61 protein-coding genes, 3 tRNA genes and 1 riboswitch (2 of these 65 only partly in view) are annotated in these 55,480 nt (G+C 64.2%); of the genes, 28 read left to right on the forward strand and 36 right to left on the reverse strand.

Annotated features, from left to right (window positions below):
* The 5 genes from FM113_RS12395 to FM113_RS12415 form a co-directional block, all read right to left on the reverse strand.
* Positions 1-221, reverse strand: the 5' portion of a protein-coding gene (locus FM113_RS12395) for a hypothetical protein (protein ID WP_087015130.1). It extends 214 nt beyond the left edge of the window; the window shows 221 of its 435 coding nt (coding positions 1-221); the start codon lies at positions 219-221; the stop codon falls past the left edge of the window.
* 5 nt (positions 222-226) lie between these two features.
* Entirely contained in the window at positions 227-919 is a 693-nt protein-coding gene (locus FM113_RS12400; RefSeq protein ID WP_087015131.1) for a hypothetical protein, read from the reverse strand.
* On the reverse strand, positions 919-1,350 hold the full coding sequence (locus FM113_RS12405; protein WP_087015132.1) for a DUF6389 family protein: 432 nt from the start codon (positions 1,348-1,350) through the stop codon (positions 919-921). Before FM113_RS12405 ends, FM113_RS12400 begins: the two co-directional genes overlap by 1 nt.
* Positions 1,351-1,386: 36 nt before the next feature.
* Positions 1,387-1,887, reverse strand: a complete 501-nt coding sequence (locus tag FM113_RS12410) for a hypothetical protein (RefSeq protein WP_087015133.1) — start codon at positions 1,885-1,887, stop codon at positions 1,387-1,389.
* Positions 1,888-2,320: 433 nt separating this feature from the next.
* Positions 2,321-2,803, reverse strand: coding sequence for a hypothetical protein (locus FM113_RS12415; RefSeq protein WP_087015134.1), 483 nt, complete (start codon positions 2,801-2,803; stop codon positions 2,321-2,323).
* Between the two features lie 78 nt (positions 2,804-2,881).
* On the opposite strand from FM113_RS12415, the gene FM113_RS12420 reads away from it, so the two are divergent.
* The 7 genes from FM113_RS12420 (at position 2,882) to FM113_RS12445 (ending at position 7,881) form a co-directional block, all read left to right on the forward strand.
* The gene (locus FM113_RS12420; protein ID WP_087015135.1) at positions 2,882-3,127 is read left to right on the forward strand and encodes a hypothetical protein; all 246 of its coding nucleotides are present in this window, start codon (positions 2,882-2,884) and stop codon (positions 3,125-3,127) included.
* Positions 3,124-4,113 carry an SRPBCC domain-containing protein gene (locus FM113_RS12425; RefSeq protein ID WP_087015136.1) on the forward strand — a complete coding sequence of 330 codons (990 nt, stop codon included), beginning with the start codon at positions 3,124-3,126 and terminating at the stop codon, positions 4,111-4,113. Before FM113_RS12420 ends, FM113_RS12425 begins: the two co-directional genes overlap by 4 nt.
* 151 nt (positions 4,114-4,264) lie before the next feature.
* Positions 4,265-5,002 (forward strand): AAA family ATPase, encoded by a 738-nt coding sequence (locus FM113_RS12430; RefSeq protein ID WP_087015137.1) that lies wholly within the window; start codon positions 4,265-4,267, stop codon positions 5,000-5,002.
* A gap of 136 nt (positions 5,003-5,138) precedes the next feature.
* Positions 5,139-6,050, forward strand: a complete 912-nt coding sequence (locus FM113_RS12435) for a hypothetical protein (protein ID WP_087015138.1) — start codon at positions 5,139-5,141, stop codon at positions 6,048-6,050.
* Positions 6,047-6,523, forward strand: a complete 477-nt coding sequence (locus tag FM113_RS18285) for a hypothetical protein (RefSeq protein WP_217896008.1) — start codon at positions 6,047-6,049, stop codon at positions 6,521-6,523. Before FM113_RS12435 ends, FM113_RS18285 begins: the two co-directional genes overlap by 4 nt.
* Positions 6,524-6,736: 213 nt before the next feature.
* A complete protein-coding gene (locus tag FM113_RS18290; RefSeq protein WP_217896009.1) occupies positions 6,737-7,162 on the forward strand; it encodes a hypothetical protein in 426 nt (141 codons plus the stop codon).
* Positions 7,159-7,881, forward strand: a complete 723-nt coding sequence (locus tag FM113_RS12445; protein WP_087015139.1) for an LppA family lipoprotein — start codon at positions 7,159-7,161, stop codon at positions 7,879-7,881. Before FM113_RS18290 ends, FM113_RS12445 begins: the two co-directional genes overlap by 4 nt.
* Before the next feature lie 286 nt (positions 7,882-8,167).
* Here the strand turns inward: FM113_RS12445 and FM113_RS18200 are convergent, their stop codons facing one another.
* The gene (locus FM113_RS18200; RefSeq protein WP_176387211.1) at positions 8,168-8,338 is read right to left on the reverse strand and encodes a hypothetical protein; all 171 of its coding nucleotides are present in this window, start codon (positions 8,336-8,338) and stop codon (positions 8,168-8,170) included.
* Positions 8,339-8,713: 375 nt separating this feature from the next.
* On the opposite strand from FM113_RS18200, the gene mobF reads away from it, so the two are divergent.
* Positions 8,714-12,166 carry a MobF family relaxase gene (mobF, locus tag FM113_RS12455; RefSeq protein WP_087015141.1) on the forward strand — a complete coding sequence of 1,151 codons (3,453 nt, stop codon included), beginning with the start codon at positions 8,714-8,716 and terminating at the stop codon, positions 12,164-12,166.
* A 47-nt stretch (positions 12,167-12,213) separates the two neighbouring features.
* On the opposite strand, the gene FM113_RS12460 is transcribed toward mobF, so the two are convergent.
* The 3 genes from FM113_RS12460 to FM113_RS12470 form a co-directional block, all read right to left on the reverse strand.
* Complete coding sequence (locus FM113_RS12460; protein ID WP_087015142.1) at positions 12,214-13,002, reverse strand: Fic family protein; 789 nt, start codon at positions 13,000-13,002, stop codon at positions 12,214-12,216.
* A 9-nt stretch (positions 13,003-13,011) separates the two neighbouring features.
* Positions 13,012-13,215 (reverse strand): hypothetical protein, encoded by a 204-nt coding sequence (locus tag FM113_RS12465; protein WP_087015143.1) that lies wholly within the window; start codon positions 13,213-13,215, stop codon positions 13,012-13,014.
* A gap of 111 nt (positions 13,216-13,326) precedes the next feature.
* Positions 13,327-13,554: a helix-turn-helix domain-containing protein gene (locus tag FM113_RS12470; protein ID WP_217896010.1), complete on the reverse strand. Its 228-nt coding sequence runs from the start codon at positions 13,552-13,554 to the stop codon at positions 13,327-13,329.
* A 96-nt stretch (positions 13,555-13,650) separates the two neighbouring features.
* Here FM113_RS12470 and FM113_RS18205 point away from each other — a divergent pair, with 96 nt between their 5' ends.
* A complete protein-coding gene (locus FM113_RS18205; RefSeq protein WP_176387212.1) occupies positions 13,651-14,304 on the forward strand; it encodes a helix-turn-helix domain-containing protein in 654 nt (217 codons plus the stop codon).
* Entirely contained in the window at positions 14,301-15,560 is a 1,260-nt protein-coding gene (locus tag FM113_RS12480; RefSeq protein WP_176387213.1) for a tyrosine-type recombinase/integrase, read from the forward strand. Before FM113_RS18205 ends, FM113_RS12480 begins: the two co-directional genes overlap by 4 nt.
* 79 nt (positions 15,561-15,639) lie before the next feature.
* On the opposite strand, the gene FM113_RS12485 is transcribed toward FM113_RS12480, so the two are convergent.
* Positions 15,640-15,722, reverse strand: a tRNA-Leu gene (locus tag FM113_RS12485).
* A gap of 138 nt (positions 15,723-15,860) precedes the next feature.
* Between FM113_RS12485 and FM113_RS12490 the strand changes: the two genes are divergently transcribed.
* The 7 genes from FM113_RS12490 to pknB are packed head-to-tail and all read left to right on the forward strand — an operon-like array spanning position 15,861 to position 25,052.
* Positions 15,861-16,751 carry a DUF3662 and FHA domain-containing protein gene (locus FM113_RS12490; RefSeq protein ID WP_087015146.1) on the forward strand — a complete coding sequence of 297 codons (891 nt, stop codon included), beginning with the start codon at positions 15,861-15,863 and terminating at the stop codon, positions 16,749-16,751.
* The gene (locus tag FM113_RS12495) at positions 16,748-17,347 is read left to right on the forward strand and encodes an FHA domain-containing protein (RefSeq protein ID WP_087015147.1); all 600 of its coding nucleotides are present in this window, start codon (positions 16,748-16,750) and stop codon (positions 17,345-17,347) included. Before FM113_RS12490 ends, FM113_RS12495 begins: the two co-directional genes overlap by 4 nt.
* Positions 17,348-17,349: 2 nt before the next feature.
* Positions 17,350-18,618 (forward strand): PP2C family serine/threonine-protein phosphatase, encoded by a 1,269-nt coding sequence (locus tag FM113_RS12500; RefSeq protein WP_176387214.1) that lies wholly within the window; start codon positions 17,350-17,352, stop codon positions 18,616-18,618.
* Positions 18,611-20,020, forward strand: a complete 1,410-nt coding sequence (locus FM113_RS12505) for an FtsW/RodA/SpoVE family cell cycle protein (protein WP_254909000.1) — start codon at positions 18,611-18,613, stop codon at positions 20,018-20,020. The genes FM113_RS12500 and FM113_RS12505 overlap by 8 nt, the downstream gene beginning before the upstream one ends.
* Positions 20,017-21,504, forward strand: coding sequence for a penicillin-binding protein 2 (locus FM113_RS12510; protein WP_087015149.1), 1,488 nt, complete (start codon positions 20,017-20,019; stop codon positions 21,502-21,504). Before FM113_RS12505 ends, FM113_RS12510 begins: the two co-directional genes overlap by 4 nt.
* Positions 21,501-23,276: a serine/threonine-protein kinase gene (locus tag FM113_RS12515; RefSeq protein WP_087015150.1), complete on the forward strand. Its 1,776-nt coding sequence runs from the start codon at positions 21,501-21,503 to the stop codon at positions 23,274-23,276. Before FM113_RS12510 ends, FM113_RS12515 begins: the two co-directional genes overlap by 4 nt.
* A gap of 60 nt (positions 23,277-23,336) precedes the next feature.
* Positions 23,337-25,052, forward strand: coding sequence for a Stk1 family PASTA domain-containing Ser/Thr kinase (gene pknB, locus FM113_RS12520; RefSeq protein ID WP_087015151.1), 1,716 nt, complete (start codon positions 23,337-23,339; stop codon positions 25,050-25,052).
* Positions 25,053-25,123: 71 nt separating this feature from the next.
* Here pknB and FM113_RS12525 read toward each other — a convergent pair whose 3' ends face one another.
* The 3 genes from FM113_RS12525 to FM113_RS12530 are packed head-to-tail and all read right to left on the reverse strand — an operon-like array spanning position 25,124 to position 26,669.
* Positions 25,124-25,756, reverse strand: coding sequence for an aminodeoxychorismate/anthranilate synthase component II (locus FM113_RS12525; RefSeq protein WP_087015152.1), 633 nt, complete (start codon positions 25,754-25,756; stop codon positions 25,124-25,126).
* Positions 25,753-25,911 carry a hypothetical protein gene (locus tag FM113_RS18210; protein ID WP_176387215.1) on the reverse strand — a complete coding sequence of 53 codons (159 nt, stop codon included), beginning with the start codon at positions 25,909-25,911 and terminating at the stop codon, positions 25,753-25,755. The genes FM113_RS12525 and FM113_RS18210 overlap by 4 nt, the downstream gene beginning before the upstream one ends.
* Complete coding sequence (locus FM113_RS12530; protein WP_087015153.1) at positions 25,911-26,669, reverse strand: class E sortase; 759 nt, start codon at positions 26,667-26,669, stop codon at positions 25,911-25,913. Before FM113_RS12530 ends, FM113_RS18210 begins: the two co-directional genes overlap by 1 nt.
* Before the next feature lie 57 nt (positions 26,670-26,726).
* On the opposite strand from FM113_RS12530, the gene FM113_RS12535 reads away from it, so the two are divergent.
* Positions 26,727-27,002, forward strand: coding sequence for a cell division protein CrgA (locus FM113_RS12535; protein ID WP_087015154.1), 276 nt, complete (start codon positions 26,727-26,729; stop codon positions 27,000-27,002).
* 168 nt (positions 27,003-27,170) lie between these two features.
* Here the strand turns inward: FM113_RS12535 and FM113_RS12540 are convergent, their stop codons facing one another.
* Together FM113_RS12540 and FM113_RS12545 are read right to left on the reverse strand one after the other, a co-directional pair.
* Complete coding sequence (locus FM113_RS12540) at positions 27,171-28,112, reverse strand: rhomboid family intramembrane serine protease (protein ID WP_087015155.1); 942 nt, start codon at positions 28,110-28,112, stop codon at positions 27,171-27,173.
* A 5-nt stretch (positions 28,113-28,117) separates the two neighbouring features.
* Positions 28,118-28,627 (reverse strand): peptidylprolyl isomerase, encoded by a 510-nt coding sequence (locus FM113_RS12545; RefSeq protein WP_087015156.1) that lies wholly within the window; start codon positions 28,625-28,627, stop codon positions 28,118-28,120.
* Between the two features lie 185 nt (positions 28,628-28,812).
* On the opposite strand from FM113_RS12545, the gene FM113_RS12550 reads away from it, so the two are divergent.
* On the forward strand, positions 28,813-29,319 hold the full coding sequence (locus FM113_RS12550) for a DUF5324 family protein (protein ID WP_087015157.1): 507 nt from the start codon (positions 28,813-28,815) through the stop codon (positions 29,317-29,319).
* A gap of 68 nt (positions 29,320-29,387) precedes the next feature.
* Here FM113_RS12550 and FM113_RS12555 read toward each other — a convergent pair whose 3' ends face one another.
* The 7 genes from FM113_RS12555 to FM113_RS12585 all read right to left on the reverse strand — a co-directional run bounded on the left by FM113_RS12555 (position 29,388) and on the right by FM113_RS12585 (position 34,379).
* The gene (locus tag FM113_RS12555) at positions 29,388-29,972 is read right to left on the reverse strand and encodes an NUDIX hydrolase (RefSeq protein WP_087015158.1); all 585 of its coding nucleotides are present in this window, start codon (positions 29,970-29,972) and stop codon (positions 29,388-29,390) included.
* Positions 29,973-29,982: 10 nt separating this feature from the next.
* Positions 29,983-31,041: an alpha/beta hydrolase gene (locus FM113_RS12560; protein ID WP_087015159.1), complete on the reverse strand. Its 1,059-nt coding sequence runs from the start codon at positions 31,039-31,041 to the stop codon at positions 29,983-29,985.
* Positions 31,042-31,072: 31 nt separating this feature from the next.
* Entirely contained in the window at positions 31,073-31,402 is a 330-nt protein-coding gene (locus FM113_RS12565; protein WP_087015160.1) for a hypothetical protein, read from the reverse strand.
* The gene (locus tag FM113_RS12570; RefSeq protein ID WP_087015161.1) at positions 31,383-31,937 is read right to left on the reverse strand and encodes a hypothetical protein; all 555 of its coding nucleotides are present in this window, start codon (positions 31,935-31,937) and stop codon (positions 31,383-31,385) included. The genes FM113_RS12565 and FM113_RS12570 overlap by 20 nt, the downstream gene beginning before the upstream one ends.
* A gap of 4 nt (positions 31,938-31,941) precedes the next feature.
* Positions 31,942-32,634 carry a response regulator transcription factor gene (locus FM113_RS12575; RefSeq protein WP_087015162.1) on the reverse strand — a complete coding sequence of 231 codons (693 nt, stop codon included), beginning with the start codon at positions 32,632-32,634 and terminating at the stop codon, positions 31,942-31,944.
* Positions 32,622-33,896, reverse strand: a complete 1,275-nt coding sequence (locus FM113_RS12580; protein ID WP_087015163.1) for a sensor histidine kinase — start codon at positions 33,894-33,896, stop codon at positions 32,622-32,624. The genes FM113_RS12575 and FM113_RS12580 overlap by 13 nt, the downstream gene beginning before the upstream one ends.
* A 69-nt stretch (positions 33,897-33,965) precedes the next feature.
* On the reverse strand, positions 33,966-34,379 hold the full coding sequence (locus tag FM113_RS12585) for a helix-turn-helix transcriptional regulator (RefSeq protein ID WP_087015164.1): 414 nt from the start codon (positions 34,377-34,379) through the stop codon (positions 33,966-33,968).
* Between the two features lie 142 nt (positions 34,380-34,521).
* Between FM113_RS12585 and FM113_RS12590 the strand changes: the two genes are divergently transcribed.
* Complete coding sequence (locus FM113_RS12590; protein ID WP_217896011.1) at positions 34,522-36,270, forward strand: ABC transporter permease subunit; 1,749 nt, start codon at positions 34,522-34,524, stop codon at positions 36,268-36,270.
* A 20-nt stretch (positions 36,271-36,290) separates the two neighbouring features.
* The gene (locus tag FM113_RS12595; RefSeq protein ID WP_087015165.1) at positions 36,291-37,655 is read left to right on the forward strand and encodes a nitrate/sulfonate/bicarbonate ABC transporter ATP-binding protein; all 1,365 of its coding nucleotides are present in this window, start codon (positions 36,291-36,293) and stop codon (positions 37,653-37,655) included.
* Positions 37,656-37,685: 30 nt separating this feature from the next.
* On the opposite strand, the gene FM113_RS12600 is transcribed toward FM113_RS12595, so the two are convergent.
* The 14 genes from FM113_RS12600 to dnaA form a co-directional block, all read right to left on the reverse strand.
* On the reverse strand, positions 37,686-38,576 hold the full coding sequence (locus FM113_RS12600; RefSeq protein ID WP_176387216.1) for a CorA family divalent cation transporter: 891 nt from the start codon (positions 38,574-38,576) through the stop codon (positions 37,686-37,688).
* Positions 38,573-39,526 carry a CorA family divalent cation transporter gene (locus FM113_RS12605; RefSeq protein ID WP_087015167.1) on the reverse strand — a complete coding sequence of 318 codons (954 nt, stop codon included), beginning with the start codon at positions 39,524-39,526 and terminating at the stop codon, positions 38,573-38,575. Before FM113_RS12605 ends, FM113_RS12600 begins: the two co-directional genes overlap by 4 nt.
* A 68-nt stretch (positions 39,527-39,594) precedes the next feature.
* A complete protein-coding gene (locus tag FM113_RS12610) occupies positions 39,595-39,834 on the reverse strand; it encodes a hypothetical protein (protein ID WP_087015168.1) in 240 nt (79 codons plus the stop codon).
* Between the two features lie 75 nt (positions 39,835-39,909).
* On the reverse strand, positions 39,910-40,860 hold the full coding sequence (locus FM113_RS12615) for a CorA family divalent cation transporter (protein ID WP_176387217.1): 951 nt from the start codon (positions 40,858-40,860) through the stop codon (positions 39,910-39,912).
* A gap of 38 nt (positions 40,861-40,898) precedes the next feature.
* The gene (locus FM113_RS12620) at positions 40,899-41,228 is read right to left on the reverse strand and encodes a hypothetical protein (protein ID WP_087015170.1); all 330 of its coding nucleotides are present in this window, start codon (positions 41,226-41,228) and stop codon (positions 40,899-40,901) included.
* Positions 41,229-41,276: 48 nt separating this feature from the next.
* A riboswitch (M-box (ykoK) riboswitch) is annotated at positions 41,277-41,442 on the reverse strand.
* A gap of 122 nt (positions 41,443-41,564) precedes the next feature.
* A tRNA-Ala gene (locus FM113_RS12625) sits at positions 41,565-41,637 on the reverse strand.
* 202 nt (positions 41,638-41,839) lie between these two features.
* Positions 41,840-41,916 (reverse strand) — tRNA-Ile (locus tag FM113_RS12630).
* Positions 41,917-42,095: 179 nt separating this feature from the next.
* Positions 42,096-42,503: a DUF3566 domain-containing protein gene (locus FM113_RS12635; RefSeq protein ID WP_087015171.1), complete on the reverse strand. Its 408-nt coding sequence runs from the start codon at positions 42,501-42,503 to the stop codon at positions 42,096-42,098.
* Positions 42,496-45,015 (reverse strand): DNA gyrase subunit A, encoded by a 2,520-nt coding sequence (gyrA, locus tag FM113_RS12640; RefSeq protein WP_087015204.1) that lies wholly within the window; start codon positions 45,013-45,015, stop codon positions 42,496-42,498. Before gyrA ends, FM113_RS12635 begins: the two co-directional genes overlap by 8 nt.
* Before the next feature lie 49 nt (positions 45,016-45,064).
* Positions 45,065-47,059 (reverse strand): DNA topoisomerase (ATP-hydrolyzing) subunit B, encoded by a 1,995-nt coding sequence (gene gyrB / locus FM113_RS12645; protein WP_087015172.1) that lies wholly within the window; start codon positions 47,057-47,059, stop codon positions 45,065-45,067.
* 171 nt (positions 47,060-47,230) lie between these two features.
* Positions 47,231-47,722: a DciA family protein gene (locus tag FM113_RS12650; protein WP_087015173.1), complete on the reverse strand. Its 492-nt coding sequence runs from the start codon at positions 47,720-47,722 to the stop codon at positions 47,231-47,233.
* The gene (gene recF / locus FM113_RS12655; protein WP_087015174.1) at positions 47,719-48,927 is read right to left on the reverse strand and encodes a DNA replication/repair protein RecF; all 1,209 of its coding nucleotides are present in this window, start codon (positions 48,925-48,927) and stop codon (positions 47,719-47,721) included. Before recF ends, FM113_RS12650 begins: the two co-directional genes overlap by 4 nt.
* Positions 48,928-48,936: 9 nt before the next feature.
* Positions 48,937-50,079: a DNA polymerase III subunit beta gene (gene dnaN, locus FM113_RS12660; RefSeq protein WP_087015175.1), complete on the reverse strand. Its 1,143-nt coding sequence runs from the start codon at positions 50,077-50,079 to the stop codon at positions 48,937-48,939.
* Between the two features lie 384 nt (positions 50,080-50,463).
* On the reverse strand, positions 50,464-51,861 hold the full coding sequence (gene dnaA, locus FM113_RS12665) for a chromosomal replication initiator protein DnaA (protein WP_254908999.1): 1,398 nt from the start codon (positions 51,859-51,861) through the stop codon (positions 50,464-50,466).
* Positions 51,862-52,264: 403 nt separating this feature from the next.
* Between dnaA and rpmH the strand changes: the two genes are divergently transcribed.
* The 7 genes in view from rpmH to FM113_RS12700 are tightly spaced (at most 46 nt apart) and all read left to right on the forward strand, a layout consistent with a single transcriptional unit that may run on beyond the window.
* Positions 52,265-52,402, forward strand: coding sequence for a 50S ribosomal protein L34 (gene rpmH, locus FM113_RS12670; protein WP_010155609.1), 138 nt, complete (start codon positions 52,265-52,267; stop codon positions 52,400-52,402).
* A 21-nt stretch (positions 52,403-52,423) separates the two neighbouring features.
* Positions 52,424-52,786, forward strand: coding sequence for a ribonuclease P protein component (gene rnpA / locus FM113_RS12675; protein ID WP_087015177.1), 363 nt, complete (start codon positions 52,424-52,426; stop codon positions 52,784-52,786).
* Positions 52,783-53,091 carry a membrane protein insertion efficiency factor YidD gene (gene yidD, locus FM113_RS12680; protein ID WP_087015178.1) on the forward strand — a complete coding sequence of 103 codons (309 nt, stop codon included), beginning with the start codon at positions 52,783-52,785 and terminating at the stop codon, positions 53,089-53,091. The genes rnpA and yidD overlap by 4 nt, the downstream gene beginning before the upstream one ends.
* 4 nt (positions 53,092-53,095) lie before the next feature.
* Entirely contained in the window at positions 53,096-54,043 is a 948-nt protein-coding gene (gene yidC / locus FM113_RS12685) for a membrane protein insertase YidC (protein WP_087015179.1), read from the forward strand.
* 8 nt (positions 54,044-54,051) lie between these two features.
* Entirely contained in the window at positions 54,052-54,552 is a 501-nt protein-coding gene (locus FM113_RS12690; RefSeq protein ID WP_087015206.1) for a R3H domain-containing nucleic acid-binding protein, read from the forward strand.
* Between the two features lie 46 nt (positions 54,553-54,598).
* Complete coding sequence (gene rsmG / locus FM113_RS12695) at positions 54,599-55,252, forward strand: 16S rRNA (guanine(527)-N(7))-methyltransferase RsmG (RefSeq protein WP_087015205.1); 654 nt, start codon at positions 54,599-54,601, stop codon at positions 55,250-55,252.
* Positions 55,245-55,480: the 5' end (the start) of a ParA family protein gene (locus FM113_RS12700; protein ID WP_087015180.1), read on the forward strand. The gene runs 670 nt beyond the window's last position; 236 of the gene's 906 nt are visible here — the first part of the coding sequence; it begins with the start codon at positions 55,245-55,247; its stop codon lies off the right edge, out of view. Before rsmG ends, FM113_RS12700 begins: the two co-directional genes overlap by 8 nt.

Consider the following 55,480-nt stretch of genomic DNA (forward strand, 5'->3'; position numbering starts at 1 on the left):
GCAGCCTCGTGCTCCGGGTCGCTGACAAGGCGGGTCCACGGGCGGCCACCCGGCACCGCGTCCTCCGGAACATCGAGGAGCAGCGCCAGCAGCGTCCGAGCCTGCACACTCGCGTCGACCCCGTCAACGGTCGGTGCGTGTATGCCCGCCGGGCCCGCGTCCACAGTTTCCGCAGCCGCCGCATCGTCGACAGCCGCAAAGTACGTATTGATGACTCCCATGCGCCCTATTCTGACACCGGCGCTGACACAGGCATCTGAATCTTCAGCGAGCGATACCCGGCTTCGTTTTTCGTTGGCACCCAGCGCCGCCAGTGCGTTGCGGAGGGCCGTACCGGGCATGCCTGACGCACGGCCGCGACCGCGGGGCCGAGGCGCTCGTCTCCCGGGAAGGAGAGCCAGAGGGACAGGGTGGAACCGCTCGTCGCGAACGTCCCACGGATCCCTGAGGCACCGAGCATCCGGCCGTAACCATCCACGGCGAACGCACCCGTCTCGTCTGCGCTGACCCCCGAATATGGTGCGCCTGTCGCAGGATCTCGCAGGCAGACTGGCACCGTCAGCGTGAGCCGGGCGAGCGCCTGCCCGTGCCGCGTCACCTCGACCGGGTCTGCCGTGTCGAGGGCCCTCATGATCGCCGCTACATCCTGCTCGTGAACGCTCCACTCACGGTGCGTCCTCCCGCTACGGCGCGGCCCTCCGAGCCGTTCGGCCGCGAACGCCCGCCAGCGCTCCGTGGCAGCCTCGGGGCCACCGGACCACAGCTCGAACGCCCACCGCGACGGCCCGTCGGGCAGCGTGCACGCCGCCAAGAAGCTCTGTACCTGAGCAAGCGCGGTGCCGGGCTTCCGCGTGCGCAGGCGGTGGGCACCGCCGGATGATGCGGGGAGCCCGTCATACGTGACGAGTTCCGGGCGCATCAGTCGAATCGCCCGTCTGGGGTCCCCACGATCCAGAAATTCTCAGGGGAAGCCGCGGGCCGCAGCGTCGCAATCCACTCGTGCACCGCCGAGACCACAGCAGTTTCTAGGTCCTCGCGGCTCCAACCGCCGGGCCGGGCGGGCACGTCCGGATCCCACCCGTCTTCGGTCCACTCGACGCCGAAGAGGTGCCGTTCGCGTTCGAAGCGTCGATCCAGCGCAAACGCCTCCTGGCCCTCGAAGCGTGCCCACACGTCAAATGGACCCTCGGCGTCCTGATCGACGAACACGTCGACAAGGATCGCTTCGGCACCGCCAGCTTGCGCGCGAGCGGCGTCCAGCAGCTGTTCCAAGTGCCCAGCCACCCCGGTAGCGGTGCCGGATCGGGATAAAATCCCCTGCAGCGCGGCGGCATACTCCTCTAACGTCATGGGATCAGCGTAGTTCGGAGGTGCTCAGATCGGGCGCTATCCAAACACCCAGATATCCTCCCCAGCGGCAACCGCGGAGAGCAGCGCCGCGAGTTCCGGGGCGATCACCGTGGTTTCCTCGAACTCCGGTTCTTCACCGTGCACGATCACCCCGTCGTCCCGCATCGCGAGATACGCGTAGTGCCCCCGCACCGACAACACGAGCGGCCAGTGCCGCCGCCAGAACCGCGTGATTTCGGCGCGCTGCGCGTCGTTGGCCGCGGCATCGAGACTCATCTGCTCGAAGGCGTTCCAGGCAAACGCCTCGGTAACCGGATCGCGGTAGTCCCCCGCGGACAGAAACCACACCGCGTCGTCCGCGCTACTCAGCCGAGCAAACGAGGTCGCCCAGTCGACAAGCTCGGGCGGTGCGTCGCGCAGCGCGTCAGGTAGCTTCGTGTCTGCGTCCGTCGAAGCTTCGAGTACCCAACCTCGATCCCGCAGCGCCCGGGCAACGACGTGGGGCTGAGGCGTGCGCAGCTGAGGAGACGGAGCCATCCCAGTACTCTATGCACTCACGAGGCTCCCGTGCAGCACCTCGCTCCCGGTGCCCCCATCGCCCGGAACTCCACCGAGAACGCAATCTATTGCGTTTGGGCCGGCGAAAAGGTGCAAAAGTGGCATTTCGGGCACAGGCCACAGGCCACAGGGCTCCAGACAAAACGCAGCAGGCCCCCGGTTTCCCGGGGGCCTGCTGCGGTATCTCGTGCGCGAGGGGGGACTTGAACTGACCTCGATCCCCTCGCGCCGTGAATCTCGACCGAGCGTTCTGCCGCATAAAATCAACGATCTACAGCATGTGACCTGTGGATAACTCCACCGTAATACGCCGAGCTACAGGTTGCTTAGCACTTTTGTTAGCACTTTTGTCGGAGGATGCTGGTCGCGACTGATTAGCATTGAACCGAATGCGTCCTGGGTGTGGTGCCCTCTACTCGGAGGTGAGTCGTGTGCGCCAGCGGGTTGCGTTCGCGTATCGGTGGATGACTTGCTCCGGGTGCGCCAGGAGGCTTCGCTGCTCCGGCTTGGCAATGAACCCGTTGAGCAGGATTCCAGCGTTGGTGACCGCCCGTTTCCAGTACCCTCCGACTGCGTGATTGACGGGGAGCTCCAAATGCTTGTCGTCCGCGAGAGACACCGTGATCGAGCTTTCCTCGGAGTGAACGTCCTCGACTTGTCCAGACAAGAGCGTAACGAGTGCGTATCCCGTAGTCGCAAGTGCGCCAGGCCACGGAAACCATGAACTCGGGAGGTTCACTTCGATGCCGATGATGTCGCTCCAGGGGATCGTTTCAGAGATCACCGTCGCGCCTCGGTGATGTGTGACGCCTTCAGGGGTGATGCGTAGATGAAGAGCGTCGTTGGAGGCCACGGCAATGCCGCCAGTGATGGCCGTGAGTGGTCCGTAGTGCACGTTCCTCCTTTGAGTGCGTCCGACGCGCTGCCGCAACTCTAGTTGACAGAATCTCGGTGTGCAACGTAGGTTGACATTATGGAGTCCTCACAGATCGCACAAGTTGCTGCGGACACCACTGACCCGAAGGCAGGGCTCCGCGCGGTCGCGTCCTTGCGGGTGCTTGCCGACACGCTGGAGTTGCGGCAGGTCGAAGCGGCGTTGCGGGCGGGCATGAAGTGGCAAGAGATCGCGGATGCGCTCGGCGTGACCCGTCAGGCCGCGCACAAGAAACACGCCAAGAGAGTCGACCCCACGATCCCGAACCTCAGGAGAAACGCATGAGCAAGTTCACTCGCGCTGCCCAGACCAGCCAATCCCTGTCACTGGCTGCTATGGAGGAAGCGTCCCGGATGGGACGCCGCGAGGCCGACATTGATCACATGTTCCTTGCTCTCGTTATCAGTGACCAGAGTGCGGGGCGGGTGCTGCGTGAAATCGGCATCGACTTGGATGCCGCGCGTCTCGCCGTGGAGGAGCAGCACGAGGCGCAGCTGGCGTCGCTCGGCATCGACGCATCGTTCCCCGCTCCGGGGCGAATCGTGTTCCAGGAGACCGACGGATACCAGTGGAGCAAACGAGCCTCCGACCTCATCGCACGCTCTGGTGGGAAAGAACGCGAAGGTGACGCCGCAGCGGTGCTCCGGGAACTGGTGATCGAACCCAGTGGTCTGATCCTCGACATCCTGCAACGACTCGGCACGACACCCGCAGAAGTGATGGGTCGACTCGACCACGCCGACGCGACTCTGCCCGAAGCGACGCCGCGGAGACCGCAGGAGAAAGGTCGCGTATCGGGCACGACGGAGGCATTCGTTCCCGCATCGGTCGATCAGGTCTGGGAGTTCCTGACCGACCCGTCTCGGGTTCCCGACTGGGAAGTCAGCGTCGGCTCCATCGATGCGACCGATGAGTCAGCACGCCCGGGGATGCTCTGGCAGGGGCGCGCACCACAGGCCCGGCCAGACGGCAAGCCCCTGAAGATCAAACCCCAGTTTCACCGACGCACCATCGAACTCGTGAAGGCAGAACAACCTGCCCATGTTGTGTGGCAGTTCACCTATCCGGATGCAACCCACCGTGGGCCGACACTGACGACGTTCGACCTCGCGAGCACGGCCGGGGGAACCCAGGTGACGATCACGACATCCTGGGCGCGATCGACCGGCTGGAGGCGTATCGTCGGGCTCCCGATGCGCCCGCTGCTGAAGTTCGTGATCTGGATCGGACTGTTCCAGACCGGCAGCGCCATCAGCCGAGCATTCCGATAACCCGATGATGGCTTTTCCGAAAGTACGCACATTCACAATACCGGGCCATCTCGGAGGAAATCCGAACCGTCCGAGACATCATGTCCAGCGCTATCGCCGCGTTTGATGTGCTCCGCTCATGCAGATAGTGGACGGGTAATCTGGCCACGGTATGAGTGATCTGTTTTCAAGTCTTCCCGTGCGTCGTGTTGAAGAGCATCGTCTTGCCCCGATTACACGTGACTCCTGGCCTGCCACTATCCCCGCTGTGGGCCAGATTCTCGATCAGGGGCTTGATTTTTCGCCTCTGACGGTGTTTGTGGGCGAGAACGGTGCTGGCAAATCAACGATCGTCGAAGCGATTGCCGAGGCCTACGGGCTGGGAGTCGAAGGCGGAACCAGAAACTCGCTCCACCGAACCCAGCACACCGAATCAGGACTTGCCGACCACCTGCAACTCGTGCGCGGCGCAGGAAGCACCCGCCAGGGAGTATTCCTGCGAGCAGAGACGATGCACGGCCACTTTTCCTATCTCGATGACGTGGGCATCTCTGGGAGGCACAACTTCCAAAGCCACGGCGAGTCCTTCATCGAGTTTTTCACCACTCGATCCCGGATCGGTGGCCTGTGGGTGTTCGATGAGGCCGAGTCTGCTCTGTCGTTCAACGGATGCCTCGTGTTGCTGGCGCACATTCGTGAACTCCTGGCAAGCGGTGCGCAGGTGATCATGTCCACTCATTCGCCGATCCTCGCCTCCCTTCCCGAAGCGAAGCTCCTTGAAGTAGGCGAATGGGGGCTCCGAGCCAGCGAATACGACGAACTCGACATGGTGCAGAGCTGGCGATCATTTCTTGATGCACCTGGCCGTTATCTGCGCCACCTGACTACTGACAGCAGGCTGGACAACTGACTTGATTTGTCGCTGACGGGGAAAGCACATCTCGTTCGCTTCTGCTCGATCCCTAGTGTGTGAAGGGCCACCTAAAGCGAGTGCGCTCGGCGGCGGCATTCGGGTTGCAGTGAGGAGGTATCGGTAGCCTGAGAGTATGGGTGTTCGTGGATTTGCGCGTCGGTCGAATGATCCGAGCAGTGTCGTGCACGGAGTCGTCTCGACGGGGCTGGTTGCAGCGCTGGCGCTGGTTGAGCCGCGGAAACTCACCACCGGTCGCCGCCTTGGCTACCGGGTCGGGGTTGCCGCGGTGGCGGCGTGGACGATGTGGGTAAGCCTTCGCACCAGCAAGAACACCGGCCCCGATCTGCTCGGTCCTGTCGGACGTGTGGCGGTGACTACGGGAGCGGCGGGTGCGGTCTTTGGGTTTGCCGAAGCTGGTGAAGCCATTGATGCGCGTCTTCACGATGGGCTTGTGCGCGTTGGCGCGAGAAGGCCCAGACTTTGGCTCGCCGCAGGTGAAGCGGCGCTCTCCGCGTTGGCGTGGTGGATGGGTCGTGTGAGCGATCGCGCTGGCGTCGATGATCTGGACGACTTCGAGGAACCGGAGCGCGCACTGATCGATATGCCTGCTGGTCTTCGAGAGATGGCGTCGCATGTGCTGTCTGCGACGGATGGGCACGGTGCACCGGAGTTGCGGGAACAGCTTGCCGGGGCGCGTGTGGTCAGTTTTGGCGACGGGGCGCTCGATATATCGTTTGCGCAGTTCGACACGCCGAAGGGTCTGCCGCGGGCTGTGCCTGGGGATGCGACGTTCCCGGCTATCGGGGGCTTCCGCGCACTCGGAAACCGCACCTTCGATATCCGCATCTTCGTTGAGGACGGCCGGTTGGAGAGCATCCGCATAGACGAGGGCGCGGACTGGTCAGACGAAGCACGAGACAGCTGGAACAACACCGGACGCGATCTGAGCGAGCTTATGGGGTGGCCTGCCCCAGGAGATATCGAGTTGCTCATCGAAACCGCCACAGGCTACAAACCGGTGACGAACCGACGGGATCCTCGATGAACGAAGATAGGACACGCATCATGGAGATGCTTCTGGCCGGTCCTCGTGGGCGACGGTTGCTGCTCGAGTTCGCGCTCGCATCTGAGCGTCAACGCGACCCCGAGTATCGGGAGGAATCACTGACTGCGGGAGTGTTCCTCGCCTCGTACCATCTCGACCCGGGCAAGGGCACCTCGGTGCAACTGTTTGGTGACGTTGGTGCGGAGACTCAGGAAATCAGTCCCGCCGAGATCGCATCCCGTATGGGGGCCGTCCCGCTGGTTGAGGTGACGCCGGAGCTACTGCGCGACTGCGTCGCTGAATCAGTGAGTGGTGCGAGGTACTGGCAAGAACCCGACGGCACAGACATCCTTGCGGGAATGCCCGAACTGGCTGCGTCACTGCGTCGTGTCGCAGCACACCTTGCCGCGTCGCCGCACACCGCTTGGTGGAGTGCTCCGGTGGAGGAACGTTTGCAATGGCAGGTCGAATAGGATGGAGCACCACCCCGCACCGTGCTCGAAGACCCGCTCTCGAGGCTCCGACACGTGCAGGATGAGGTTCTGGCAGAAGAACTCACCGCTCGCCGTGAACGTCCTACCGACCCGGCGGCGAGTTGGAGCGGGAGCTGGTGGTCGAGACCACCGTGGGAACTGCCCTCATCAACCCGCGCACTGCCTGACGGTGCTCCTGCTGGGCTGTGGTTCGTGGAAGATACTCTCGGGTGGGAACACGCGACCACGAGACGGGTCGGGATACCTGCGGGGTTGCGCATCTTCGAGATCGACACCGCAGAAGCCTGGGCATCGTTGTGCCGCCGGTTCCCGATCGAGGTGACCGCACAGAAGCGGCACGACTGGTATCGCACCACCGGCCGAGACGGGAGTTGGGTGATCCCGGACTGGGCGAAAGTCGCAGAGCACTACGACGCCGTGCACCTGTGCACGCTGACGTACCCGTCTGCCGCAAGCACGGCGATCCCGGTCGATAACGAAACGGCGAGTGTGATCGCCGGGTGGGGGCCGGACGAAACCTACTGGTTCACGCCCCGCGTCAGATACGTAGACGAACCCATCAGGTGGGCGCTACACGACGACGGCGAAGACAATACCTGGGTGAGAGAAGAATCATGAAACACAACGCACGGAAACGCATTTTGGTGCCGCTGGCGGCAGGCGTGCTAGCGACGCTGCTGCTTGCCGGATGCACCCAGCCCGCAACGACCACCACGACAGACGCCGATGGAAACACGGTCACGATCGACTGGGTCGACTACCCCGCCAACGCGGGCATCCCCGCAAGCGACGTGCTCGCCTTGCCCATGGCCGAAGAGGTGGAAGCTCGCGCGAACCAACTCATCAGCGAAGTGAAGGATGCCCTCGAAGCCGAATACGGGATCACCGAATGGACCACATCGAACGAAGGCGGATGGTTCCCTGAAGAAGGCAACGGGTACGGTGGCACCTCGCTGCTCACCACCTACAACTCCGCCAGCTACGGAGCAGAAATCCGTATCCCTGTCGAGCAATGGGACGACGTGATCGACACGGTGCGAACAATCACACAAAAGTACGAGATCTCTGAGGAGAGGAACGAAACGTACATCGAGGAGTACCCAGAGTGGATGCGATTCGGAGGCTTCTATCGCGGGACAGAGTCGTTCGACATCATGGTCCAGGACGACACACTCAACCCTGAACACGCAACCAGCGACAGTGACGACGAGCTAGTGACCGGTGTCTCGCTGCTCTATGTCATCACCACCATCAGCAAGGGCGACCGCGACGAGTTCATCCAGCGCGCAGCCCCATATGAAGGACTCAGACTCCCCGAAGCGACAACCTCAGACTGATCCAACGGTCCCGCCACGGTGGCGGCACCGACGGATCAGGGGTTTTGCTATTTCGGAGTGAACCGGCTCATCGCAGATGAGGGCGTAGGTGCTTCCTGAACCCGCCGGTTTCGAGTAGCGATCGGGTGATGTAGTTCGTCGAGTTCCGGAACCCCAAAGCCGAACCGCGGAGGTGCTCGGTACCTCATTTCGTCTCTCAAGACGTAGGTACGTTTACCTCCCCACGGGTCGCCGCGCTCAGGGCTGCACAGTGACGGTCACCTCCCCTGGGTCACCGCACTGCTCGCTACTGCCGACACTCACCCACTCCGCCGTGATCTCCGCCTCGGAAATGCAAGGTGCCGTCGCGGGTGAGCGTACGCACCGTGAAGCGCTCCAGCCGCGTCATGCCGACCGAGAACGTCCACGAGTCCCCGTCCTGACCTTCGACCGAGGCGAACCCGAGCGGCCCCGCCATGTCCACGTCCTCAGTCGGGGCGCAGCCCTCGTCGGTGCAGATCTGCACCTGATCGACGGCCGAGGTGTCACCGTCGAGCTGGATGACGATGGTGTTCGCGCGGCCCGCTCACCGGGCACGCGAACGGGACACAGCCCGTCAGATCCATCGCGGTCACCGGCCCGGCCACGGCCGCGATCCCCGCCCGCCGTCTCCTCGTCATCCTCACCAAGCCCGCACCATCCGATCCTGCTTCCATCTCGACGCTACGGACCGATCCTCCGATCGTCCCGCTCTCTGGACCTCACAGAGCTCTCACGCTCTCTTCCGAATGGACGTATGCTACCGTGGTAGATACATCAGTTTCTATACAAGAAACATCAGGCGGTGATTCATATGCGCGGCGGGGTGATCCTGTTCCGGGGAACCGGGGCCGATGCGCGCCGCTATGTCGAGGCCGACCGTTCCCGCGCCGATGACTACTACCTCGGCGCAGAGACTTCCGTGGCGGAGTTCACCGCGCTCGACGGTGCCGGGAACGTGACCGCCACACTCGGACTGGAACCAGAGGTGTACGCGGGCTGGGTGGACTGGACGAACCCGGTCACGGGTGAGTCGATGGGCAAGCCACGATTGCCGGGGGAAGGGCGGCAGGGCTCGCCCAGGTTTGCGGAGATGGTGGTGAACGCCCCGAAGTCGCTCTCGATCGCCGCCGCGCTCCACCCCGAAGTCTCTGATGCTTTCGAACTGGCGCAGCAGGACGCCGTGGGCGAGATTCAACGGTGGCTCGCACAGCACTCTGTGACCCGTGTCGGGCCGCGCGGCAAGCAGGAGGTTGTGCCCGTCGAGCAGTTGCAGGCGGTAGCGGTGTCGCACCGCAGCAGTCGGGCGGGTGATCCGCACCGGCATATCCACTTCCAGATCGGCACACGAGTATGGGCGGCAGGGAAGTGGCGGGCGCTGGACACGGCGGCGCTGTTCAAGCAGCAAGGCGCGATCCGCGCCCTCGGCACCGCCGTCATCGCCGCGCACCCGGAGCTTGCGGAGGTGCTGGATCGGCACGGCCTCACCCTCGATCCGGTATCGGGCGAGGTGGTCGAGATCGAGCGGTTCAACGGTGTGATGAGCAAGCGGGGCGAGCAAGTACGCAAGCATCTCGAACGGCTCGAAGCGGAGTGGGAGGCGGCGCATCCGGGCGAGGCGATGGGGCCGGTCGTCTCCGCCCGGCTCGCGGCGAAAGCGTGGGCGTATGAGCGGCCAGCGAAGAAGCCCACCACCCTCCGCGAAGAACACGCCTGGGTGACCGAGCTACGCGACGCCGGCTACGACCCCGAGACCTTGCGCCGGCCTGTGCGTCGTGTGCCGGCGTCGCTGGATGACCTCTCCGTGCAGACCGTCGCAAGCAGGGCGCTGGATCGCTGCGCGGCAGGGGGTTCGGCGTGGACGCGGCACACGGTGCAGGAGCACGCGACCCGGATCATGACCGAGTACGGCGTGCAAGCAGCACCCGAAGAGATACGCGAGTTCCTGCGCATCGCAACCGCCCTGGCGATGGAGGATTGCCTCTCGATCCTCCCGCACGGCGCACCGACGCCGGAGCATGTGGCGCACCTCACGTCGCTCAGGGTGGTGCAGGCCGAGACGGAACTGCGCGACATCCTGACCGCACGAGTGCCGAAGCGGGAGCCGAGGCACCCGGACGTGCGCGACGCGGCAAGGGCGCGGGGTCTCGATGCGGGGCAGGAGCGCGCCGCCGCAGCGGTCGCATCGAGTGATCCGCTCGTGATCGTGGAGGGCGCAGCCGGGGCGGGCAAGACCACCATGCTCGGCGTCGCAATCGAGGTCGCGGCGCAGCATGGGCGGGCGTCGCGGGTGGTTGCGCCGACGTTGCGCGCCGCTCAGGTCGCGCACGATGAACTCGGGGTGCCCGCGACCAGTGTTGCGGCGCTCGTGCATGCCCACGGGTGGCGGTGGAACAGCGACGGCGTATGGACGCGCCTCGTACCGGGCGACACCGACTCGGAGACGGGGCGCACCTATCGCGGCCCGTCCAAGGACGCACGGCTCGCGCGGGGTGAGCGGGTGATCGTGGACGAGGCCGGGATGCTCGACCAAGACACCGCAATCGCCCTCCTGACCGTCACCGCCGAGGCGGGCGCGACGGTCGCACTGGTCGGGGATCGCGCGCAGCTCGCCGCAGTTGGTCGTGGCGGGGTGCTCGATATGGCCGCGCACATTCGGGGGCGCACGTTCGATATGGCCGAGGTGCACCGCTTCACCGACCCCGCCTACGCCGAGGTCACGCTACGGATGCGCGACGGACGCGACCCCGGCGAGGTGTTCGACCAGCTCGCCAGCCTCGGGCTGATCCGTCTGCACGAGAGCGGCGACGAGGCGCGCGAGCATATCGCCCAGGAGCGGCAGGATGGCGAGGCCGTCACCGTCAGCACGAACGATGAGGCCCGTACTATCAACGCCCGCATCCGCGAGGAGCGAGTCTCGCAAGGTGTCGTCGACGACACGACGACCGTGTACGGGAACGACGGCCTGCCTATCGGGGCCGGGGATGTGATTCAGACGCGGAAGAACAACGCCGATGTGGGGGTGGCGAATCGGCAGCAATGGGTCGTGCAGCGCGTCGAGGACGACGGCGCGGTCTCCGTGCGCGAGGCCGGGAGCGGGCGGAAGCGGCAGCGCACCGTCAGGCTCCCCGCTGAGTATGTGGCCGAGCACGCGCACCTGTCGTATGCGGTGACCGCCTACGGGGTGCAGGGCGCAACCGTCGCGGGGTCGCACACGATCCTCACCGATGCCACCAGTGCCGCAGGTGTGTACGTCGGCATGACCCGCGGGCGAGAGTCGAACGTGCTGCATGTCGTCGCCGGGAACCTGACCGACGCCAGGGCGCAGTTCATCGAGGCGATGGAGCGCGACCGCGCCGACCGCGGACTTGCCGACGCTACCCGCCGAGCCGTCGAGGAAGTGGCCGGGTTGGTCGAGAACGGCCCCGTGCGGTTCGTGAGCGACGAGATAGCGGCGCTCGACAAGCGTGCGGCAACGGCTGAGGCGCAGGCGGCACGCTGGCAACAGGTCAGCGCCGCCCTTGCCGACCTCAGCGACCGCGAGACGGCACTACGCGAGAACGCACGCGCCACCGAGCAGACCGCGCGGCAGCGTTCCGAGCAGGTGCGCGCCGAGGTGACCGCGCCCCTCGTCTCCGCGGCGAGAGCGGCACTCACCGAGTGGGAGCAGGCCGACGCCGCCGAGCAGGCGGCAGGCGAGCAGGTGCGGGCGGTGTCATGGTTCGGGAAGCGCCGCGCCCGCGACGAGCACGAGAACGCCCAGGCCCGAACCCGCGAAGCGCGCCAGCAGTTGACGAACGAGTGGGGTGAGCCGCCGAAGTGGAACGAACGTGCCGACGCCTGGGTGGAGCGAGTCACCCGGCCCCGGATCGAGAACGACCCGCGTGTGATCGACGCCGAGCAGGAGCACCGGGCGGCACGCGACGCGATGCTGAGCAGACCAGAGCGAGCGCAGACCGCACGACTCGCGGCGTTCGCGCGGGTGTTCGGTGCGGAGACGGTGAGCCGCAATCGGCAGGCGTACCTCGGTACGAACTCTGCACGACAGGCCGCAAGCGCGGCGCAGACGGCGAGGCGAGCGCGCAAGGAAGCCGAGCTGCTGCGCTCCCTCACGCCTGCCGAGGCAGTCGGGAGGATCGAGCAGACCCGCGCAGCACAGGCCGCACGCGAGGCCCAGCGGGTGGAGCGGGAACGCGCCAGGCTGCATGACTTCGACCAGCAGCATCGCAGTGCACCTCGACAAGACGGCCCGGCGCGCGGCTTGTAAGCCAGCACGGTCGGGCTGCCGCGGGCTTGTCGCGCCCTTGCCCTCGGCTACCGTCCGAGGCTCGGGCCGCTACGCCCGCTGCCAGGCGAGTCGTCGTGTCCGAACGCATCTGGCGGAGGCAGGGTGCGGCGGTGTTCGCGGGCGGCGTCCAGCTCGTGGTCGAGCAGGGCAGGGTCGCGGGTGCTCTGACGTGTCGTGAAACCCTGGGCGTGCTCGTCCAGCAGCCCCATCAGCCGGTCGTGCTGTTCGGCGTCCTGGACGGTGACGAGGTTTGGGCGGAGCAGCGCGTCCAGGCCTGAGTGGTCTTGAACGATGGCGAGGGTGCGGGCGTGGGCGAACACGTCGCCGGGAATCTGCGACCAGTCGATCACCCATCCGGCATTGCGGGCGAGTTGGTTGAAGAAGACGTGCTGGCTTCTTGTGTTCACGTCGCGGGTCGCGTGGATCGAGGTCGTCTCGCCCCACACCCAGGCGAGCCCGTCGGAGAACGCATCGGCGTCGAGGCCGCGCAGGTGGTCGCGGGCGGCGAGCTGTCCGAAGACGCGCTCGGCCTCGCCGACGATGAACTGCGGGCGGCAGTGGATGATGCCGGTGCCGCCGGGGTGGGTGTCGGTATCTCTGATCTCGCCCGCCCAGTCGTACAGGTCGCGGGTCAGGTGCCGATGGATCGCGAGCAGATGAGGGAGGTCGTAGCTGCCGGGGATCGGGTGTTCGCGGAGTTCACCCATGCGCTGGCCGATGACCTCGGTTTCCACGAACTTCCAGTGCTCATAGTCCGTGATGCCGAGCTTGTTGACCAGAACATCAGAGCCCGGATAGGTGTAGTGATCCGGCATGAGCGCGAGCTACCGCGCAGGAGCGAAACGAGCCTCGGCCCGTGCGATCACCTCGGCCACAGCCTCGTCAGCGGTGACCTCGCCCCGCACCTGCCGCGCCAGCAGTTCCAGGCCCTCGGGCGACATTGCCTCTCCAGCGGTCTGCTGCCCGGCCTGCACTTCCGCGAGGACGCGCTGAACGTGCGCCTCGGATACGCGAGTCTTCGTAGCCATGCGGGTGCCTCCTTGTGGTCGGCGTTCTTGGGCTAGTTTACGGCGCTTGGCCGACATTCACATGGAAGCAGGGCACGGGGGTGCCGATTCGGCACAACGGGCGATGGAGCATCAGGACTCGCTGCTCTCGCTCGGGGCGCTGGTGAAGAGTGCGAGGAACTTCTCTCGCGGGATCACGATGCGCCGCCCGAGCTTGACGTGCGGGATGGTGCCCTCGTTGATGCTCGTGGTGATCGTGCGGGGATCGACGCCGAGGGCTTCGGCGGCTTCCTTGCGGGTGATGACGAGGCTGCGCCGCTTGCGGAGGTCGTCCATGTCGAGGGTGCTCTGCCGCATCATCACACCGTCCGTTCGTGTCAGCGCCGAGAAATGTGGTTCTTTACACCGTAGAGAATCACACTTGCGTTGTCAAGTATCGCACTGTAGATTTCTACTATGGAAAGAGAAAGAGTGCGGGGCAACCCCGCAGGGACCACGAACGCGCACGTCGCGCAGAACATCCGCGCGGCTCGCCAAGCGATCGGCATGGACTTGCGCACCATGTCCGAGGGCCTGAAAGCGGCCGGGCGCAAGCTCTCCACCTCGGGCATCAGCAAGTTGGAGGCCGGGGATCGCCGCGTGGACGTGGACGACCTGACCGTGATCGCCCATCTGCTGCGCACCACCCCGGCCGCGCTCTTGACGCCCCCGGACGAGCAGACAACGCTCACGGGCGTACCGGAGGGGTACGAGCCGGAAGAGATCGACAGGTGGATGCGCGGGGAACTCGTGCTCACCGATGAGGGGCTGTTCAACTACTGGCAGCAGGAATGGGTGATCTGCACCGACCGCATCCACTACCTCGAAACCACGCTCGCGGGCATGACCGCTCCCGACCCGGACGACCCCGAGAAGCCGCGAGCGAACCCCAAGACCATCGCCGCCTACACCGAGCGGCTACAGACCGCCAGGGCGCGCGAGCAGGTGATCCGCGAGCGGGGCGTGCAGATCGACCCGACCGGGCGCGTGTTCAACGCCAAGGACTACACCGAGAACTACGCCGACACCCACCAGCCCGGACAGACCACCGCAAGGAGCACCCTGTCATGACCACGAAGCAGCCCGAGCACAGCGGCGGGGGTGAGAAGCAGCAGCGGCGTTCGCGCTCCCGGCAGCCCGGCTCGATCCAGGCCTACGACACCGACAAGGGCAGACGGTGGCGGTTCCAGATCTACGTCCTGAAAGACCCCGAGTACCCCGAGATGGGATCGCGCAGGCTCACCCGCTCCGGGTTCACCAGCACCGACGAAGCGAACGACGCCTTGCAGGAGGCGTTGAAGCAGCGCAAGCAGAACGAGAAGTTCGGCAACAAGGTACCCACACTCGGCGTCTACGCCGACGAGTGGGCGGCAGGGTTGAAGCTCGCGGCCTCCACGATCAAGGGGTACAAGAAGATCATCCGCAACCACATCCGCCCGCAGCTCGGCACGATCCGGCTCGACAAGCTCACCGCCACCAGGATCGCCCGCCACTATCGCGACTTGGAGAAGTCGGGCCGCAAGGACACCTACGGCAAGGGCAAACCGCTCTCTGCGAACTCGGTTCACAAGGTGCATGTCGTGTTGGGTGCGATCCTCGATGCGGCGATGGACGAGGGGCACTTGACGGTGAACCCGTCGAAGAAGAAGCGCACCGTCAAGCCTCCGACCACGAGCGAGGTGCGGGCGCAGAAACCTGAAATCGTCACTTGGACAGCCGAGCAGTTGCAGACGTTCCTCACCTGGAACCGCGACGAGTTGGAAGACGAGCTGTTTCCGCTGTGGCGGCTCATCGCCTACACCGGCATGCGCAGAAGCGAAGCCCTCGCCTTGAAGTGGAGCGACCTCAACACCAAGGCGATGCGCGTCAGCATCCGCCGCGCGGTCGATACCGACGACTGGACGAAGACCAAGCCCCCGAAGACCGGCAACGCGCGCGTGATCGACGTAGACGAGGACACCCTGAAAGTGCTCGCCTCCTACAAGGTCGCCCGCGCGGAACTGGCATTCGAGCTTGCCAAGGCCGACGCCTACATCTTCGGCGACGACGACGGGAAGCTGCGCTCACCCGACGCGATGACGAGCCGCTGGGATCGCCGCATGAACTGGCTCACCACGAAGAACGACACCATGCACCGGGTCACGATCAAGGGGCTGCGTCACACCCACGCGACCCTGCTGCTCGAACTCGGCGAGCATCCCAAGGTCGTCCAAGAGCGCCTTGGGCACTCAACGATCACGACGACGATGAACATCTACTCCCACGTCACCCCGACCATGCAGCGGTCGGCCGTGACCCGCTTCGCTGCCCATCTCGGCCACGCTTAGCACTTTTTCTAGCACTTCCGACGAAGACGACCCCCAACCTGGAGAACTAAATCCCAGGTCAGGGGCCATTTCATTCGCGTGCGCGAGGGGGGACTTGAACCCCCACGCCCTTGCGGGCACTGGCACCTGAAGCCAGCGCGTCTGCCATTCCGCCACTCGCGCGAGTTGTCGAGCTGAGCGTTTCCGCCCTGCCAACTCCACAACCTTAGCAGCACCATGCCCCTCACACCAAAGCGGGCTAAACTGAAACGAACCGTCATCGCGGATTCGCGGTGCAAACCGAAAGGGCGTCACCAACTCGTGGGCATTCTCGACAGCGTAGAGCGCGGGCTCGAACGCGCCGTCAACGGCGCATTCGCTCGCACCTTCCGCTCCGGCGTGCAACCGGTGGAGATCGCTTCGGCGCTCAAACGGGAGCTCGATATTGGCGCGGTGATTGTGGACCGGGACCGCGTGTTGGCCCCGAACCGCTTCACCGTGCGCGTGTCCACGAAGGACGCTGAGCGGCTGCAGAACTTGGGCACCGCACTCGAGCAGGAGCTGCGGGGAGTGGTGCTGAAGCACGCGAAGCGACAGAGCTATCAGCTGCTGGGCGAGCCCGACGTTGAAGTCCGCGCCGACGAATCCCTGACAACCGGCGTGTTGGAGATCGACGCCCTGCGTGTCGAGGGCTCCGTGGACTGGGTGGCCGCCATTGACGTCGACGGCACACGGCACGAACTCCCCCGCGGCACCACCACTGTGGGACGCGGCAGCGACTGCGGGATCCGCATCTCAGACACCGCCGCCTCGCGCAAGCACCTCGAGCTCATCTGGGATGGCTCCGCCGGCATCGCGCGGGATCTTGGCTCCACGAACGGATCAAAGATCAACGGCCAGCGCTTCCGCGAGGCCGCCCTCGTGCAGGGCATCACGATCACGATTGGGCAGACCTCTCTGGTGTTCCAGATGGTGCCCTCCCGCGACGCCGCAGCGCAGCGCCGGCCGGCACCCCCGGCACCGGCTGCACCCACACGCCCTGCGCCGCCTGCGCGCCCGGCCGAGGCGCAGGTCCCGCCTGCAGCGGATCCCGGAAACTTCCCCCTCCCCAGCGCACGACGGGCGACGCCGCCCGCTTCAGCTCAGTCGGCGGGCGGACAGGCGGGCGGCGACACGCCCGGCATTGATGAGGACTTTTGGAGAGGCCTATGAGCGAGCTCACCCTCCTGGTCCTACGGATCGGGTTTCTACTGCTGCTGTGGCTGTTCATCTTCGCGATCGTTTACGCCCTCCGCAGCGATCTATTCGGGGCCCCCGTGCGCCGAATGCGCGGCGAGGGTGCCACGGGCGCCGGATCCGGCGGCGGCTCCCCCGTCGTCGCGCCCCACCCCACCCCGGTGCCAGTGGCAGCAGCCGCGGCACCGCCCGGGGGCGGAAGTCAGCCCACCTCCTCGGTCCCCCCGCTCACCCCCTCGGGTGGGGCGCTCCCCACTGCCGGAGTCTCCCACTCGGGCGGACCGGCCGGAACGCTCGCGATCATCTCCGGCGTCGCCACGGGCACCACGATCCCACTCGACGAGGACTTTGTCACGATCGGGCGCAGCGGAGATTCCACGCTCGTGATCGTGGATGAGTACACCTCGACCTATCACGCGCGACTTTCCCGCTCTGGCGATCAGTGGCTCCTCACGGATCTCGACTCCACGAACGGCACGAAGCTGGGCGGGGAGCGTGTCACCAAGCCGGTCATCGTCCCGCTCTACACGCCGGTCACGATCGGCACGACGACGTTTGAGTTGAGGCCATAAGCGTGACGGTTGCGTATGAGAGCGCCATCGGTTCCCACGTCGGAATGGTGCGCTCGAACAACCAGGATTCCGGGTACGCCGGGGATCACCTGTTCCTCGTTGCCGATGGCATGGGCGGACACGCGGGCGGCGATGTCGCCTCCGCAATCGCCGCCAAGGAGATGGCCGCGTTCGATGTCGCGCCGCTCGGCAGCCCCGAGGCGACAACAAATACACTGCGCACCGCGGTCCTGGAGACCAACGCGAAGCTCCGCGCTACCGTGCTCGACCGACCCGAGCTGGCCGGCATGGGCACCACGTTCACCGGTTTCATCACGGTCGGCGACAAGCTGGCCCTCGCCCATATCGGCGATTCCCGCCTCTACCTGCTCCGGGACGACGAGCTGCGTCAGGTCACCAAGGATCACACTTTTGTGCAGCGCCTCGTTGACAGCGGCAAGATCACAGAAGAAGAGGCCGCGGTGCACCCGCGGCGCTCTGTCCTGATGCGCGTACTTGGTGATGTTGATTCCTCCCCGCAGGTTGACACCCAGGTGCTCGAGACGCGCCCCGGAGACGTCTGGTTGCTCTGCTCTGACGGGCTCTGCGGCTACGTCGACGACCCGGACATCGAGAAAATCATGCGGCGGCGCACCTCGCTGCAGGGTGCAATCGACGGCCTGATCGACAAGAGCCTCTCGCATGGCGCCCCGGACAACGTCACCGCGGTGCTCGTTGAAACCGTCGAAGCGCCGGATCGCGACCCGAACGAGACCCTCGAGCTTCCGGCCCCCAACCCCCGTTTCGCGGGATCCGCGGCCACGGCCCCGGCCCCGCGCGACGGGGCGGTGTCGACCGCGCGCAACCGAATCCTCAGCCGCCGCCCGGTGCGCCGCCCGCCGCTCATCGCGGAGAGCCACTTCGAGCCACGCGTCGACGAGTACCTCGCAGAACTCATGGCCGAAACACGGCGCCGCAACCGCCGTCGCCGCCTCCTGTGGGCGTTCGGCGGGGTCGCCGTGCTCGTCGCTATCGGTGGTGCGCTTCTGTTCGGGTATCAGTGGACGCAGACACGCTACTTTGTGGGCACCGACGGTGAGACCGTAATCATCTATCGCGGCGTACAACAGAACATCGGCTCTTTCCAGCTGCACTCCGTCGCCGAAGACACCGACATTCCAGTGTCCGAACTTGACGGGCTCGAACAGCGCCAGGTCGAGCGCACACTCGCGGCCGGATCCATCGAGGAGGCACGCGAGATCGTGCTCCGGTTGGGGGTGCATGGTGAGTAACGCCCAGACGGGGAAGGACGAGCCCCGGACCTTCGAGAAGACCCGCACGAGTGAGACTGTGCTGCAGCGGATCACCGCGCTGCGCGCCCCCCGTCTGCTCATGGGCCTCGAACTGTCACTGCTGCTGTTCGCGATCGCCGTGGGCGTTGCGGCCGTCATCATCATCGACCTGACCGTGAACGGGGCGGTGACGGCGACGCTACTCCCGTCCGGTGCCCTGTTCATCGTGTCGCTGCTCGCGCTGCACTTCACGATCCGCAAGGTCACCCCAGATGCGGACCCCCTGATCATGCCCATCGCCGCGTTCTTGAACGTGATCGGCGTGGCAATGATTTACCGGATCGATCTCGCGAACGAGCTCACAGGCTGGGGTGCCGATTCGGTGCGGCAGCTCGTGTGGTCCACCGTCGCGGTTGTTGCCGCGATCGTGGTGCTCGCGCTGATCCGCAACCACATTGTGTTGTTCCGCTACACCTACCTCACCGGCCTCGCTGCCGTGATCCTGCTGCTCATGCCCATGCTTCCGGGAATCGGCAAGACGATCAACGGCGCACGGGTCTGGATCCACATCGGCTCTTTCTCCTTCCAGCCTGGCGAGATCGCAAAGATCCTGCTCGCGATCTTCTTCGCGGGCTATCTTGTGCGCAACCGCGACTCGCTCGCGATGGTCGGGAAAAAGCTGCTCGGGATCCGTTTCCCGCGCGGCCGGGACCTGGGCCCGCTGCTCGTGTTCTGGCTGGCCGCCATGAGCGTCCTCGTCTTCCAACGCGACCTTGGCACCTCGCTCCTCTACTTCGGCCTGTTCCTGTCGATGTTGTATCTCGCGACGGGAAGGATCGGCTGGATCATCCTGGGCGTCGGGTTGTTCCTGGTCGGTGGTCTCGTCGCGAGTCAGACTCTCGAGTATGTGAACCAGCGCTTTGAAAACTGGCTCAACCCCTTCGCGGACCCCTACGGGGTGAGCCACCAGATGGTGCAGGGCCTGTTCGGTATGGCCAATGGCGGCATGACCGGCACGGGGCTGGGGCAGGGTTACCCGGCCGACACCCCGCTCGCGCAAAGCGACTACATCATCCCGAGTCTCGGCGAAGAACTCGGCCTGATCGGGCTGTTCGTGATCCTCGCCGCGTACCTGCTCCTCGTGGGTCGCGGCCTGCGCATCGGCTTCGCTGGCCAGGATGACTTCGGCAAGCTGCTCGCCGCTGGCCTTGCCTTCGCCATCGCGCTCCAGGTGTTCATCGTGGTCGGTGGCGTGACCCGACTGATCCCGCTGACCGGGTTGACGGCACCATTCCTCGCGGCCGGTGGTTCCTCGCTCGTGTCGAACTGGATCATCATCGCCCTGCTGATATTGCTGTCCAACTCCGTCCGCAATCGACCGAAGTTGGTGATCCGCGCATGAACAAGCAACTGAAGTTCATAACCCGGACCGTGTTCGCGATGTTTATCGCGCTCTTTTTCGCGGTCACCATGATCCAGTTTGTGACCGCAGACGAACTGCGGGCGAACGAGCTCAACGGCCGAACAGTGAAAAACGGCTACAAAGTGGAGCGCGGCTCGATCCTCGTGGGCGGCGACCCCGTCGCGTTCTCCACGCCGACGGACGACTCGTTCCGCTACGTGCGGCAGTACTCCGCCGGGCCGCTCTACGCGCCGATCACGGGCTACTTCTCGCATTCACAGGGAATCTCCGGCCTCGAATTGGCGATGAACCAGGAGCTTTCCGGTATCGGCAATGCCCAGTTCTTTACCCGCATCATGAATACGCTCAACGGGGTCGCCCCGCAGGGGAGCTCGGTCGAGACCACGATCCAGGCCCGCGTGCAGGAGGCCGCCGCGGCCGCGATGTCGGAACAGGGCTTCGAAGGTGCCGTGGTCGCGATCGAGCCGAAGACCGGCAAGATCCTGGCACTCGTGTCTACTCCGAGCTTCGATCCGAATCTGCTGTCCTCGAATAGCAACGCGGACATCATCACCAACTACAAGCAGCTGGAGGAGGATCCCACGCGGCCCCTCCAGAACCGTGCCATCGCCGGCGATCTGTACCATCCCGGTTCGGTGTACAAGCTGCTCGTCGCGGCCGCCGCGATCGAAAACGGCGACGCGAGCCCGAGCTCGGCGTTCCCGAACCCCGCGCAACTCACTCTGCCCCAGTCGTCCAGCGTGATGCAGAACGCCTCTCGAACCGCCTGCGGGCCGGATGAGAAAGCGACCCTCGAGCAGGCGATTGTCCTCTCCTGCAATATTCCCATCGCCGAACTGGCGATGAAGCTGGACTCGGACGCGGTTTCTGAAATGGCGCGGGCCTTTGGATTCGAGCAGGATCTGACAATCCCGCTGCCCGTCACCCAGAGCGTCGCACCCACTCCGGAGAGTGATGCCGAGGCCGCGCTTTCCTCGATCGGGCAGCTCGACGTGCGCGCCACCCCACTGCAAATGGCGATGGTGTCCGCAGGGATCGCGAATGGCGGTACGGTTATGAAGCCGACCCTCGTTGAGCAGGTCATCACCCCGGATCTCCGGGTGGAGACGCAGGTGAGCCCGACGGAGTTCAGCAAGCCCATTTCTTCGAAAACCGCTGACGCGGTGACCGGGATGATGGAGAAGGGCGTCTCCTCCACGGAGGGGCTCGCGCAGAAGTCTGCGATCCCGGGCGTTCGCGTCGCGGGGAAGACGGGCACCGCAGAGAACGGCACTAACGCCGAAGGGAATGACCTTCCCTTTACGCTGTGGTACACAGGGTTCGCTCCAGTGGACGACCCGAAGGTTGCCGTCGCCGTTGTGGTCGAAGATGGTGGCGGAGAAGCATACGGTTATGTGGGGTCGTCGTACGACATTCCCACGGCCGTCGGAAAACGAGTAATGGAAGCGGTGTTGAGCGAATGAGACCAGCAGCAGGGATCACATTCGGCGGACGCTACGAGCTCAGCTCGAGGATCGCCGTCGGGGGCATGGGCGAGGTATGGAACGCTACCGACAGCATTATCGGTCGCACCGTCGCCATCAAGATCCTCAAAGACGAGTACATGGGGGACCCCGGCTTCCTCGAGCGCTTCCGCGCCGAGGCCCGGCACGCCGCACTCGTCAACCACGAGGGCATCGCCAACGTCTTCGACTACGGCGAGGAACAGGGCTCCGCATACATCGTCATGGAGCTCGTTCCCGGCGAACCGCTTTCCGCGATCATCGAGCGAGAGGGGCGGCTCCCACCGAACCGTGTGCTCGGCATCGTCGCGCAGACCGCGACGTCGCTGCAGGCCGCTCACGACGCTGGTCTCGTGCACCGCGACATCAAGCCGGGCAACCTGCTGATCACGCCTGAGGGGCGCGTCAAGATCACCGACTTCGGGATCGCCCGTATCGCCGACCAGGTTCCCCTCACCGCGACCGGTCAGGTCATGGGCACCGTGCAGTACCTCGCACCCGAGCAGGCCAGCGGCCACACGGCCACCTCGACGACCGACATCTACTCGCTCGGCGTTGTCGCCTACGAGTGCCTCGCGGGCCGGCGCCCGTTCACCGGCGAATCACAGGTCGCGATCGCGATGGCGCAGATCAACGACACCCCGCCGGATCTGCCGAGCGACATTCCGGAGCCCGTGCGCAACCTCGTCTACGCGTGCCTCGCGAAGGACGCTGCCGGGCGCCCGCAGACCGCAGCAAAGCTTGCGCAGGCCGCAACGGCACTGCACCGCGGCGACGTGCAGCTCGCGGCGAGCTATGTGCCGCAGGTACTGGGTCAGACTGAGCCTGCAACCACGGTCATGGCCGAGCAAACGGCGGGCATGGACGCCGCCACCACGGCGCTGCCCCGGACGACCGCACTGCCCGGGCAGGCCGCAAACACTGCGGTCCTCGGCGAAGACGGTCTTGACGGCGAAGTCGAAGAGACTCCGAAAAAGAAGAAGAGCGCCTGGACGTGGCCGCTGATCACGCTGCTCGCGCTACTTCTGCTTATCGGCGGCGGCACGGCATACGCCATACTGAGCGGAAACTCGGGCGATCCGAAGCCGACATCTTCCGCCCCCAAGCCGTCAAAGACCACGAAGCCGCCCACGACTACAACGCCGCCGCCCGTCACCACGGGCGTGGTGGACGACGGCCAGCTCGTTGGTATGAACATCGATGAGGCCGTCGGGTACCTGCAGGGCCTCGGCTTCTCGAACGTGAAGCCGCAGCCGGGCAACCAGGCCCCCGACGATCAGCTCAACATCGTCACCTCGGTCAACCCCACCGGTGACCGTGTGCCGTTCGACCAGCTCATTACCCTCACCTACAACGTGCCCTACGGGGAGGTGACTCAGCCCTCCGCGCCGACGGCCAGCCCCGCCAGCGTCAACTCCGGCGGCGTCTCCAACGTCAGCTGGGGCGTCGCGAGCTGCCCGACCGGACTCACGCTGCAGGCGTACAACGTCACGATTGGCGGCGACGGAACCGGTCCGGGCTCCGTGCAGTCACCGAACGTGGCGGTTACCGCGAACGAGCTCGCCGCCGGCGCAAGCGACGGCACCATTACGGTCAGCTACTCCGTGACGTGTGGCAACGGTTCCTCCGTGACGCGCACGTCGCCGGTGTCAGAGGCCACCACGATCACGGTGAAGGCGCCCGCGGCACCGAAGCCGGACCCGGAAAAGCCCGAGCAGGGGTCCGGCGACTAATCCTCGCCGCCCGCCTACCGCCTGACCCCGCCCGATCCCGATAAACTTGGAGACAGTCCCATGAGCACGGAAGAGGTGACCATGCCCGATACGGCAGACAACGGCGAGCAGCGCATTCTCGCCGGGCGCTACGCCATCGGGGAGTTCGTCGGGCAGGGCGGCATGGCGACCGTCTACCGCGGCACCGATACGAAGCTTGGACGCCAGGTCGCCATCAAGGTGATGAAGGCTGATCTTGCGGGTGACGAGCAGTTCCGCTCACGGTTCCGGCAGGAGGCGCAGTCCGCCTCACGGATGGCGCATCCCACTGTGGTGCGCGTCTTCGATGCCGGCGACGACCTCATCCAGACCGCGGACGGTCCGAAGCGGCTCCCGTTCATCGTCATGGAGTACGTCGAGGGACGGAACCTGCGCGAGATCACCGCGGAGCGCAAACTCTCGTCGGCGGAGGCGTGCCGCATTGTCGACTCGGTGCTGACGGCGCTCGAGTACTCGCACCGTGCCGGAATCGTGCATCGCGACATCAAACCCGCGAACATCATGGTGACGCAGAGCGGCCAGGTCAAAGTCATGGACTTCGGCATCGCTCGTGCGGTGTCCGAGACCTCGTCGACGCTGCAGCAGACTACCGCGATCCTTGGCACCGCCGCCTACTTCTCTCCGGAGCAGGCAAAGGGTGAGGCGATCGATGCTCGGACTGACCTGTACTCGACCGCGGTACTGCTGTTCGAGCTCCTCACCGGCGTGGTGCCGTTCCGCGGTGATAGCGCTGTGGCTGTTGCGTACCAGCACGTCAGCGAGCGCCCGAAGCCGCCGAGCGAACAGAACCCCGAGGTCTCCCCAGAACTCGACCGCGTCGTGCTCTATGGGCTTGCGAAGGACCGCGCCAAGCGGTTCCAGTCCGCCTCGGAGTTCCGTGAGGCCCTGCGCCTCGCCGCGAACGGCACGATGCCGAAGCTGGATCTGCAGCAGCAGGACACCGTGCTGTTCTCGGGTGGTGAAGAGGTGTCCGAGTCGGATCTCGCACTGCGCCAGCTCGCCGAGGGTGGCGGCGGATCGCGCACGCAGAGCCGGCCCCCCGTGATGTGGACGTGGGCGGCGATCCTCACCATCGGTGCCGTCATCATCGCCGTCGTGTTCTGGCTCGTCACGCTCGCTCCCAAGCAGTTCCTCCCGGATTCCTCCCGCGAGATCCCGGCGCTCGTGGATCTGGAGCGCGGCGAGGCAATCGAATTGCTGCGTTCGAAGGATCTTGTGGCACTGCCTGTCGAACAGACCAGTGACAAGACCGCCGCCGGCCACGTCATTTCTTCCGACCCCGAGACTGGCATTGTGCTGAGCCCGGGCGACGCGGTGACGATCTATATCTCGACGGGCCCCGAGTCCGCGAAGATCCCGGATTTCTCCCGGATGTCGCTCGACGACTACACGAAGGCGATCGAAGATCTGGGGCTCACGATTGGGGTGGTGACAACTGAGGACAACCCGCTCGAGGCGGAGGGCCGCGTGCTTGGTGTCTCGCCCGAGGTGGGATCTCAGCTCGAGTCAGGCAAGAGCGTGGACCTCACCGTGTCAAGCGGGCTTGTGCTCGTGCCGGATATCACCGGCCAACCGATGGACGTGGCGAGCTCTCTAATCGACGGGCTCGGGCTAAGCATCACGCAGACTCCGATCAACAGCTGCCCGGCGCAGGCCGGCTACCCGATCCTCGAGCAGTCCGTTGTCGGTCAGCAGGCGCAGGGATCGGCGCTCGAAATGAAGTACTGCACTGGCTAAACACCCCGCTGAATCGCGAAGGGCCGGACACCGTGTGGTGTCCGGCCCTTCGCGGTTCTGGCGTGCGGCCCTCAGCGCATGAGCGGGGTGAGCGAGCGCGCGATTTCGGCGGCGTTGGGCAGCCCTACGGTGCCGAGCCAGTTGCCGAGCTGCTGGTAGCCCCCCTCGGTGAGCACGGATTCCGGATGGTACTGCACGCCGTAGATCGGCAACTCTTGGTGGCGCAGCGCCATCACGATCCCGCCTGCAGTCTCCGCCGTCACCACGAGGGTCTCCGGAACCGTGTCACGGACCACAGCGAGCGAGTGGTATCGGGTGGCGTTGAACTCTTCGGGGACCCCCTGGAAGAAGGCGTCGCCCGCGTGCCGCACGCGCGACACCTTGCCGTGCATCAGTTCCTCCGCGTGGGTCACCGTGGCGCCCAGGGCCTCAGCGATGGCCTGATGGCCGAGGCACACCCCGAGTACCGGAATACCGGTGCGCAGCGCGATCCCGACCATCGCAATCGACACCCCCGCGTCACTGGGAGTTCCCGGCCCGGGCGAGATCAGCACGCCATCGAACTCGGTGAGAAGCTGTTCGAGCTCACCGGCGGAGACCTCGTCGTTGCGGATCACTCGAGTCGTTGCCCCGAGCTGCTGCAAGTAGCCGTTCAGGGTGTAGACGAAACTGTCGTAGTTGTCGATAACGAGGATGCGGGTCATGTTCCCACCGTAACTTCCTGTGCGGGGAGCTGCAGCGCAACCCAGGGGTATACATATGTGATGAGCGCGTACACGACAGCCGCTAGGGCAACGAGCAACACGAGGACCCGGAGCCACGCGGGGCCGGGGAAAAACCGCCAGAGGATCGAGAACACTAGCTCGCAGCTCCCTTCAGTGCCGGATTCAGTTCGAGCAGCTCCGCGGGCGGGCCATCGGCGCGCGCTTGGAAGCCTTCGAACACGGAGTACGCGATTGCGCGTTCGTCACTGCCCGCCCACTTCGGGTGACAGGTCGTGAGGGTGAGGATCTGATCTACACCCGGCTGACCTTCCAGCCTGGGGAACGGGTTCAGCACGTCGGTCTCATCGGGGAGCACGTATTCGATCGACCGGAAGCGGTACGAATACCAACCGTCGGCGGTTTCCACGAACATCGGATCCCCGACGCGCAGATTCATCACCTCGCGGAAGGAGTTGATCAGGGGTCCGGACCTGTGGCCCGCAAGCGCGACGTTCCCGGGCTCGCCGGGAAGCTGGGTCATCTCGTAGTGCCCCACACCCATTTCATCGAGGTTGAGGACAGTCCACCAGTCGGTGGTCTCCCCGATTCGATTCGCGTAGGTGGTCCCGAAGGCTGGCGCGTGCAGCACAGCGAACGCCTCGGACGGCGCGGGCTTGGGGGGCACAGGGATGCCGTCCGTTTGCAGCGGCCGCGCCTCCGCATCCCACTTCGCAGAGTCGCTCGCGGAGAGCTCCGATTGCTTCGCGGTGACAGTCACGCCCGTGTGCCAGGGCTGCCACACAATGAAACCGAGCACCCCGAGTCCCGCGACGAGCAGCAGCTCGCCGATCACGGTCAATGGGCTCAGGCGCGCTCTGCGACGGCGACGGCGGCCGCCTCGAGTCTGGGACATGCTGACATTCTAGATTGCGAGCCTGAGTCTCCCCGCGGTTCCGGCTAGAATCGAGCCATGGCAGCAGCAGGGAAAAACGTAAGCAAGCGTCAGTCGGGCGAACTCGAGCGCGATCGGGCAGAACGTGCTGCCGCGCGCAAGGAGGCACCGAACCCAGTGTGGTTCAAGCCCGTCATGTTCGGGTTCATGCTCCTCGGCCTGATCTGGATCGTGCTGTACTACATCACGAGTGGCAGCATGCAGCTCCCCGTTCCGGCCCTCGGCCAGGCAAACATCTTCGTCGGCTTTGGTCTGGTGCTCGTGGGCTTCTTGATGACCCCCTGGTGGAAGTAACCGCAGCCGCGGCGTTTTCCACATGGAATCACACCGGTGTAATTCCTCCCCAGGCTGGGGACAAGGCTGTGGATAACTTTCCCTCACGCTCGATCACGGGACCTGGTTCCCAGTGAGTACACGAATGCCCCCTCCAAGCGGAGGGGGCATTCGTGTACTTCAGCAGAACTAGAAGATCGCGGGCATCACGACAAGGTAGCCGCAGGCGAGCGCCGCAAGCACCACCCCGATACCCACGAGGGCCACGATCCGCGCGGTGCGGCGGCGCGGACCGCGGGTTGCGAGCAAGACGCCCATTGTGGCGGCACCGACGAGCATGCCGCCGAGATGCGCCTGCCAGGAAATATTCGCCCCGGGCAAGAAGCCGATACCCACATTGATCGCGAGCAGTACCGCCAAGGAGGTCACGTTGACCCGTGCGGCGCGGAACGCGACGAGGGTTGCTGCCAGCACGCCGAAAATCGCACCCGACGCCCCCACAGTGGGGACGTTGATCGTCTCCGGCGAAACGTACGCCCAGTACATGACCCCGAGGGAGCCGCCGACACCCGCGAACAGGTACAGCGCAAGGTAAGCCACGCGTCCGATCATCTGCTCCAGGTTGCGCCCAAAGAGCCACAGCGCATACATGTTGAACAGGATGTGGAAGATGAACCCGGTGGAGTGGGTAAACATCGCCGTGAACAACCGCCACGGCTCGAAACCCAGATCGGCGGGCAGCACGTCGGCGGGCAACGAATACAGCGGGGCGTACCACAGGGTGCGCGTGACTTCGTTGGCGCCAAAGTAGGAGCTGATCAGCTGCAGAACAAACACGACCGCACAGGCGATCATGATGCCGTAGGTCACCGGGGTATCCGAGGCTGCGATCCGGCGCCCGGTCACTCGTGAGGCACGCGCCGCCCGCTTCGCTGTACTCGGCTGCGTCTGCTTGGTGCACTCTGGGCACAGCACGCCCACGGCCGACACCACCTGGCACTCCGGGCAGATGGTGCGGCCGCAACGCTGACACAGCGTGAAGCTGTGCACGCGCGGGTGGCGATAGCAGACGTCATTCGGTCCGTATTCGACGCGCTCGCCGAACGCGGGCCCCGATCCGCTCGCCACCATGCTGCTTAGGCCTCGACGATGTCGACGCCGGTCATCACGACGTCCTCAACGGGGCGATCCATCGCGCCGGTCTGCACGGCCGAGATCGCGTCAACAACAGCCTTCGACGCATCGTCAGCGACCTCGCCGAAGATCGTGTGCTTGCCGTTGAGCCAGTCCGGAGCAATCGTGGTGATGAAGAACTGCGAACCGTTGGTGCCCGCGAGACGCCCGGTCATGTCGGGACGCTTACCCGCGTTCGCCATGGCCAGCTGGTACGGCTGGGTGAAGCCGAGCTCCGGGTGGATCTCGTCATCAAAGTTGTAGCCGGGGCCGCCGGTGCCCGTGCCCGTGGGGTCGCCACCCTGGATCATGAAGTTCGGGATAATGCGGTGGAAGATCACGCCGTCGTAGAAGCCCTTCTGGGACAGCTCAACGAAGTTCTTCACAGTCTTCGGGGCGTGATCCCCGAACAGGTTGATGACGATATCGCCGTGGTTGGTGTGGATAGTTGCTACCGAGGTGTGAGTGGTCATGGGTCCTAGTCTAGGCGGGGCCCTCAGAGACCCCTGAGCACTCGCCGTGCGGATTCTCAGCGTCTTCACCGGACCATTTTCCCAGGCAGAGTGTGGCGAGTCTCCAAAATCCCAGGTCTCTCGGTGTAGCGTGGGAGGGAGCAGAGCACTCACGCTCACCGCCTCGCCAAGCTAGGAGGACCGTAATGAATCTCTCACGCAAGCGCCGCCGCGAACTGCGCAGCCTACGGGGCAATGCGCAGGAGCTGCTCGATCAGCAGCGCGTCGTACTCAGCCAGGCCGGCGATGTACTCAGCCAGGCCGGCCATCAGGCCAAGCTCCTGAGCGACGAGCACCTCGCGCCTCGCGTCGAAGAAACTCTCGACGCTGTGCGTCCCACGGTTGATCGAGGCGTCGCCTCGGCACGGCGCGCAGCAGACAGCGTGCGTCGTGTCACCACCCCGTTCGTAGCGAATGCCCTCGCACGGACAATCCGCACACTTGATGAGCTCGACAACGACGACGCCGCCGCGAAGGTGCGGGGCTTCGGTGAGCGCGCGGGGTACCTCGCGCCGATCAAGACCAAGAAAAAGGGCCGCGTCGGCGGTTTCATCGCGCTCGGCCTCGGTGTCGCGGCTGCAGCTGGCGTGGGATACGCCCTGTGGCAGGCATTCCGCACCGATGACGAGCTGTGGGTCGCCCCCGAGCACTAGCTCCCCGCGCTGCCCCGCTACCGGGCAGCCAATCGAAGCCGCTGATCCCCCTGGGGTCGGCGGCTTCGCTATTCGGTGGAGTCTTGGGTGGGCTTTGCTCGCTGGCCGCCGGACTTCCCGCCCTTTGCGGCGGGCTTGCTCTGCTTCGCCGCGGTCTTCCCACCGCGCTGCGACGGCTTACCGCCCTTGCCCGCGTTCTTGCCCTGGCCTTTGCCGCCCCGCGCTGGGGCACGACGGGAGATTCCCGCCATCCGTAGCCCTGTTTGCACGAGCGAGAGCGTCCGCAGTGAACCGAGATCCTTGATCGGGACCCAGCGCGCCTCGTCGGAGGAGCCATCGACCTCGTTCTGCAGCGGACCGTCCTTGACCGAGGCCCGATAGACGATCCGGATCGTGTGCAGCTCCGGATCGCTGCCAGCCGGGACTTCTTCACGGACCATCACGCGGGAGTCAACTCCGAGGAGCTTCCCGACGCGGGCCTCCAACCCGGTCTCCTCCATCACTTCCCGAACGACCGCAACGCGCGGGTCCTCACCGTCCTCAAGACCACCGCCCGGCAGGGTCCACCCGTGCAGGTGACCGCGGCGCCAGTGCGTGAGCAGGATCTTGCCGCGGCGCTCTACCACCGCGTAGGCGGCCACTCGAAGATCCATGTCCCCGAGCCTACTCCGTTGGGCCCGCGTGGCCCGTCGCCGCCCCGAGGGAGCGCGGGCTTCCCCACTGCGCCCGCCAACCGATCAGCCACCGTTCCAGGCGGGCGTATGCATCGGCGCGCGGTCCCTCTGCGGACAGGAAGAGGTCATGGAGCCCGCCATTCACCCGATCCACTGTCACCGAGGACCCCAGTCTGAGCGCGGCCTTCGCCACTTCCTCGACGTCAAGAACGGTGTCAGCCCGGGTCAGGTCATCGTTCCACCGGAGCGGCAACGCCGAACGTGCAGACAACAGCACCCCGATGGGTGCCTCGATGCCAAGCCCATGACTGACCTGCTCATGCCCGGCGAGAATCGCGCGCAACCAGCCCGTCGAGACCGCGTGACTCCGCTCAGGACGCCACCGCGGATCGATCGCCGCGAGCTCGGCTTGCGGGCCAACCTCATGTTGCGCGCGCGAGTAGAAGCCATAGTCGAGCTGCGGCGCGACGTCCTTCGGTTTGAACCGCGCGCCCAGCGTGACAAGCGGCGCGATCAGCTGCCGGCCTGCGGTCGTGAACTGGAATTCCAACCACGGGCTGTTGAGCACGAGTCCGTCCGCCCGCCCCGGATGCCGACCGGCCCAGAGACTCAGTACCAAGCCGCCAGTTGAGTGCCCGCAGAGCACAAGCTTCCGAGTGGGGTCGCTCTCTCCGGCCTCGGCGATGAGCTCGAGCGCTCGCCCGATCTCCGCGTCGTACTCTTCCAAATTGTCGATGTAGCCCGCAGTTTGCCCCTCGCGCAGACTGCGGCCATACTTTCGCAGATCGAGGGCGAAGAACCTGGCACCACGGACCGTCCAGAACTCCGCGAGTTCCCGCTGAAAGAAGTAGTCCGACCAGCCGTGAACGTAGAGCACGTCTACCCCTTCGAGCAGACGCCGCTGTCCCCAGATCCGGGCCCAGAGGTGCCGCTGCGGCGGGTCCGACCGGACCAGCGTCGCGCTCAGCGGCCCCTCCTCATCGGCACCAAGGTCGATGTCAGTGCACACATACCCCGGTCCCAGGATGTCTTCTCGCCACACCGTCATGGGGCCAGTCTATGTCGGCACGGGAGTTCGATCAGTGGCCGGGGCGCAGCGTGAGCTCGCCCATGCTCACCTCCGCGGAAATCCGGTAGGGCGAGTCCGCGGCAGTCCGGAGGTCGTTCCGAACCTCCCCGATACTGGATCTTGTCTGCACAACGTAGCTCTCATCCGGAAGTTCAAGCGTCACGCTCCCGATCCCCACCTCCACATCGATTGTGGTGGGTGCGTCTCCGCGCAGGCGCGCGTCGAGATCCCCCATCGACACCTCGAAATCCGCGGCCTGAACCCCGGTGAACTCACCCGTGAACTTTCCCACTCCGACAGTGATGTCGAGCTCCCGCGCCTCACCGGTGACGGAGGCCACCCTCGAGGTGACCGGCCCGCGCGCGGATCAGTGGCGTCTGAGCCGTGACGAGGAGAGCCTCGTGGTGACAAGTCCGCGAGGCGTCCACGTCAAGCGCACGGGTGGCGAATTCCTGCGGCAGCGTAAGCGTTCCTACCGTGGACGTGCCGCGATCCGGCGGGCAGAATCCAAACCAGCAGCTCCCTCCGACGCCTCGCGGACTTGTCACCACGAGGCTCTCCTCGTCACGGCTCAGACGCCACTGATCCGCGCGCGGGCCGGTCACCTCGAGGGTGGCCTCCGTCACCGGGCCATAGGCGAGCGTGAACTCGGCTGTGTTGATGTCCAGGTCGAGCTCGGTGATTCCCTGCGCAGACGCCGTGTTGGACCCGCCCGAGGCACCACTCACCGTGGCCCCGACGGCGGCTGAGGCCGCTGAGGCACCGATCCCGAGGATCATCAAGCCACCAACTGCGGCGGTGCTCCACAGGATGGCGGATCCGGCGGCGCTGCGGCCGGTACGTTCGGTGGGCGTGGGCTGCTGTGGCTGAGTCATGAGGTCACACTCCAGTCTGGGGGTTCGGAAAGGTCTGCGGAGGCACCGCACCGGTGCTCTCCAGGTGCGCGATCGCGGCCAGGACGCGGCGATTGCCCGCTTCGTCCGGGCTTAACCCGAGCTTCTGAAAGATCGCGGTGATGTGCTTTTCAACGCTGGCCTCCGAGAGGAAGAGCAGCCCGGCAATCGCCTGGTTTGAGCGGCCCTCGGCCAGCGCGGCAAGGACAGTACGCTCGCGATCCGTGAGCGCCGCCATACGGTCGCCCCGGCCCCTCCGGTTGAGCAGCTGCGCCACGACCTCTGGATCCAGCACGGTCGCCCCGCCCGCGATTCGTTCAACCGCATCGATAAAGTCGGCCACATCGGCCACACGATCTTTGAGGAGATAGCCGAACGCCCCGCCCTGCGCGGCGATCAATTCGCTCGCGTAGCGCTCCTCAACGTACTGCGAGAGCACGAGCACGGGGAGTTGCGGGTGGGCCGCGCGGAGTTCCCGCGCCAGGCGGATCCCCTCGTCGGTGAACGTGGGCGGCAGCCGCACGTCGAGGATGCACAGCTCCGGGACCTCCCGGCGCACGGCCTCGGCCACCCCATCTGTGTCCGGGAGGGCCGCCACGACCTCGTGGCCCGAGTGTTCGAGCAGCCGGACCAGCCCCTCGCGGAGCAAAACGGAGTCTTCGCAGATCAGGATGCGCACGGGACACTCACCTCCAAGGACGTCGGCCCGCCCTGCGGGCTATCGATACGGACCGTACCGCCGGCCGCCTGGATCCGGTTCGTGATGCCATCGAGGCCACCGCCCGGGAGCACGCGTGCCCCGCCGATGCCGTTGTCTTCGACCCGCGCCCACAGCGTGTTCTCGTCCCGCAGTCGCACAACCACGCGGCACTCGCTCGCCCGAGAATGCTTCGCGGCATTGGTGAGTGACTCGGCGATCGCGAAGTACACGGCCGTTTCCGCCTCGCGACTGCAGCGACCCTGCAAGCGCACATCGAGCACCACGGGGATGTGCGAGCGCCCGGCCAGCGCCGAGAGTGCGGCGTCCAGGCCCCGGTCGTCGAGAACGGAGGCATGGATCCCGCGCGCCAACTGACGCAGCTCGGTGATCGCCGCCTTCGTCGAGGTGTGTGCCTCCGCGATGAGCGCCTTCGCTCCCGCGGGATCCGCGTCGATCTGCTGCTGCGCCAGGCCAAGCGTCATCCCCACCGACACGAGGCGCGGTTGCACCCCATCGTGGAGGTCCCGCTCGATCCTGGTGCGCTCAACCTCGGCCGCGCGCACGGCCCCGGCACGCTGCTGGACCGACGCCTGCACCTGCCGGGTCAGCTGCTGCGCTTTTGCACCGGCGGTCGCGAGTGGGATTGTAATGAGACGGTGCAGGAGCGCAATTCCGACGGCCAACGCGAGACTGATCAGGGCGCTCAGGATCCCCCACAGCGGAGTGTCCAGAGTCGCGAGAAGTCCCACGATCGAGGTGTCCTGTGGCAGGGTGCGGAGGTTACCGCCGAACAGCAGCACGATCCCCGTCACCACCGACCACAGGAAGCTCTGCACAAACGTCAGCATGATGACACCCAGCACGCACGTGATCAGGAAGCTTGAGACCGCGCGCCACATCCGGCCGTCCACGAACTGCCACCACACGGTGCGCAGGTAACCGGCGAAGCCAGGCTCCTGCCGCCTCACGGGCTGCAGCTCGGGGAGCTCCAAACGGTAGAGGGCACCGACCCGCACAATCTCGAACCAGCCCACACCAAACAGCGAGTACACAAGTCCAATGAGCGGGAAGATACCGATGCCCAGCAAAATGATCGTGCCGAGACCGACGCCTAGCAGCGCGCAGAATATCGCGACAACGACCCATCCCATCACGCCGATCGCGGCGAGATGCAGGATTGTCAGGAAGATGCGAAGTGGGGGCCGCGGTGTGGCCGCCGGTGCGCTCGGAGAACTGCTCATACCCCTACGGTAGAGCGCTCCGGACGCCCGCGGCAGCCGGGAGGCCGGAGACTCGCGTTCCGGGTTTCCCTACTCTGGGTGCCCGGCGGCCACCATATCGATCACCGGCGCAGTCGCCACGGCGAAGCGCGGGGCCCTCGGGGGCCGGCGCGCATCGGACTCCCCAGCGAGGGTGCCGTCGGGGGCGATATGGCTAAACATGTGCTCGACAACCGCGAGAATGTGCGGATCTTCGATCCGGTACAGTTGGCGCCGCCCATCGCGCCGCGACGCAACCATTCCTGCCGCCCGCAGTTTCGCGAGATGCTGGCTTGTGGTGGGCACGGTCGCCCCCGTGCGTTCCGCAAGCGTCGTAACGTCGTACTCCCCCTCTGAGAGCAGCCACACGATGTGGAGGCGATTCGGCGTCGACAGCATATCGAAGGTGCCCGCGGCCGCAGCCAGCTGGGCGTCGGTCACCATCGGTTCAGGGGGAAGGTCCATACCTCTATGATCCTCCGTTCTGTAACTTGCGCAAGTCAATGCATATTCGAACTATGCTGGCGGGGGCGCTGCCCCGCCAGCAGCACACCCCTCTGGCCGGGCGTCCGCAGCGCATCCCCGAGCGGAGAAGAGGAACCCCGACGTGACTCCCCCGCTCTCCGGTCCCCTCAGCGGGGTCGACGGGGTGCTGCGCGTCCGCAAACGTCGCATCGCAGACATCGTGGTGATCCTCGCCGTGGCCGTATCGTTCTGGCTCCTCATCGAGCTCGGTCAGGGGTTCACGGACCCCTTCGACCCGGAGGTGGCACCCGAGAGCGTATCGACGGATCCCGCGCAGCTCCCGGCCTACGCTGGGCGCTCGCTCCTGCGCATGTTCCTCGCGCTCGGCGCTTCCACTGTGTGCGCTCTGGTGGTGGCGACCGCGGCTGCGCGGCTCCCCCGGGCCGGCCGTGTGATTCTCCCCGCTCTGGACGTGCTGCAGTCCGTGCCCGTTCTCGGGTTTCTCTCGGTGACAATTGGGCTGTGGCTCGTACTGTTCCCCGGGACCGCACTCGGGCTCGAGCTCGCGGCGATCTTCGCGATCTTCACGAGCCAGGTGTGGAACATGACCTTTGCCTACTACCAGTCGCTCATCACCCAACCGCGGGATCTGGCCGAGGCTGCCCACACGCTCCGGCTCACCCGGTGGCAACGGTTTTGGGTCCTCGACGCCCCTCACGGTGCCTTCCCGCTCGTGTGGAACGGCATGATGAGCTTTGGCGGGGGCTGGTTCTTTCTCATTGCTTCCGAAGTGATCACTGTCAACCACCGCACGTTGGCGCTGCCCGGCATCGGTTCCTACGCTGCTGCTGCTGCAGAACGGGCAGAACCCGGGCGTCTCCTCCTCGCCGCCAGCGTGATGGTGATGGTGATCCTCGGCGTCAATGTCCTCTTCTGGCGCCCCCTCACCGCCTGGGCGGAACGCTTCCGCACCGGCGACACCAACACCGCCGCCCCGCAACGCAGCCTGGTCCTGGACCTGCTGCGCCGCTCCGCGGTGCCCCAGCTCCTCCGGCGCAGCTGGGAACCGCTGGGTGACCTACTCGACCGAGTCACCCGAGGATTCGGACTGTCGGACCGGCCCCACCGAACCAGCCCTCGCCGCCGCCGAGCCGCGGACATCGCCTTCGGGCTCGTGGTGACCGGCCTCCTCGGTTGGGGTCTTATCGCCATGCTCAGATTCATCACGGCGGAGTCCGGGCTGGAGCAGTTCGCGGTGGCCGCCGGTCTGGGAGTATTGACCTTCGCCCGCGTTATTGTTCTCCTCATTCTCGGCACGCTCGTGTGGGTGCCCGTCGGCGTGTGGATCGGCTTGAACCCGCGCGTAACGCGCATTGCGCAGCCCCTCGTGCAAGTACTCGCAAGCTTTCCGGCAAACTTCCTGTTCCCCTTCGCGGCGCTCCTATTGCTCTCGACAGGGATCAGCCTGGACATCGGTGGAATCCTGCTGATGTCGCTCGGTGCGCAGTGGTACATCCTGTTCAACGTCATCGCGGGTGCCGCTGCGATCCCCATCGATCTCCGGGACGCAGCCCAGACAATGCGATTGTCGCGCTGGATGACGTGGCGCCAGCTGCTGCTCCCTGCGGTGTTCGGTTCCTGGGTTACCGGTGCCCTCACCGCCGCGGGAGGCGCGTGGAACGCCTCCATCGTCGCCGAGATCGTGAGTTATGGCGGCACCACGTTGACCGCCCACGGTCTCGGAGCGTACATCGCGGATGCGACACGCCACGGTGAACTCGGGAACGTTCTTGTCGGCGTTCTGGTGATGAGCGTGTGTGTTGTCGTGCTGAACCGGGTGCTGTGGCGGCGCCTCTACGCGCTGGCCGAGTCACGCTACGCTCTCAACTAGTTCACCTGCGGAGACCAGATATGAATCTCACCTCACCAGAATCCGACCCGATCGAGCTGATTCGCGCAGACCGGGTATCGCTGTCATTCCCTGCAGCCGACGGGGGTGTGTTTGAGGTGCTCTCCGATGTGAGCCTCACCTTGCGCCCTGGTGAGATCGTCGCACTGCTGGGTCGATCAGGCTCCGGCAAGTCCACGCTCCTCCGGCTCCTGGCGGGGCTCCTTGACCCTTCGGCCGGGTCCGTGTCCTATCGGGGAACCCCGCTTGCTGGCGCAAACCCGGGTACCGCGATGGTGTTCCAGTCCTTCGCGCTCATGCCGTGGCTCACGGTGCTCGACAACGTGGAACTGGGCCTTCGGGGTGCCGGGATCCCGCGCAAGCTGCGCCGGGAACGGGCGCTGGCGGCGATCGACGCGATCGGCCTTGACGGATTCGAGTCCGCCTACCCTCGCGAGCTCTCTGGTGGCATGCGGCAGCGTGTCGGATTCGCGCGCGCCTTTGTGCAACAGCCGGACGTGCTGCTCATGGACGAGCCGTTCTCCGCGCTCGACGTACTCACGGCCGAGAACCTCCGCGCAGAGCTGATTTCGATGTGGGAGGCCCCAGGCTTCCCGACACGGTCAATTTGCATCGTGACACACAATATCGACGAGGCGGTGCTGCTCGCCGATCGCGTGCTCGTATTGGGTGGTGCCCCGGCACGCATCACCGCTGAAGTACCGATCCTGGTCCCCCGCCCGCGCGATCGCCGCAGCCCCACGTTTGAGGCCGCAGTTGACCATCTCTACGCCCTTCTTACTGGGCAGGACAAAACCACCACCCGCTCGGGAGGCACCCCCGGCCCGCTCACCCATCCGCTCCCCGCGGCGACTGTCGGCGGGCTAGCGGGGCTCGTCCAGATTGTTGTCTCGCATGACGGGCAAACCGATCTTCCCGATCTCGCGGACGAACTCGCCTTCGACGTCGACGATCTGTTGCCGCTCGTGGATGCCGCGCAGATGCTGGGGCTCCTCGAGGTTGAAGGTGCGCAGGCCTTCCTCACCGAAATCGGCTGGGCCTGGCAGTCCGCGGATATTCAGGCAAGCAAGCGGCTCTTCGCCGAGCTTGCCGTGGCGCGCGCCCCACTCGTGGGCACGATCGTGCGGGCGCTGGAGCACAGCAACGAGGGCGCGCTGCGTGATGATTTCTTCCGCGATGTGCTTCGCCGGGCGTACGGTGCCGACGACGCGCAGAAACAGCTCGATCTCGCCATCGATTGGGGGCGGTACGGCGAGCTGTTCGACTACGACGCCGACTCCGGAGAGATCGTGCTCACCGAACTTGCCGCGGGCTTCACGGAACTCCTCCGAGGGGACGACACTGCTCCGGGCGGGGAGCCGCTGTAGCCGTTCCCGCCCGGAACTGCCATCGCGTCGCTAACGCAGCTGGCCTGCGCGCTTCACTGTGTAGATCGGAATCACAGCGAGGCAGAACACCCCGATGATCTGGACCCATGCGGAGTACGGCCAGCTCAACTCGGGCATCACCTCGAAGTTCTGCCCGTACCAGTTGATGAGGGTCGACCCCGGGATGAGGATCGCCCACAACACGGTGAAGATCTTGACAACGTTCAGGTCACTCGTCGAGATCTGCTGCGCGGTGCCGCGAGCGTGGAAGCGATGCCGTTCCACGAGGAACTCCACGCGCCCCGCAAGGGCATCCCCCTGCTGAATCAGCGCGTCAAGTTCTTCCCGCGGGAGCACGCTCTCACCCTCCGCGGCCTGCCGCCGGAGAAGCCGGCCCAGCTGCGTGAGGCGGCCCACGGAATACGACACCTGGGAGAGCACCGCGTCGATGTCAGTGAGTACGGAGTTGACGCTCGGGAGGTCGCTGACGCTGATGCCCCGGGTGTCTCCGGCGTCCTCCGCGAGCACCGCAACGGAGCTGCGGACCCGACGAATGTCAGACTCGATGCGCCCGAGACTCTCGGCGTTCGCTTGGAAGCCGGCCCGCACGATCGCCAGACCCACGCCTCCCGTGCCGCGATCCTGCGCATCATCCCAGTGCAGCTGCGCCTCCACGTCCTGCAGGAGTGGCACCCCGTTCCCGGGTTCGATCGTGATGATCTCGTCGCGCCCCAGGAGGACAGTGGCCTCGCTGACCGTCGCTCCGGCGGGATCGGGAGTGACGAACCGGACAGGGAAGCGGATTCCCGCTTCCGATCCGTCACTGACGGTGGTGCCCAGTAGTTCTGCTCGCTCGAGCTCCTCGGGGCCCGTCACCATCACTCGGGTCCAGCTGCGGTGTGTCAGGGTACGCAAGCTCATCGCAGCCATCCCTTCCGCTTGATGTAGGCGAGCGGAACGAGCGCAAAGATCGCGGTCGTCCCCATGACAAACCATTCCCCCCACGGCAGCGCGAGCTCGGGCATGTTGGCGAAGTTCTGCCCGTAGTACGCGGCGATCAGGGTGGGCGGCGTGAACACCGCGGTGACCACTGTGAACACCTTGATGATCTGGTTCTGCTTGAGATCGAGCGTGGTCATCAGCGACTGCTGTACATTCCGCACCTTTGCGTGCTGGAACCGCGCGTGACGCCGCCCACCCTGGATATCCGAGAGGAGGGTTGAGTAGTCCTGTTCAGCGTGGCCACTGGATCGACGCACGCGCCGAGCCGCCCGCTCCAGCATGAGCTGACCCTGCACCGTGCGGGCGATCAGTTCCTCCGCACCACCAAGCGACACCGCCGTCTGCGCAATATCCGCGACGCCAACCTGGCGCCCCTCCATCTTGAATCCCCCGCTGCTATCGACGGCATCGTCCGCCAGGCGGTTCAGCACGAGGGAGATGCGGTCCACTGTCTGCTGCATCGCGTCGTTCAGGCCCTCAATGATGATCAAGAGGGCTTCACGGCTCGTCGCGGACTCCGGAAGCCGTGCCACACGCTCCTGCGCCGTCGCGAACGCCTCTACCGGGTGATCCGGCTCAACAGTGATGAGCAGATCGTCATTCAGTGCGATCAGGATCGGCGCGCCGGTGAAAACGGTCTCGGATGCCGATGCCGGCGCGTCAGGCAGCGGGAGATCCACGGGCAGCACCGCGAAGTTCTGCTCATAGATCGGATGTCGCACTTCGCGGTTCAGCGACAGGCCGTATTGGCGGTGAATGTTGGCGAGCATCGCCCGGTCGGAGGCGCGCACTCGGAGCCAGCCGCTGCGGGGCAGATCTGCCGCAGTCAGCTCCTCAGTGTGTACAGTCTGGGATGTCTTCTCAGTCATGTCGAACGTCTTTTCTTCTGGGGTCGGGGGCTCGTGTGTGGCCCCCGACCAGACATGTGGGGCTCGGGTTACCCGAGGGTGAGGCCGTAGAGGTGCAGGCCCGCGAAGCAGGCAATAATGCCGGCGTACAGCACCACCACTGCCCAAATGATCTCTTTCTCGATCTTGGAGGTCTGCGCGCGGACAGGCTCGTTCTTCGCGAGCGAGCGCTCGGTGCCGGGCGCATCAGTGCCCAGGTTGTTGAGCTCAAGGCGTGAGCTCCACACATTGGGTGAGGTGCTTGAGGTCTGCAGGTTCTTGGTCGACATGTTCGTGTCCTTCGGGTTGCGGTTCGTCATTCAGGTCGCGCCGCGCGGGCGGCAAGGAGCGGGTGCGCGCGGGCCTTAGCGCAGCCATCCGCGACGGCGCACGTAGATCAGCGGCAGCATCGCGAACACGAAGCTCAGCACGATGATCATCGGCTCGGCGTAGGTCCAGCTCAGGATCGGCATGAGCTCGAAGTTCATGCTGTAGTAGGTCGAGAGCAGCATCACCGGGAGGAACACGGCGGTGACCACAGAGAAGACCTTGATGATTTGGTTCTGCTTCACGTTGAGCGCCAGGTTGTTGGTCTGCTGCAACAACCGGACCCGGTCGTGGACGAAGTCGATATGCGGCTCAATCGCTTCAATGTCCTCGATCAGCCGAGCCAAGTCGGCGCGGTTGTCCCAGTCGCGCCCGCGCGTCAGCGTCCGCAGGTGACGTGCCGCCTCGGCAAGAACGAGCTGACTCTCCATGCAGTGGGACAGGAGCTCTTCCATGTCCGTCAGTTCTTGCTGGGTGGTGGTGACGTCGCTCACCCCGAACTCCCGCGCCTTTTTTGTCTCCAAGCTCCGCAAGATGGCGCTCGTCTGCGTCATCATGCGCTCGCTGCTCATACTGAGGTTCGTGACAAGTTCGTCGGTGGTGTCCGCGATGCTTTCCAGAATGCTTGCGGCGATTTCGATGGGGCTGTCGCCCTCGCGGCCGTCTCGGTCCATACGGGCGAGTGCCAGATCGATGGGGGCACACCCGGTCAACGGCTCGAGCGTGATCACAACGTCACGGCCGACGGCAATCACGATGCTCGTCTCACGGTAGGCGTTTGCGTCACGGTCAACAAAGGTGACGGCGAGGGTGACGAAGGCGCCACCGTCCCGAAACGGGGTGGCCGCCGCCTCGCGCAGGTCAGCACCCGTGTCCTCTCGGAGGCGCTCAAGCAGCTGGGGGTCGCCGCCGAGGACGCGCTGCCAGCGACCTCCGAGCATGGATTCGACGTGGCCGGAACGGGCGACGTGCGGTGGGGTCATAGTCATTGTGTCTCTTTCCGGTGGGAGTAAACGCGCACGCGCGCTCATTCACCGTCCTTGTAGAAGGTGCTGTGTGTACCCGAGGTCGACGAGGTGCGAGTTTCAAGGCCGTAGTTCGCCACGTGCAACCCCAGCGTCACGCCGAAGGTAATGCAGGCGCTCAAGAGCACCATTCGCGTCGTGAACTTCTCGTAGCGGGTCGCGCGGCGTCTGGTCCGCTGCGGTGCCGCGGCCGCAAACACTTGGCTGTGCCACGCGCGCTGGGGCGGGTGTGACTTCGGGCCGCTCGGGCCGTGTGAGGCGCCGTCGCGGATCTGCACGGGTGGCGTAAAGACTTGCCAGAACAGAATGGGTTCATGGATCGCTGCAGGCATGGCTGAGCTTCCTCTCACGCCTCACTGAGACGATTCGGGGATCGTGGACATGCGCTTCCATGTCAGAGCTTCGGCATTGCGTGACGTAGCCAAATGGCAGCCACTTGGGGCACCCCCTTAAGCCGAGGGAACCTGTCCTGATCTTGAACATCTCTCGATGCCGTCAGATCAGTGGCCTGTGTTCACGTAAGAGCCTCACCGAACGAAGCGCAAGCTCAACAGTACCAATATTCAATCATTTGCGCAAATGACGCATGAATAGCGATTCTGTCTCGTCAGCTCCACAGCCCTAAAAATCAAAAAAGCCCGGTCAGATTTCTCTGACCGGGCTTGCGGTGGATCCTGGGAGAATCGAACTCCCGACATCCTGCTTGCAAAGCAGGCACTCTACCAACTGAGTTAAGGACCCGTCTGGAACTTCACTTGCGTGAACTTCGCTGGGAACTCGGTATTTCTCCGAAGCAATTCGCACCCTGCGGTGCGTTTCCTTCCCGACTGAATAACTATATCCAGGCACCCACACGCACGCAAATCCGGCGTGTCGCGGGTCTCGGAGTAGACCGGGAAAAGCACTGAAGGGCAGTCGATTTCTCGACTGCCCTTCAGGTTTTTGGTGGGGCTACCAGGACTTGAACCTGGGACCTCTTCATTATCAGTGAAGCGCTCTAACCACCTGAGCTATAGCCCCTTGACCAAGAAATGACTCTACCGGAAGACCGCGCGAAATCGAAATCGAAATCGCAGCTCGGGCGCGTTCCCCTTAGATCAGGGCGCATTTTGAGGTTTTGCTTCGCCTTTTGCGTCCGACACGCCCGGAAACACGAGTGCCCGATCCAATCAGGATCGGGCACTCGCGGAGCTCCGAAGCTAGTTGCTCGTGAAACCGAGCTGGAAGCCGCCGAGCACGCGAACCAGCAGGTTGTACACGAGTGAACCGATTGCGCCCAGGGCAGTGCCCACGATGACGTTCAGGATGCCCACGACAACTGAGAGACCCATCACCTGCGGGAAGCCGATGATCTTCATCAGGCTGTTCTCTTCGCCCACGATGTCCATGAAGAGCTCGTCGACCTTACCGAACACACCGGTCTGCAGCAGGACGGTGTAGATCAGGATCGTGGCGACGACACCGACGATCGCGAGACAGATCGATACGAGGAACGAGAACTTCACAGAGGACCAGAAGTCGACGTACACGAGCTTCAGGCGGACCTGCTTTGCAGGTGCCTTCTTTCGGGTTTTCTTGGCGAGCTTGTCTGCGACGGTATTACTCATTCAGGTTATCCTCGTTCTCCGCGGTCTCGGCGCCCGGTGCTTCGGACTCATCGTCGTCGAGCCCGCGTTCCGAATTTCGCGCGATGCCAATGATACGGTCCGCCTCTGGGAATCGTGCAAATACGACTCCCATAGTGTTCCGCCCCTTTGCCGGCACCTCTGCAACGTTCGATCGGACAACCTTACCGCTTGCAAGCACGACAAGCACCTCATCGGTCTCATCCACAATGAGTGCTCCGACAAGATCCCCGCGGTTCTCATCGAGCTTCGCGACCTTAATTCCGAAGCCGCCGCGCTGCTGCACACGATATTCATTCGCGGCCGTGCGCTTGGCGTAGCCACCCTCGGTGACCACAAACACGAAGCCACCCTCGTCGCTGACCCGCGAGGCCGACAGCAGTGCATCACCGTCACGGAAGTTCATTCCCCGGACCCCACTTGTGGAACGCCCCATTGGACGAAGCGCCTGATCAGAAGCAGTAAATCGAACTGACATCCCGTGCCGCGAAACGAGCAATACGTCGTCATCGGCTTCTGCGATCAGCGCAGAAACAAGCTCGTCACCCTCCCGCAGCTTGATCGCGATGATGCCGCCGGTTCGGTTGGTGTCGTACTCCCCCAGCGCGGTTTTCTTGACAAGACCATCACGCGTCGCGAGCAGCAGGTACCCGCTCTCGAAGTCGCGCACGTCCAGAATTTGGGTGACTGATTCGTCAGGGGCGAGCGCAAGAAGATTCGCAAGGTGCTGTCCCTTGGCGTCTCGACCGCCCTCGGGAATCTCGTAGGTCTTGGCACGATACACACGGCCGGTGTTCGTGAAGAAAAGCAGCCAGTGATGTGTTGTGGTGACAAAGAAGTGCTCGACGATGTCGTCGGCACGCAACTGTGCCCCCTTCACACCCTTGCCGCCGCGGTGCTGCGACCGGTAATTGTCGATTCGGGTGCGCTTCACATAGCCACCACGTGTGACGGTGACCACCATCTCCTCTTCGGGGATGAGGTCTTCCATCGACATGTCCCCGTCGTAACCGTGGAGAATCGTGGTGCGGCGCTCGTCACCGAATTTGTCCAGGAGTTCACGCAGTTCGGAGGCCACGATCCCCCGCTGCTGCTCCGGGGAGGCGAGAATGGCCTGATACTCAGCGATCTGCGCTTCGAGCTTCGCGGCGAGGTCGAGGATCTTCTGGCGCTCCATCGCCGCAAGACGACGCAGCTGCAACCCGAGGATTGCATCGGCCTGAATCTGGTCAACGTCGAGCAACGACATCAAACCGGAACGGGCCTCGTCAACCGTCGGAGAGCGTCGGATCAGGGCGATGACTTCATCAAGCGCGTCGAGCGCCTTCAAATAGCCACGCTGAATGTGTGCCTCGGCTTCAGCCTTCTTGAGGCGATACTCCGTGCGGCGGACGATCACTTCAACCTGGTGTTTCGCCCACGCGGTAATAAAGCCGTCAAGCGGCAGCGTGCGGGGCACACCGTCCACGATCGCCAGCATGTTGGCGCCGAAGTTTTCCTGCAGTTGCGTGTGCTTATAGAGGTTATTGAGCACAACCTTGGCAATAGCATCGCGCTTGAGCACGATCACGAGCCGCTGTCCGGTGCGGCCACTGGTCTCGTCGCGGATATCCGCAATCCCCTGGACCTTCTGATCCTTCACGAGGTCAGCGATCTTGACGGCCAGGTTGTCGGGGTTCACCTGATACGGCAGTTCGGTGACGACGAGGCACGTACGACCCTGAATTTCTTCGATACTCACCACGGCGCGCATGGTGATCGAGCCGCGTCCGGTCTGGTACGCATCCCGGATCCCCTTGGTTCCCAAGATCTGGGCACCGGTGGGGAAATCAGGCCCCTTGACGCGCTCCATGAGTGCCTCAAGAAGCTCCTCGCGGGTCGCCTCCGGGTGCTCGAGATGCCACATCGCGGCTTCGGACACCTCCCGGAGGTTGTGCGGGGGGATATTCGTGGCCATGCCGACCGCGATACCCACCGAACCGTTCACAAGCAGGTTCGGGAAGCGACTCGTGAGGACCGTGGGCTCCTGGGTGCGCCCATCGTAGTTGTCCTGGAAATCAACGGTGTCCTCGTCAATGTCCCGAACCATCTCCATCGCGAGCGGCGACATCTTGGTCTCGGTGTATCGGTGGGCCGCGGCGCCATCGTTCCCCGGGGAGCCGAAGTTGCCCTGCCCCAGCGCGAGCGGGTAGCGCAACGACCACGGCTGCACCAGACGCACCAGCGAGTCGTACACTGCAGTATCGCCGTGCGGGTGGAACTGCCCCATGACATCACCGATCACACGGGTGCACTTCGAGAATGCTTTATCCGGGCGATAGCCACCGTCGTACATTGTGTAGATCACGCGACGGTGCACAGGCTTCAAGCCGTCCCGCACGTCCGGAAGCGCGCGGCCCACGATCACACTCATGGCGTAGTCGAGGTACGAGCGTCGCATCTCGAGTTGGAGGTCGACCTGGTCGATCCGACCGTGGTTCGCGACTTCGGTCACGCCGTCCGGGTCGACCGTGGCGTCCGCATCGGTTTCGGGGGTCTGATTCTCAGATGTCAAGGAAGCGCACGTCCTTCGCGTTCTGCTGAATGAAGCTGCGTCGTGCCTCAACGTCCTCGCCCATCAGGGTGGCGAACGTCTCATCAGCTGCCGCAGCATCTTCCATGGTGACCTGCAGGAGGGTGCGGGTCTCGGGGTTCATCGTGGTGTCCCACAGCTCTTCGTGGTTCATCTCACCAAGGCCCTTGTAGCGCTGGACGCCACTTTCCTTGGTAAGACGACGCCCGGCCTCGGCGCCTGCGGCCAGGCGCTCATCGCGCTCGGCATCGCTGTAGACATACTCGTGCTCTGCGTTGGACCACTTAATGCGGTACAGCGGCGGCTGAGCGAGGTAGACATAGCCCAGATCAATGAGCGGGCGCATGTAGCGGAAGAGCAGGGTGAGCAGCAGTGTCGTAATGTGCTGCCCGTCCACGTCGGCATCGGCCATCAGGACGATCTTGTGGTATCGCGCCTTCTCGGGATCGAAGTCCTCGCCGATTCCCGCACCGAATGCGGTGATCATGGCCTGAACCTCAGTATTGTTCAGCGCCCGGTCAAGCCGTGCCTTTTCAACATTCAGGATCTTTCCGCGAAGTGGGAGGATCGCCTGTGTGTGCGGATCTCGACCAGTCTTCGCTGAGCCACCTGCGGAGTCGCCCTCAACGATGAAGATTTCGGAGATCGAGGGATCTTTACTTGTGCAGTCTGACAGCTTGCCTGGCATGCCTCCCGATTCCAGGAGGCCTTTCCGGCGAGCGGTTTCGCGAGCCTTGCGGGCCGCAAGACGCGCGGTCGCAGCCTGAATCGCCTTTCGGATAATGTCCTTTGCGGGCCCGGGGTTCCGCTCGAACCAATCCCCCAGCTGATCCCCCACGACCTTCTGGACAAACGCCTTGGCCTCGGTATTGCCAAGTTTCGTCTTTGTCTGCCCCTCAAACTGGGGTTCACCGAGCTTCACCGAAACGACAGCGGTGAGACCCTCGCGCACATCGTCGCCCGAAAGATTGTCGTCTTTCTCGCGGAGGATGTTCTTTTCACGTGCGTACCGGTTTACCAGTGAGGTCAGTGCCGCCCGGAACCCCTCTTCGTGGGTGCCACCCTCGTGCGTATTGATCGTATTCGCATACGTATGCACACTTTCCGTGTAGGAGGTGGTCCACTGCATCGCGACCTCGATGGCGATTTTTCGCTCAGGATCTTCGGCCTCAAACCCGATGATGTCCTCGTGTACGAGGTCGGCGCGCTTTGTCGCATTCAGGTACTCGACGTAATCCTCAATGCCCTTCTCGTACAGGAACTCATCTTGTCGTGGCGCCGGAGTAACAAGCTGTCCATCCACACCTTCTTCGGGGTCCTGTGGGCGGAGATCCATCAGCGTGATCCTGAGGCCCTTGTTCAAGAACGCCATCTGCTGGAATCGGGTCCGGAGCGTCTGGTAGTCAAATTCGACGGTCTCAAAGATGTCTGCGCTGGGCCAGAACGTGATCGTGGTGCCGGTACCGTCACTGGGTTCACCCTGAGCCAGAGGTGCGTCGGGGACACTTCCCGTGAACGCCATGTTCCACGTGAAACCCTGGCGCTGTACCTCAACCTCGAAACGTGTGGAAAGGGCGTTCACCACCGACGAACCGACGCCGTGCAAACCACCGGACACCGCGTATCCACCGCCGCCGAACTTCCCGCCGGCATGAAGCACGGTAAGTACAACCTCAACCGTAGACCGACCCTCAGTCGGGTGGGGATCCACGGGAATACCTCGGCCGTTGTCAACAACTCGAACGGCGCCATCCTCAAGGATCGTCACGTTGATCGTGTCGCAGAAGCCGGCCAACGCCTCATCCACAGAGTTGTCCACAATCTCATAGACGAGATGATGCAAACCACGAGGGCCAGTAGACCCGATGTACATTCCGGGCCGCTTACGAACAGCGTCGAGACCCTCGAGTACTTGGATGGCACCGGCGCCGTAGTCTTCCGCGGCCGTAGCCTGTTCTGAACTCATGCCTTGAATAATCCTTTTCTGGGCGTCTCAGAGCGCTTTTTCACCCCGGATACTTCCGCACACCAGTCTATCAAGTTTGCGCGTTGTGGCGGGGGATTACGGGCGCGTGGGGATAAGTTTCCAGTCGGGGTCCTCCCCCGCCGCGGCTGGGGAGGCGGCTCGCTCGGCGATCTACCCGTAGGTGTCCCGTGGACCCCGGCCGGGAACGCTCCGCGGACCGTGGCGCCAACTTGGCGCCCCGGGCGCCAGGAACCGAAGGTCACGGATCTCCGCGCCGGGATACTCCCGGAGGATTCTGGTTAACATCTCTGCTCGCAGGCGCCGCAATTCGGTTGCCCAGGTCGTTGAGTCGCACTGAATCTGGAGTACGCCGTGACTGATTCCAATCACCTGGGTGTGTTCCGCAGTGGCTTCGCCAGCAAACTCGGCCCACTCCCCCAACAAACGCGCTTGCTCGAGCTCACCACTCCACCCCATATCGCCCGCCATAGTGATGAGTACATCGCCGAGGGTCTTGGGGTCACGGCCCAAGCCAAATGCCTGGCCCCCGGGACTGTCCGTCGTCACGCGACGACGGCGCCGAGACGGCTGCCCCTTCCATACGGACTTGGCATGCAAATATGCTTCGCTCGCAAAGCCGAGTTCCGCGGAACTCTCGGTCACGTGCCACTTCCCTCAGATTGGCGGCTGAATATCTGGTCCGCTGCCTCGTCCAGGATCCTTCCGGAATCAATCCGAACCCGGTGCCAGGATACTTCGTCAGGAACGTCTCCCTCAACAGCAGCGGTGACAATGACCTGCTCAAATCCCTGCACTGCTGCCATCAGTCTTCCGCGACGCTGCACATCAAGCTCCGCAAACACGTCGTCCAAGATAATCACCGGATCCCCTGCGGCAGACTCCGCGCGCAGGAGGGAGGCGAGTGCGAGCTTGAGGGAGAGCGCGAAAGACCAGGACTCCCCGTGACTCGCATAGCCCTTGACGGGAAGCTTGTTCAATTGCAGGCCGAGATCATCTCGGTGTGGCCCAATGAGAGTCACGCCTCGCTCCTGCTCCCTCCGGCGGGACCGAGTGATCGCCTCACGGAACTGCTCGGCGAGTGTTTCACGTGAAACCTCGGCGCCAAGGGAGCGGGGAGGCGATGTTTCACGTGGAACGTTCGACATCAATAGCGTTTCTTCCATTGACTCGACGAGAGTGAGGAGTGGGCCGTGGTCAGAAGAGACGAGAGCTTCGTAACTCTCGGCAAGTGGCGCTTGAAGATCGCGAACGAGTTCTCGTCGAGCAAGCATGATCTGGGTCCCGAAATTGACCAACTGGTCATCCCAGACCGCGAGGAGAGACTCGGGGGCGCCGCCACGCCCTCGATGCGCTTTGAGGAGCGCGGTCCGCTGCCGAACAACGCGATCGTAGTCAGCGAGGGCGCCCGCGGCCACTGGGTGCCGTGCAACCAGAGCGTCGTCGAGGAACCGGCGCCGAACGGTAGGCTCTCCACGAACGATCGTGAGATCTTCGGGGACAAACGCAACGGAAGAGAACCAACGCGTCACTTCTCGTGGCCGAACCGCATTCCCGTTGACCTGAGCACGGTTGGCACGATCGCGATGAATCTGAAGCTCGAGCACAACTTCACGAGAAGCCCCAACCACACGCATGCGTGCGATGGCAGACTCGGCGCCAGCGCGCACCAGCGCGGTATCCCCGGATACACGGTGGGATCGCAGTGATGAGAAATAGGCAATGGCCTCGACCAGGTTTGTCTTCCCTTGGCCGTTGCGGCCGATCAGGAGGTTCGGCCCCGGCGCCAGTGCGAGCTCAGCGGTACGGTAGTTCCGGAAGTCGCCGAGCGAAAGATGCGCGACTCGCACCGCAGTCCCCTATCGCAGCAGCAGATTTGGCTGCAGCAGGTACTTGAAGCTTTCCTCGTCGACCTCGTCCTTGCTGCGCTGGCTCGTAATGAGCACCGGGCCAGGCTTGCCGGGGTTGTCCGTCCGAGTGAAGGCGATCCGAGCGAACTCAGAGTGGGTTGACCGCAAGCCATCAAGCAGGAACTGGGGCTTGAGCGACACGACCATGTCATCCCCCACGAGATGCGCATCAACGGTCTCCACGGCCTGTGCGGACTCGGTGCCTGCAGCTTCAAGTGTCACGGTCCCCTCAGCGAAGGAGAACCGCAGAGCGGCCTCACGCTCGAGGACCAGGCCAACGCGACCGACGGCCTCGACGAGCTCCGCAGTGTTCACCACGGCGTAGTTGTCAACGCTCTCGGGGAAGAGCCGGCCTACGGGCGGATAGTTGCCCTTAATCAGCAGGGAGGTCACCGTCTTAGAGGCGCCAGTAAACGCAACGAGCTCCCGCTCGCCGTCCTTGATAATTGAAACCTGCACCTGCCCATCACCTGAGAAGGTCTTCCCGACTTCCGTCACGATCTTTGACGGCACGAGAGCGGTCAGCGCGCTCTGGGCGCCGACGTGTTCCCAGTCGATGCCCCGGGTGGCAACCCGGTAGCGATCTGTTGCAGTCAGCGTGAGGGAATTCTCATTGATCTCAAACTGCACGCCGGTGATTACGGGCGTGACGTCGTCTTTTGACGCCGCAAGGGAGACCTGGGCGATCGCGTCCGCAAACACATCCGCGGGGACGGCGCCGGATACTTCGTCGACACGGGGAACCTGCGGATACTCCTCAACGGGCATAGCCGGGAGGCTAAAAGAAGCTGAGCCACAACGGACCTCGACGCGACTCTCAATGAGAGAAACCTCGACGTCGGCGTGGGGCAGCCGCTGAGCGATCTCGCTCAGGAGGCGCCCGGAAACAAGAGCACGACCGGCCTGGCTCACCTGAGCGAGGACATGCGTTCGAGCGGACACCTCATAGTCAAATGAGGAGACTGTGAGCTGTTCCCCATCAGCTTCGATGAGGGCGCCACTGAGCAGTGGCTGAGTGGGACGCTGCGGAAGCAGCTTCACCGCAAACGATACCGCCTCGCTGAATACGTCACGGTTGACGGTGAATCGCATGTGGCTTCTCCTCCCGCCCCGCAAGCGTGGCTGTTTCGTTGGCTTCACAATCTTTGCACACTCAGCGGTGTGGGGCATCAGTGAGCCCCAGAACCGGACTTTTCCCCAGTTCGGAGTGCGTGATCGAGTGCCCCATAAAGATAAGAGAATTTGTTAACAGTGTTAACGGCTGTGGATACTGTGGATAACTCGGTACTTCCCTGCTGTTCATTGAGAACTACAGCCATGTGAGTTGTTGGTGAGTTCTGGATAGTGTGGGTCTGGCGTAATCACGCGAAATTTCTGTGGCGCCGCTTCTGCACAGGCGCCAGGAATTCCTCCACAGAAACGCCCGGGTTCTCCCCAGCTATCCACACCCACCCCACAATCTGTGGATAACTCGAGCTAGCGGGTTCCCTGCTTGATGCGCGTGGTGAGCTCGGTGACCTGGTTGTAAATCGAGCGACGCTCCGCGATGAGCTGGGAGATCTTCTTGTGTGCGTACATCACAGTCGTGTGATCGCGACCTCCGAAAAGCTGCCCGATCTTGGGGAGTGAAAGCGGAGTGAGTTCACGACAGAGGTACATCGCGATCTGTCGGGCCGTTGCGATTTGCTGGGCGCGTGTTGGGCCGTACAGGTCGTCGACTGAAAGGTCGAAGTACTCTGCGGTGCGACTGATGATGTCCGAGGGGAGTACCTCGTTGTCGGCGTCAAGCGTGATGAGGTCTTTCAGGACCGTGTGCACGAGTGGCATGTCAATTCGCTGCTGATTGAGGCTCGCATACGCCGTCACGCGAATCAGCGTCCCCTCAAGCTCACGGATGTTCGAAGAGAACTTGCTCGCGATGAACTCGAGAATGCTGTGGTCGATCTCGAGGTTCTCGCGCTGTGCCTTTTTCCGGAGAATTGCAATTCGGGTCTCAAGGTCGGGGACCTGAATATCGGTGAGGAGTCCCCACTCGAACCGGGAGAGCATCCGCTCCTCGAATCCACGGAGCTGCTTGGGCTGCACATCACTCGTAATCACGACCTGCTTGTTGTGGTCATGCAGGGTGTTGAACGTGTGGAAAAACGCCTCCTGGGTTTCCACCTTGTCTTCAAGGAACTGAATATCGTCCACGAGCAAGATGTCAACGCTCCGGTAGCGGGCGTGGAACGCGGCGCCTTGATTATTCGCAATGGAATTAATGAAGTCGTTCGTGAAGTCCTCAGAGCTAACGTAACGAACACGCACATCTGGGAATAGTTCCCGCGCATAGTGACCAATGGCGTGCAACAGGTGGGTCTTCCCAAGTCCTGAATCACCGTAAATGAAGAGGGGGTTGTACGCACGCGCTGGCGCCTCGGCCACAGCAACAGCCGCGGCATGAGCGAAGCGGTTGGACTGCCCGATCACGAAGCTGTCGAAGCGGTACTTCTCGTTCAGTCGGCTATCCCCCGCGTCATCGCCGCCGTGACGGCCGCGAGGCTCAATGAGCGGACGGGTGGGCTCGGGGCGCGGCGGGACACCGTCATCAAAACTCGATGTGCCACTCGCGGTACTGACCGTCGCTGGGGCCTGCGGCTCCGGCTCGATATCGGGGTGGGCGTCTTCATCGACGATCACCACAAAGTTCTGGATTTCCTGAGCCTCCGGGATCGCGGCGATCGCCTGCATGATCGCGGGGCGGAGCCGGTTCTCCAGAAGCTTGAGGGTGAACTCGAGCTGCACCGCGAGATACAGCGTCCCCGCGGCGATTCCGCGCGGCAACGCGAGCGCCAACTGGGCGCCAACGGCGGGTCCTACTGCGGGATCCTGCATTACCGATTGGGTAACGCGGTCCCAGACCTCTTGTACTTCGTCCTCTGTCACGCAGGTACCCGGCTCGATCGTGGTGGGCTGTGGGGAATGTTATACCCAATCTTATCCACAAGGCGAACCGCGCGAATATGCGGTAAAACCTGCTGGGTAGGTCGGTGTGGGTACGTCTGAGGACACGTTAGTCACAGATTTGTCCACAGGCAAGTCTCCTGGTCACCCGGGCCAAGTTGGAGACGCGCACGAGCGGCGCCTGTGAGTGGGGGCCCACCGCCCTTTTGACGGGAAGCGAGATAGGGCGTAGAGTAAATACCTTGTATGGGTGAACTGTCGCCCGTCCCAGATCCGACTTCCTCGACGACACTGAGCTTCGGGGATCAGTTCCATAAGTCACGGAGTCTTCAACATGAGCAAGCGTACTTTCCAGCCCAACAACCGCCGTCGCGCCAAGGTGCACGGCTTCCGTGCCCGCATGCGCACCCGCGCCGGCCGCGCAATTGTTGCTGCGCGCCGCGGCAAGGGCCGCAGCAAGCTCACCGCATAATTCGTTCGTCCCAGGAGTACCATGCCTGCCCAGCGGCACCGCGTTACTCGGGGCGATGATTATCGACGGGTCGTTCGATCCGGCTACCGCGTGGGTGGTGCATTTTGCATCACCCACGCGGTTTTGCGTGAAGCGGGGGAACCTGCCCGCTTTGGCTTCATCGTGTCGAAGGCCGTCGGCAATGCAGTGCAGCGAAATCTCGTGAGGCGCCGTCTCAAAACGATTGCGGAGCGACGAATCGCTGCTGGAATGAGTGGCCTCGACATCGTCTTTCGAGCCCTTCCGGCAATCCTGGACCCAGAGTTCGCGGATCTCGAGCGTGAAGTCAATCGCGCGCTCACCCGCGTCGAGGCGCGTCTGGCCCCCGATCAAGGCCCATCATGATTCGCCTGTTGTCGGAGCTTTGGTTCGCACCGCGAAATCTCGCGATTGCCATCATGCTCGGATATCGTCGGCTCATCTCCCCCTTGTACGGGCAAGTGTGCAGGTATTATCCATCGTGTTCCCGGTACTCTATGGAGGCCTACCAACACTTTGGGCTGACCGCAGGACTGGCACTGACAGTCTGGCGCCTGTTGCGCTGCAATCCTTTTACCTCGGGTGGAATCGATGACGTTCCCACTCGGAAACACGAGAACTTTGTGATTAACTCGCGCGGCTTTGTCCGCCCCATCGAGCGAAAGGCCTAACGCGGTGGATTTCTTCGAGACAATACTCTGGCCACTGCGATGGCTCGTTGAGCTCGTTCTTGCGGTGTGGCACCAGGCGCTCACCTGGCTGGGCATGGAGGCCGCTTCCGGGCTCACCTGGGTGCTTTCCATCGTTGGACTCGTGATCGTGGTGCGGTCCGCGCTCATTCCGGTGACGGTGCGGCAGATCAAGTCGCAGCGCCGCATGATGGACCTGGCACCGGAAATGAAGAAGGTCCAGGACAAATACAAGAACAAGAAGGACCAGTACTCTCGCGAGGCCATGAGCCGCGAGACGATGGCGCTGTACAAGAAGCACGGGACCAACCCGTTTGCGTCGTGTCTGCCCATGCTGATCCAGATGCCCGTCTTCTTCTCGTTGTTCTACGTGCTCCGCCACGCCTCGGAGAATAAGACCGGCATTGGCTTCATGACAAAGGATCTGACCCAGAGCTTCAATGAGGCCTCTGTGTTTGGCGCTCCGCTGAAAATGAACTTCACCCAGGGCTGGGAGACCGGAAACTGGGTGGTCGTGATCCTGCTCGGGATCATTGTCGTCTTCATGATTGCATCGCAGTTCTTCACGCAGCTGCAGATCATGTCGAAGAATGTCTCCGACGAGACCAAGAACTCCCCGATGTACCGCCAGCAGCGCATCCTGCTCTACATCATCCCCTTCGCGTTCCTGTTCTCCGGCGTCACCTTCCCGCTCGCCCTGAACGTCTACTGGATGACCTCGAACGTGTGGACCATGGGCCAGCAGTTCATCGTGATTCGCAACATGCCCACGCCCGGAAGTGAGGCGTGGCGGGCTCGCCAGGCTCGTCTCAAGGCCAAGGGGAAGCTGACCGACGAAGAGGTCCGTGTACTCGACGCACAGACGCCGACCAAGGCTGAGGGCCAGCGGCAGCAGCCGGTCAGCTCGAAGCGCGCGAAGAAGAAGGGCAAGTGATCTCACCCGTGAGCACCGAACACGACACCCCCGTTGCTGAGGGTGACCTCAGCCTCGCAGAACTCGAATCCGACGGCGATCTCGCGGCTGACTATGTCGAGGGCCTCCTCGACATCGCGGATCTCGACGGCGACATCGATATTGATGTGGCAAACGGCCGCGCCTATGTCTCGGTAACCGGCGGCGGCGACGAGCTCGATCGCCTCGCTGCTCCCGACACAGTCCAGGCCCTGCAGGATCTGACGCGCCTCGCTGTGCAGGCCAAGACCGGCCGATTCTCACGACTCATTATTGATGTCGGTGGATCACGCGATGCCCGGGCGATCGAACTCAAGGGAATGGTCGACGCCGCGGTTGCACAGATCGCCGCAGGCCGCACCGAGGTGGAACTCGAGCCGATGTCCTCATACGAGCGCAAGTTGGTGCACGACGAGGTTGCGGAACGGGGCTACCTTTCGGAGTCGCGTGGCGAGGGCCGTGATCGGCGCCTCGTGATCAGTCGGGCGTGAGGCCTTGAATGAACCGGTTTCACGTGAAACTCCCGGGGTGCACACGATGACTACTTCCGATCACCCCACGGTGGAACTCGAGCCGAGCGCCGCGATCGACATCGCGGGCGACCGTATTGAGCCGCTCCGCGCATTCGCGGCTGATCTGGCAGAGCGCGGTGAGGAGCTCGGGCTCATTGGGCCGCTTGAACTTCCGCGACTCTGGACCCGGCACCTGCTGAACAGTGCCGTACTCGCCCCCCTCGTTCGTGAGGGTGGGCGGGTCGCCGATATCGGGACAGGGGGCGGTATGCCCGGTCTCGTCCTCGCAATCATCCGCCCGGACGCGCGCTTCTTGTTGATTGAACCGATGGAGCGTCGGTGCAACTGGCTGACCGAGCAGATCCAGCGACTGGGACTCGACAACGCTGAGGTGCGCCGTGGCCGCGCCGAAGAATTTCACGACGCCTTCGAGGTGGACCAGGTCACCGCTCGCGCGGTCACCGCGCTGCGCAAGCTTGTCCCCATCACGGCACCGTTGCTCCGAGACGGGGGCGAGATGCTGTTCCTGAAGGGCCTTTCGGTGGAGACCGAGATTGAGGCTGCGGCGAAGGTGCTCCGGAAGCACCGCGCCAGCGATATCCGGGTCGAAGAACTCGGTGCGGGCCAGCTTGCAGAGACGACGCGGGTGTTTCGGGCTACGATCAGAAGCCATGACTGATTCAGAGAAGTCGTTAGTCGGCGATCACCTCGTCGACAAGATTCGGCGACGCCGCAAACTCGCCGAAACGGTATCCCCGCTCCCCTCGGAGACGCGGATCATCACGGTGTCGAATCAAAAGGGCGGCGTGGGGAAGACCACGACGACAGTCAACCTCGCCGCGGCACTTGCCCGTCGCGGGGCTCGCGTGTTGGTGATCGACCTTGACCCACAGGGGAACGCCTCAAC

It is taken from the genome of Leucobacter sp. 7(1) (assembly GCF_900163635.1).
GTDB lineage: Bacteria > Actinomycetota > Actinomycetes > Actinomycetales > Microbacteriaceae > Leucobacter.

Excerpts from the sequence above, each read along its gene's own strand:
- dnaA (WP_254908999.1), bottom strand. The coding sequence starts at position 51,861 with ATGCAGGATCCCGCAGTAGGACCCGCCGTTGGCGCCCAGTTGGCGCTC.
- FM113_RS12610 (WP_087015168.1), bottom strand. The coding sequence starts at position 39,834 with ATGTCGACCAAGAACCTGCAGACCTCAAGCACCTCACCCAATGTGTGG.
- FM113_RS12585 (WP_087015164.1), bottom strand. The coding sequence starts at position 34,379 with ATGGACCTTCCCCCTGAACCGATGGTGACCGACGCCCAGCTGGCTGCG.
- pknB (WP_087015151.1), top strand. The coding sequence starts at position 23,337 with ATGAGCACGGAAGAGGTGACCATGCCCGATACGGCAGACAACGGCGAG.
- gyrB (WP_087015172.1), bottom strand. The coding sequence starts at position 47,059 with ATGAGTTCAGAACAGGCTACGGCCGCGGAAGACTACGGCGCCGGTGCC.
- FM113_RS12525 (WP_087015152.1), bottom strand. The coding sequence starts at position 25,756 with ATGACCCGCATCCTCGTTATCGACAACTACGACAGTTTCGTCTACACC.
- FM113_RS12435 (WP_087015138.1), top strand. The coding sequence starts at position 5,139 with ATGGGTGTTCGTGGATTTGCGCGTCGGTCGAATGATCCGAGCAGTGTC.
- FM113_RS12430 (WP_087015137.1), top strand. The coding sequence starts at position 4,265 with ATGAGTGATCTGTTTTCAAGTCTTCCCGTGCGTCGTGTTGAAGAGCAT.
- FM113_RS12405 (WP_087015132.1), bottom strand. The coding sequence starts at position 1,350 with ATGACGTTAGAGGAGTATGCCGCCGCGCTGCAGGGGATTTTATCCCGA.
- FM113_RS12615 (WP_176387217.1), bottom strand. The coding sequence starts at position 40,860 with ATGACTATGACCCCACCGCACGTCGCCCGTTCCGGCCACGTCGAATCC.
- FM113_RS12605 (WP_087015167.1), bottom strand. The coding sequence starts at position 39,526 with ATGACTGAGAAGACATCCCAGACTGTACACACTGAGGAGCTGACTGCG.
- FM113_RS18285 (WP_217896008.1), top strand. The coding sequence starts at position 6,047 with ATGAACGAAGATAGGACACGCATCATGGAGATGCTTCTGGCCGGTCCT.
- rpmH (WP_010155609.1), top strand. The coding sequence starts at position 52,265 with ATGAGCAAGCGTACTTTCCAGCCCAACAACCGCCGTCGCGCCAAGGTG.
- FM113_RS12580 (WP_087015163.1), bottom strand. The coding sequence starts at position 33,896 with ATGAGCAGTTCTCCGAGCGCACCGGCGGCCACACCGCGGCCCCCACTT.
- FM113_RS12540 (WP_087015155.1), bottom strand. The coding sequence starts at position 28,112 with ATGGTGGCGAGCGGATCGGGGCCCGCGTTCGGCGAGCGCGTCGAATAC.
- FM113_RS12555 (WP_087015158.1), bottom strand. The coding sequence starts at position 29,972 with ATGGATCTTCGAGTGGCCGCCTACGCGGTGGTAGAGCGCCGCGGCAAG.
- rnpA (WP_087015177.1), top strand. The coding sequence starts at position 52,424 with ATGCCTGCCCAGCGGCACCGCGTTACTCGGGGCGATGATTATCGACGG.
- dnaN (WP_087015175.1), bottom strand. The coding sequence starts at position 50,079 with ATGCGATTCACCGTCAACCGTGACGTATTCAGCGAGGCGGTATCGTTT.
- rsmG (WP_087015205.1), top strand. The coding sequence starts at position 54,599 with ATGACTACTTCCGATCACCCCACGGTGGAACTCGAGCCGAGCGCCGCG.
- FM113_RS12570 (WP_087015161.1), bottom strand. The coding sequence starts at position 31,937 with ATGACTCAGCCACAGCAGCCCACGCCCACCGAACGTACCGGCCGCAGC.
- FM113_RS12545 (WP_087015156.1), bottom strand. The coding sequence starts at position 28,627 with ATGACCACTCACACCTCGGTAGCAACTATCCACACCAACCACGGCGAT.
- FM113_RS18200 (WP_176387211.1), bottom strand. The coding sequence starts at position 8,338 with ATGGCGGGGCCGCTCGGGTTCGCCTCGGTCGAAGGTCAGGACGGGGAC.
- FM113_RS12620 (WP_087015170.1), bottom strand. The coding sequence starts at position 41,228 with ATGCCTGCAGCGATCCATGAACCCATTCTGTTCTGGCAAGTCTTTACG.
- FM113_RS12510 (WP_087015149.1), top strand. The coding sequence starts at position 20,017 with ATGAACAAGCAACTGAAGTTCATAACCCGGACCGTGTTCGCGATGTTT.
- FM113_RS12465 (WP_087015143.1), bottom strand. The coding sequence starts at position 13,215 with ATGGCTACGAAGACTCGCGTATCCGAGGCGCACGTTCAGCGCGTCCTC.
- FM113_RS12495 (WP_087015147.1), top strand. The coding sequence starts at position 16,748 with ATGAGCGAGCTCACCCTCCTGGTCCTACGGATCGGGTTTCTACTGCTG.
- FM113_RS12595 (WP_087015165.1), top strand. The coding sequence starts at position 36,291 with ATGAATCTCACCTCACCAGAATCCGACCCGATCGAGCTGATTCGCGCA.
- FM113_RS12425 (WP_087015136.1), top strand. The coding sequence starts at position 3,124 with ATGAGCAAGTTCACTCGCGCTGCCCAGACCAGCCAATCCCTGTCACTG.
- FM113_RS12515 (WP_087015150.1), top strand. The coding sequence starts at position 21,501 with ATGAGACCAGCAGCAGGGATCACATTCGGCGGACGCTACGAGCTCAGC.
- FM113_RS18205 (WP_176387212.1), top strand. The coding sequence starts at position 13,651 with ATGGAAAGAGAAAGAGTGCGGGGCAACCCCGCAGGGACCACGAACGCG.
- FM113_RS12420 (WP_087015135.1), top strand. The coding sequence starts at position 2,882 with ATGGAGTCCTCACAGATCGCACAAGTTGCTGCGGACACCACTGACCCG.
- FM113_RS12550 (WP_087015157.1), top strand. The coding sequence starts at position 28,813 with ATGAATCTCTCACGCAAGCGCCGCCGCGAACTGCGCAGCCTACGGGGC.
- FM113_RS12410 (WP_087015133.1), bottom strand. The coding sequence starts at position 1,887 with ATGGCTCCGTCTCCTCAGCTGCGCACGCCTCAGCCCCACGTCGTTGCC.
- FM113_RS12460 (WP_087015142.1), bottom strand. The coding sequence starts at position 13,002 with ATGCCGGATCACTACACCTATCCGGGCTCTGATGTTCTGGTCAACAAG.
- FM113_RS12445 (WP_087015139.1), top strand. The coding sequence starts at position 7,159 with ATGAAACACAACGCACGGAAACGCATTTTGGTGCCGCTGGCGGCAGGC.
- yidD (WP_087015178.1), top strand. The coding sequence starts at position 52,783 with ATGATTCGCCTGTTGTCGGAGCTTTGGTTCGCACCGCGAAATCTCGCG.
- FM113_RS12560 (WP_087015159.1), bottom strand. The coding sequence starts at position 31,041 with ATGACGGTGTGGCGAGAAGACATCCTGGGACCGGGGTATGTGTGCACT.
- mobF (WP_087015141.1), top strand. The coding sequence starts at position 8,714 with ATGCGCGGCGGGGTGATCCTGTTCCGGGGAACCGGGGCCGATGCGCGC.
- FM113_RS12470 (WP_217896010.1), bottom strand. The coding sequence starts at position 13,554 with ATGATGCGGCAGAGCACCCTCGACATGGACGACCTCCGCAAGCGGCGC.
- FM113_RS12635 (WP_087015171.1), bottom strand. The coding sequence starts at position 42,503 with ATGAGTAATACCGTCGCAGACAAGCTCGCCAAGAAAACCCGAAAGAAG.
- FM113_RS12535 (WP_087015154.1), top strand. The coding sequence starts at position 26,727 with ATGGCAGCAGCAGGGAAAAACGTAAGCAAGCGTCAGTCGGGCGAACTC.
- FM113_RS12600 (WP_176387216.1), bottom strand. The coding sequence starts at position 38,576 with ATGAGCTTGCGTACCCTGACACACCGCAGCTGGACCCGAGTGATGGTG.
- FM113_RS12530 (WP_087015153.1), bottom strand. The coding sequence starts at position 26,669 with ATGTCCCAGACTCGAGGCGGCCGCCGTCGCCGTCGCAGAGCGCGCCTG.
- FM113_RS12400 (WP_087015131.1), bottom strand. The coding sequence starts at position 919 with ATGCGCCCGGAACTCGTCACGTATGACGGGCTCCCCGCATCATCCGGC.
- FM113_RS12480 (WP_176387213.1), top strand. The coding sequence starts at position 14,301 with ATGACCACGAAGCAGCCCGAGCACAGCGGCGGGGGTGAGAAGCAGCAG.